The following is a 57,671-nucleotide window of genomic DNA, read 5'->3' on the forward strand; positions in this document are numbered from 1 at the left end:
TGACTGGAAATTGACCCTAATTGCAATCATCCCTTTACCCTCCATAGCTGTGATTTCCTTAATTTTCGGAAGAATGATTCAAAGAAGAGCTATGGACCTTCAGAAAAAGACTTCTGAATTATCAAACATTACAGAAGAAGATATAGCTGGAATTGACGTTATTAAACTTTATGCTAATCATGAAGTTATGGAAAAGATATTTGCTAATAAAGCAAAAGAATACTACAATTCCTTTATTAAACTTATCAGAGTGGCAGGATTAATGTATCCTCTAGCAATGTTAGTTGGTCAGCTTTCTACAATAATCATCTTCAATATTGGAGGACCAATGGTTATTAACAATCAAATCACTCTTGGAGATTTCATTATGACTCACCAATATATAGGAATGCTTGTGTGGCCGATGATTGCATTTGGAGATTTTGTTAACTTATTAGCAAGAGCTAAAGCCTCTCTAAAAAGGGTCAACGAAGTACTTAATCAGCCAAACTCTGTAGTAGAACCTCCATACGAAGTATATGATTTTCAGGGAAAATATGAGATCAAAAATTTATCTTTTTCTTATCCAGGAACAAAAAGAGAAGTCCTAAAAAGAGTTAATATGAAAATAGAACCTGGAGAAATGGTGGCTTTCGTTGGAAAGATAGGATCAGGCAAATCAACACTTGCAAAACTATTAGTTAAAATGTATCCTGTTGAACGTGGTACTATTTTCCTAGATGGAAAAGATATTAACGATATAAACGGTAGATTTATAAGAGAAAATGTTTCTTATGTTCCTCAAGAAAGCTTTTTATTTTCTATGACAGTACGAGAAAATATAGCTTTTTCAGATGAAAAATTAGAACCCTATGCGGAAGAATATGCGCAACTGGCTCATGTCCATGAAGATATAACAAATTTAGAAAAAGCCTATGAAACAGTTGTTGGAGTGAGAGGAGCAACCTTATCTGGTGGTCAAAGGCAGAGGGTTACTATTGCAAGGGCACTTGCAAAAAACTCAAAAATGATCATCCTAGATGATTGTTTATCAGCAGTCGACACGGAAACAGAAGAAGAAATAATAAAAACCTTAAGAAGTGAAACAGAAGGAAAAACTATAGTTGTAATTTCTCACAGGCTAAAGGCTGTAAAGGATGCAGATAAAATATTTGTGTTTGATGATGGTAAAATAGTCGAAGAAGGAAATCATGACGAATTAATTGTAAAAGAAGGAATATACTATTCAATGTATATTAAACAACTAATAGAGAAAAAAGTGGAGGATTGATCAAACAATGGCTTCAATTCATGAAGATATATTCTTAGAAGAAAAAGAAAAAAGTGAAGGCGATTTTAAAACAGTTCTTCGACTGTGGAAATATATAAAAAAATATAAGCTATTAATATTTTTGACACTTATAGCATTAGCGGCTGCTACACTTATCGAATTGGGATTGCCTTATGTAATAAAATTTGGTATTGATAATGTCATTAATGTTGAATATTCCTTTACACTTAAAGATTCTAATCCTCCAACTTTTGTTGAAGATACAAAGGGTACTTACGTTTTAAAAAAAATAGATAATAACTACTACATGATAAATAAACAAACTAATGAAACTATAGAAGTTCCTGGTGAATATTATGCTTCTTACTTTGATAGTGCAATTCAACGTATTAGAAATTTTAGTTTTTTCTTTATTTTTCTGTTATTTGCCCAGTTTTTAATACACTATACCCAACTATATTTTTCAAACATTGTTGGACAAAACGTTGTTTATAACTTAAGAAATGATCTATATAAACATTTATTAAGAATTGAATATAATTACTTTGAAAAAAATACCCCTGGTAAGATTACTACAAGAGTTGTACATGATACCCAAAATTTGTCAAACTTTTTTAGTGATGTAATTACGAGCCTATTAAAAGATATTGCTATTCTAATTGGTGTAATAATATTAATGCTACTATTGGATGTACAATTAAGCTTGTATACCTTTATGATGCTTCCAATTATAGTAGTCGCCACTTTTATGTTCAGATCTTTTGATAGAAAAGCATATGATAAGGTAAGAACTAGAGTATCCGCTTTAAACTCGTATTTAGCAGAAAACTTATCCGGAAGTATGGTAACTAGACTATTTAATCAAGAAGAAAGAAAAGAAAATGAATTTAAATATATGAGTACAAAATTATATGAAGCAAATATGCAACAAATGTATGTCTTTGCTATCTTTAGGCCATTAATGAATTTGCTTTATTACCTTACATTAAGTCTAATTTTATGGGTTGGAGCCAAACAAATCACACAGGATGTTACAACTTTTGGTACTATATATGCCTTCACTGCATATATAGATATGTTTTTCAGACCTATCTTTGATATTGCTGAAAAATTTGACATAATGGAAGATGCCTTTGCTTCAGCAGGAAAAATATTTAAAATTTTTGGTCAAAACCAAGAAGATCTAGGAAAAGGCATTTACAAAACCATCGAAAAAGGAAAAATAGAGTTTGATAATGTAAAATTCTCGTATGATGGAAATACAGAGGTACTAAAAGGTGCCAGTTTTAAGATAGAACCCAACGAGAGGGTAGCTATAGTTGGAGAAACTGGTTCGGGAAAAACAACTATTATTAAGCTAATAAGTGGTTTATACAAATATCAAGAAGGTCGAATACTTTTAGATGATAAAGAATTATATGATTATGATTTGAACATGGTTCGAAGGAAAATTGCCGTTGTTCCACAAGATGTATATCTTTTCTCAGGAACCATTTTAGACAACATAAGACTATTTAACCAAGACATCAGTGAAGATGAAGTCAAACGTGTAGCAAAGTTTGTTTACGCTGATCAGATAATCTCTAAATTTCCGAATAATTATCACACTGTTATTACAGAAAGAGGTGCTAGTCTTTCTGCTGGAGAAAGACAACTTGTAGCCCTTATCAGAGCTGTATTATATGATGCAAAAATAATTATTTTAGATGAAGCAACAGCTAATGTAGATGTTGAAACCGAGTTTCTAATACAAAGAGCATTAAATAAAATCTCAGAAAAAGCCACTATCATTTCAATAGCTCATAGATTGTCCACCGTAAAAAGTTCTAACCGAATAATTGTTGTTCATGAAGGTTTAATTGCAGAAGAAGGTACTCATGAAGATCTGATTAATAATCGAGGAATTTATTATGAATTGTATAAGCTTCAATTTGAAAAAATTTAAAAAGACATTAATTTAGTTCACTTATTAAAGGAGTGGGAAATTTGTTAACAATAATTAAAAATGCAGAGGTTTATTCCCCTCACTATCTTGGAAAAAAAGACTTAGTGATTGGTGGGGGAAAAATACTATATATATCTAATTCATTTACTTCCTCTTCCCCATTAGATGTAGAAATTTTAGACATCGAAGGTGATTATTTAGTACCTGGTTTTATTGATTCTCATGTTCACATAATTGGAGGAGGTGGAGAAGGAGGATACAGCACACGAACACCTGAAATAATGCTCTCATCGGTAATAAAAGCTGGAATAACTACGCTTGTTGGTGTTCTTGGAACCGATAATGCCACGAGAACGATGACAAATCTGATTGCCAAAGCAAAAGCTTTAAGAGATGAAGGAGTAAGTTGTTATGCATACACAGGTTCATATCATCTACCTTTAAAAACATTAACAAACAGAATAATAGATGATATAGTATTTATAAACGAAATAATAGGTGTTGGTGAAATTGCCATATCTGATCATAGAGGTTCTCAACCTACTCTTGAAGAATTAATACGAATTACTTCTGATGCAAGAGTTGGAGGCATATTATCTAAAAAAGCCGGTATTGTAAACGTGCATGTTGGAAGAGGAAAAAAACTAATACAACCACTCATAGAAGTAGTTAACAACTCAGATTTACCAATAACTCAATTTTTACCAACTCACATGAACAAAAACCAAGAATCAATAAAAGCATGTGTAGAATTTATTAAGTTGGGCGGAAGAATAGATTTCACAACAAGTTCTTCTACTACACTAGATGAAAACGATATTTCAAAGCCTTCAAAAGCTTTGAAAAAGTTACTAGATGAAGGAGTTAATATTGACAATATTTCATTCTCTTCAGATGGCCAGGGAAGCATGCCTCATTTTGATGAAAAAGGAAATTATGTTGGGTTAACTGTTGCTGATGTAAGCACATTATACCAAGAAGTCAAAGATTCAATCATAAATGAACAAATCCCAATAGAGATTGCTTTAAAAGTGGTTACCTCTAACCCAGCTACTTTTTTAAAATTAGAAAGCAAAGGACGAATAGAAGAAGAATGTGACGCTGATTTAGTTATATTAGATAAAAAAACTTTAGATATCAAAAGTGTCATAGCAAGAGGAAAAATGATGATGAAAAATGGTAAAATTATAACAAAAGGAACTTTTGAGTAGACTCTATCAACAATCCCTTTAGATTTGATAGAGGCTACAATAATAAATTGAAATATTAATTAAATATGATTTTGATTTTACAACGGGTCTAGGGCGGAGCCCTACCTTCTTTGCTTAAATCTCAGAAAAACGTCACTACATAATTTAGGACTTTAGAAATTAAGATTTTTAAAAATTGAATTTTGATCTTATAACGGGTCTAGGGCGGAGCCCTCATCCCTTGGTACAAGTACCAAAAAACTCAATAAATTCAGAATTAGTGAGTTTTAGAACTGAGAAGGTATTTTGTAAAAAATCAATTCTACAACATATATATTATAATGATTTTGGAATTTCTAAAGTGAGTATATTATTAATGTTGAGGAGGATATATAATGAAAGCAATAATCCTCGCTGGGGGGTCGGGAGAAAGATTTTGGCCTCTTTCAAATTCTAAAAAGCCTAAACAATTTTTGAGGCTTTTTTCCGATAAAAGTCTTATAAGAGAAACGTATGAAAGGTTACTATATAAAATGAATCCAGACGATATATATATTGTCACTTCAGAAAATTACTTTGAAATCACTAAACAAGAAATTCCGGAAATTGACGAAAAAAACATAATTTTAGAACCAATTCCTAGAAATACAGCACCTGCATGTATGTTAGGTACCTTGATTGCGGAAGATAATGAGACTGTTGTTATTTTACCTGCGGATCACTATATTCCCGACAAAGAAGCTTTTTGGAACACATTAAGTAAATGTATCAAGGCAGCTCACAAATATGATGGATTATTTACACTTGGTATAACTCCAACTCGTCCTGAAACAGGATACGGATATATAGAAGCAGATAAAGAGTTAGAATCTAATATTTTTAAAGTTAAATCATTTAAAGAAAAACCCGATCAAGAAACAGCTAAATCATTTATAAAAGAAGGAAATTTTTTCTGGAATAGCGGAATTTTTATATGGAAAAAATCTATTTTCTTAAAAGAGATGGAAACACATTCATATGAAATTTACGAAAAACTTATAGATATTGATCCTTTCAATATCTATACACTAAAAAATGTATATCCAGATATTAAAAAAATTAGTATAGATTATGCACTTATGGAAAAGTCACAAAAAATATATGTTACAAAAACGGATCTTTTATGGTCAGACGTAGGAAATTGGGTTTCAGTACGAGAATTAGCAGGATATTCTGATAACAAGAAAAATGTGCATATCATAGACGGAGAAAATGTTTTTGTAAAATCCAATAAAAATGTTGGTGTAATAGGACTTTCAAACATAGTTGTTGTAGAAAGTGAAGACGGCCTCCTTATAACAACAGAGGAAAAAGCGCAAAAAGTAAGAAATATTTCTCAAAAGTTTAAAGAGACCGATAACTCCTGAAAAAAATCATGTTTGACAGATAATATATAATTATGGTATAATCAAATGACAAGAAAATATACTTAAGAGGTGTTAGAATTGAAACAAGGAATCCATCCAGAATTAAAGCTAGTTACAGTAAAATGTGCATGTGGCGCAGAACATACACTTTATACTACGGTAGACAACTTTAGATTAGAGGTTTGTTCCAAATGCCATCCTTTCTATAAAGGAGACATGGGTTCTCAAATTATAGATACTGAAGGTAGAGTTCAAAAATTCAAAAATAGGTATAAAGATTTTTTTGAAAATGAAAATTAAACTGCTAAATCACTTTATTTAGGGGGGATTTATAAGCGGGCAAAATTTATTGATACAAAAGGTTAAAAGCCTTACTCGATCAGACCTTGCTGTTGGTAAGTTACCAACATCTGATCGAAATAGAAAAATATTTGGAGGTGAAGACCAGCGCCGGGACCCAGGCCACCTTTGTACGAAGGTGATATCACGGCTTAGCAAGGTTTTCGTGGTAGAGAGACAAGGGCAAGGTATTAAGTGTGGTAAACGAAAGCTTAGCAACAGGAGATACAGTTAAAGCGAAAGTGGTTGATATTAAAAAGTTTGGTGCTTTTGTAGAGTTGGAAAACAAAGAAGAAGGATTTATACATATTTCTAAAATATCCAAAAAATATGTAAAAGAGATTTCCGATTTTTTAACCGTCGGTCAAGAAATTGAAGGAAAAATTATCGGAAAAACAAAGGATGGAAAGTATGAATTATCTCTAAAAGAGAATAATGATGAACTAATCGATGAGGCCACAAATAACTCCCAAAACTTTGAAAAGAAGTTGAATCAATACCTAAAAGATAGCGATAAAAAAATCCCCGAATATAGGAAGCACTTAGACAAAAAAAGAAACATAAAGAAAAGATAAACAGAATATCTAATATAGTTTAAACTTTTATATATAGCATAAAATTAAGAGAGAGCTTTAGCTCTCTCTTAATTTTTTGTGATAGAATATTTATGATAATAAATGGTATGTTTTTTTATCACCATTATTCTAATACAAAAAATGCAATTGTTAATTATCGTTTTTGAATTTAAAAGGGTAACAGGGCTTAGCCCTCTCCTCCTTGGTACAAGTACTGAAAAGGTTAAAGAAATTAAGAATCAGTAAGGATCAGTATTGAAGAGATATTTTGTTAAAATAATTAAACCCAAAATATACATATAATAAGGACTTTAGAATTTCTAAAGTGATTAAAAACAAACAACTATAAGGAGGTTCCTGTTTTGAGTAATTATAAAAGAATAAAAGGAACTAAAGATATATTTGGAGACGAAATCAATTACTGGTATTATGTTGAAAATTCAGCTAAAAACACTCTTGAAAAATATGGTTTCAAAGAGATAAGAACCCCAATTATAGAAAGTGAAGAACTCTTCAGTAGGGGAGTTGGTCAAGAAACTGATATTGTTCAAAAAGAAATGTATACGTTTGAAGATAAAAAAGGTAGACTTTTAACTTTGAGACCAGAAGGAACAGCTTCTGTAGTTAGAGCATACATTGAAAATTCTTTGATAAACTTAGGTTCTCCTCAAAAGTTCTTTTATATAGGTCCTATGTTCAGATATGAAAAACCACAATCAGGTAGGTATAGAGAATTTTATCAAATAGGTGCTGAAATCTTCGGTACAGATTATCCTTTAGCTGATGCCGAACTTATACATCTCTTGCATGAATTTTTTAGATCTTTAAAATTAACTAACTTCAAAATAAAAATCAATTCCATAGGAACACAAAAAAGCCGAGAAAAATATAAAAAAGTGCTTAAAGAATACTACACGCCATTTTTACCTAATTTGTGCGAAGACTGTCAAAGACGCTATAATACTAACATCATGAGATTAATTGATTGTAAAATTGATAAAGAAATTGCTTCAAATGCACCTTCTATCCTTGATTATTTGGACAATGAAAGCAAAGAACATTTTGAGAAATTAAAGAAATATTTAGATATATTAGAAGTACCCTATGAAATAGATCCTAAAATAGTGAGGGGTTTAGATTATTATTCAAAAACTGCTTTTGAAGTAGAACATTTAGATTTAGGTGAACAAGCTGTTATAGCAGGTGGAGGAAGATACGACGACCTAGTCGAGCAACTTGGGGGCCCCAAGACCCCTGCAGTGGGATTTGCCATGGGTATAGAAAGAATTATAGAAGCACTTAAAAAAGAGCATATAGAAGTCAAAAAGGTATCACAAATCGATGTTTATATAGCTTATCAGGGAGAACAAGCTGAACTAGAAAGCATAAAGCTTTCTAAAGAATTGAGAAAAAATGACATAAAAACGTATTTAAATTTATCAAAAAGGAATTTAGGTGGTCAACTTAAGCACGCAGATAGACTGAATGCAAAGCTTTCGATAATTATGGGAGACGAAGAAGTTGTAAATGATGTAGTAACAGTAAGAAACATGGAAACAGGGGAACAAACAAAAGTTCAAAGAAGCTGGGTAATTGAAGTAATTTTGGAAAAACTACAAGAATTTTACTAAACCAGTTCGACAAATTATAGGTAAAGTTAATATATAAAAGGGGGATTAATACAATGAAAGCTCTTATACTTTGTGCAGGAAAAGGAACAAGACTACGACCTTTAACACTAACAAATGCAAAGCCATTGATTCCTATAGCAAACAAACCAACTATTATGTATAGCATAGAAAAAATAAAAGAATCAGGAATTTCAGACATAGGAATCGTAGTAAGCCCAGAAAATATTGAAGCATTTCAAAGAGTATTGGGAGACGGAAGTTCTCTAGATATAAAAATAACTTATATTATTCAAGAAAAACCTCAAGGATTAGCTCACGCAGTTAAAGTTGCAAAAGATTTTTTAAACAATGAGGATTTTTTAATGTTTTTAGGAGACAACCTCGTACATTTTGATCTTAAAAGTTTTATTAAAAAATTTGAACAAAGTGAATATGAATCTTATATTTTACTCACACCTGTAGAAAACCCTTGGGATTTTGGTATTGCGTTGATAGAAGATTCGAAAGTTGTAAAAGTTGTTGAAAAACCTAAGGTACCTCCCTCAAATCTTGCTATAGTAGGTGTATATATTTTTACACCTCTAATATTCGAAGCAATTGATCACTTATCTCCTTCCTGGCGTGGTGAATATGAGATAACAGATGCTATTCAATGGTTAATAGACAACTCTAAAAATGTTGGTGCACATATTATTGAAGGATGGTGGAAGGATACCGGAAAACCTGAAGATCTAATTGAAGCGAACAGAAAAATACTAAGTGAATTAAAAGAAATGCAGATAGAAGGAGAAATAAGAGAAGATTCATTAATTCAAGGTAATGTAGTTATTGGGAAAAATACCAAAATCATCAATTCCATTATAAGAGGTCCTGCAATAGTTGGCGACAATACCACAATAAGTAATTCATACATTGGACCATATACAAGTATTGGAGATGGCGTTTATATATCTTCTTCAGAAATAGAACATAGTATCATATTAAATGATGCAAACATTTTAAACATACCTGTTAGAATAGAATCATCAGTTATTGGAGAAAATGCAAATATCATCTCGATAGAAAGGAAACCACATTCAATAAAATTAATCTTAGGAGATTATAGTCACATACAAATTCCAAAATAGATAATACTAAAAAACATAGAGACGTATTTGCCGTCTCTATGTTTTTCTACATTATGTAACTAATTTATATTATCTTTCTGAGTCTTTCTTTCTCTCTTAAAATATTACCTTGATCATCAACCGCCTCATATGCTCCATTTATGACAGCAACCTTAATTTTTCCTTGAGCTATACTATTACCTTGTAAGCCCACAGCGTCTAATATTCCTGTTTTTACTGCCATATATAACGTTTCTGGGTCGGTCAATGGATCTTCTTTGTCAATAGAAAATTCCTTTATCTTTTCAATTATAACCATAGCCTCATTTTTTAATAGATCTATTCTACTTTTAATTTCTGGATCGCTTTTAAAATCTGGCAACCCTCTTGAAGCCAAAGAATTGGCCTTTCTAACCATCTTCACACTTTCTAAAATCTCTTTAGAAGTAGCTCGTTTCATAGCTTCACAATAAGAAACAACATGAATTATATGAGGATTCAAATACGATGCATAAAACATAGAAGCTACAAGTTGTCCCATTGCACTGTTTGGATCTGCTGGAAATGAAAGAAGACCAGTTCTAACCATTCTATAAGGAATAAAATTTTCGTCTTGTAAAGATTCAACTAATTCTAGTTTTGCAATAGCTTTTGCGATATCCATTTTTGGGGATAAGTTCGGTGGGGTATTCATCATATACTGTTGAACATACCATCTTACTCCTAACTTTTTAGCTATATATGCTGATAAATAAGCTGTTGCAACTGCAAGACTATCATGTGCGTATCTTAACTCCCATTGATGAGAATCGTTTACCTCAACTGGTACATCATTTTCTGCATTCCATTTTATTCCTTGCATATTTTCTGTAATTGCTGCTAATAACGTTCTTTTAGAACGTTTATCGAGCTCAGAATACCAAAAAATTGGAATGGCAGCCCAAGCATTATTTATAGTTTGTTTTAATAGTTTTGAAAAATCCACTATATGAGTAGTTCCAGAATAACACCTAACTAGAGGATAATTTCCTCTTCGACTTGCTTGATATAAATTTATAAAATCTTCTTTAGATCTTATAGGTGCTCCACCTGCTCCATCCTGATTAGGATCCATCTTATCTGGTTCAAAAAAATATTGCTGACAGTTTTGATCAGGCGCAAGTGAAATAATATCCAAAAGTTCTGAATCCGCTAATTTTTTTATTTCTTCAATCGTTTCCTCAATTGTTTGAAGACCTATATGATGCCTTATTAAAGGATAAGGTGATTTAAATTCTATCCTTTCGGGTAAATTATCAGGATAATTTTTCTTTTCTTCATACTTCATTTGACCTCTTAAAAAAAGCACTACATCTTCTTCCTCTTCAGAACCATCAAAAATCTTTTTGAATATACCATACTTTCGTGCTACTTCTCCTGTTTCAAGAGTTCCACCGAAAATAAAATCTATCTTTTTATATATATCTAGCTCTTTAACTTTTCGAAAAAATTCGTCCAAAAGTTTAGTTAATGCGTCTGCTCCTAACCTGTAACTAATAGCTACTATGTCAGGTTTTTCATTTTCAATACTTTCAATAAGCTTATTTATAGGTACAGCTGCGCCTAAATTAACTACTTCATAACCTTCTCTTTTTGCCAATTCTAAAAAATTAAGTATTCCAGCAATGTGCACATCTATGCCTATCGAAGCAGCTAATATTTTCTTCATCATTCACCCTCCTCAACAAACTTTATTATGTCTTCAATGCTTTTGCCTTTTAGACCTAAATCTTCAACAGTTCTTCCAATCTTCCAAAAATTGCCGTCTAACATCACGTTTGCTATATTTATCATAGAATCAATTATTGGAGTATCGACACCAAATTCCTTACCAAATGATGATATTGGGACCAAACTCATCGGTACATCTTCTAAAAGATATCTATTATTTAAACTAGTTGGGGCGTAAATTCCTCTATAGCCTTCGTTATTACGTATCGCTTCATATAAAGTATTCCCTTCAACATCATAGGCATAACTAAGCCATTCTTTAGCAGTCAAAGGTTCCGCATTAAAAAGTTTCATCACATTACATCTTTCTTCATCAATTATTTCAAGAACTTTTGCAACAGAAGGAGAAATACCCTCAAAATAGAACTCAAATTTACCCGCAGTTGTTTCAACTCTAGCGGCATTTAAAATTAATGTGGCAGGATGAAAAACAACTGCTATATTATTAAAACTAGTATATATGATACTTTTAACAATATCAAATTCGGGCATGACCTGTAACAATATTTCCGCCAATTCAGGATTTCTAGATGCTGGTAAGGCAGAAACTGGCACGGCATTTTTTATTCTAAAAATTCTTGTAACTCCTGGATTAGACATTCGAGAAGCAAAAATAAAGGTTTGGGCTTCGGCTATAATAACATCTTTTTTTAGTCCTTTACTTTTCAAAACATTATAAAACTCTAGAGCACCACCTGTTCTGCCAGGATTCAGTACAATTATTTGTCCATCTTCAAGAAAAGGTACCATCTTTTCAGCTAATTCTTTATGAGCAAAAGCTGGAACTACTATTAAAATCAATTTTCTTCCTTTTATCGCTTCATCTATCTTCGTGGTTGCAAAAGAAATTTTATATTCTCCCTCAACAACTGAACCTTCTATCTTTATTGAACGTGTCTGAATTATAGGATATATTCTTCTTCTTGATCTATTAAAAAGACTAACATCAAACCCCTTCATAGCTAAATAACCTGCCAAAGCTTGTCCTCCATTTCCAGCACCAACTACAGATATTTTAATCATATTTTCATCTCCTTTCAAAACAAAGAACCAGAAAAATAATAGATTAGTAACATAATATTTTATCATAATTATGTTACAAAATTTCTTCACAAATTCTATAAATAGCCTATAATATTTTCTAAATCATACCTTTAGAGCAGGGTCGCTGATAAAATTTTTCACAAATAATTAACTAGTTTGTATTACTGTTTTTATTATATCAAGATAATATTGATAATGATTGAATTATAAAATTAGTATTTGAATTTATAATGTGTCCGGACGGAGCCTCCCACCTTTCTCGATACAATTACCTAAAAGTTTAAAGAAATTAGAATTAGTGAAGATTACAATTAAGAATTTTGAAATTTCAAAAAATATGTATAAATTTGCGAAAAAGGAGGAAATAATCAATGGTAGCAAAAAATGAGTTTTTAGGCACCGAAAGCATTGGAAAATTAATGTTCAAGCTGACACTTCCAGCTATAGCTGCACAGATTATTAACATGTTATATAACATTGTTGATAGGATATATATAGGCCATATGCCAGAAGTAGGAGCACTCGCTTTGACAGGATTGGGGGTAACTTATCCCCTTATTATTGCCATATCTGCATTTTCTGCTTTAATTTTTATGGGTGGAACTCCTCGGGCATCTATAAAAATGGGTGAAGGTGATTATGAAGGGGCAGAAAAAATAATGGGCAACAGTTTTATCCTTCTTGTCATCATTTCAATTATATTAACCGTTTTAGGATTAATATTTGATAGGCAGCTTCTCATGCTATTTGGTGCGAGTGAAAATACAATCGAATACGCATATAACTATATGCAAATCTATCTACTTGGAACTATTTTTGTTCAGTTAACTCTTGGTATGAATTCATTTATAACTGCCCAAGGATTTGCAAAAACTGGTATGTACACTATTTTAATTGGGGCAGGACTAAACATAGCTCTAGACCCACTGTTTATATACACTTTCGGTTGGGGTGTACAAGGAGCTGCTATCGCTACTGTTATATCTCAAGCAGTTTCGACAATATGGGTCATATCCTTTCTAAGAAGCGATAAAAGTGCCTTAAAGCTTAAAAAAGAACATTTCAAATTAGAAAAAGAAATTGTTCTTCCTATTTTTTCTTTAGGAATGGCACCTTTTATAATGCAATTCACAGAGAGTATATTATTTTTTAGTTTCAATTTCTCTTTATTGAAATACGGAGGAGACGTAGCTGTCGGCTCAATGGCAATACTCTCAACATTAATGATGTTTGCCATGTTCCCGCTTATGGGCTTTACTCAAGGAGCTCAACCGATTATTAGCTATAACTTTGGAGCAAAAAAACCAGAAAGAGTTAAAAAAGCATTTAACTTGTTATTATCTATATGTTTAATATACTCTGTAACTTTCTGGGCTCTTGTCATGGCATTTCCGGATTTTTTTGCGGGTATTTTTACCAATGATTTGGCATTAAAAGAATTCACTGTTTGGGCAATGCGTATATATATGGCAGCCCTTGTACTGATGGGAGCACAAATTGCATGTCAACAAACATTCATCGCAATTGGTAATGCTAAAACATCCCTTTTTTTAGCTTTGCTAAGAAAAGTTATTTTACTTATCCCTTTGATATTCATTTTACCTATGTTCTTTGAAAACAAAGTTATGGCTGTCTATCTTGCAGAACCAGTTTCTGATACTATCGCTGTAATTGTTACAATATCTATGTTCATTGTTCAATTTAGAAAATCTTTAAAAGAGATAGAGACTGAAAAGCCTGAAAAAATCAAAGAAGAATATCAACACCAAGAAACCTAACAAAGTATACTTACTAAATATAATTTAAAAAGACGCCTGTAAGGGCGTCTTAATTATTTTATTTGTCTATGATTTCTTTAAATGAAAAACAACTTATATTAATATTATTGTTATAGAATATAAATATATTTTATAACTATATTTTTTTAATTTTTTTCGGTAAGGATACCGAAAAATCAGTCAAGAACTACAGACTTTGTATTTATTTTATATTCAAAAGCTCTTTTTATAATTTGTACATATTTAAAAACTTAATTTTAGGGGGTATGTTATGCCTATAACTTTTAACAAAAAATCAAAAATATGGTATTTGGAAACTCAGAACATGGGCTACGTTTTTGGATTAGACAATTTAGAAAAGTTAAAAAATTATTATTGGGGTCCTAAACTTCCTAGGCTTGAAGATTATCCTACTGATAAGGATTATATAGTTACTGACAGATACTCTTGGAACCATGAATTTTCAACAAGGTCTGAAAACAACCATGTTGAACATTGTCTGAAAGTTGAATACTTTGATGGAGTTAGAGATGTAATTTTAAACTATGAAAACTATATAAATGAAGATAACTTATTAATTGTCTCACTTATTGATGCATATTATGGATTGCGAGTAAGGTTGTTCTATCAATTAATTGAAGAATACGATATTATTGAACGCTGGATAGAAGTTGAAAATTCTTCATTAAAACCTATAAAAATTGAAGACATAAAGTCCGCATCAGTATATCTTGAAAATGAAAAAACCGCTAGATTAAATTATTTATGTGGCATGTGGGCTAATGAATTTTGTCTAAGATCTGAAGAAATAAATGAAGGAAAAAAGGTTTTAGAAAGTAGAGTAGGAAACACTGGTCCTTATCTTAATCCTTATTTTTCAATAGATTATGAAGCAAAAGAAGACAAAGGAAGAGTATATTTTGGTTTGCTTGGTTGGAGCGGGAACTGGAAAATAGTTGTCCAAAAAAGAATATATGAACGAATAGCAATTGTTGCTGGTATTAACGATTGGGATTTCACATACTTACTAGAACCTTCTCAAAGTTTCATTACGCCTAAACTCATGATTGGTTTTTCAAATGAAGGATTTTCAAAAGCTAGTCAAAATTTACATCATTATCAATTGGATTATATCCTACCGCAAGACAAGGCGCATAAATTACGAAAAGTATTATACAACTCCTGGGAGGCTACCACTTTTAATGTTAACGAAGAAAATCAAAAACAATTAGCTCAAAAAGCTGCTCAAATAGGTGTAGAATTATTTGTAGTTGACGATGGTTGGTTTGGTAAAAGAAACAGTGACAATGCTGGACTAGGCGATTGGTATGTCAATCCTGAAAAGTTTCCTAAAGGTTTGAAACCTTTAATCGACTATGTCAAATCACTTGGAATGGATTTTGGTATATGGGTAGAACCTGAAATGGTGAATCCTGATAGCGATCTATACAGAAATCATCCTGATTGGGTAATAAATTTTCCAAACAGACCCAGGACTGAACAGAGAAACCAACTTATTTTGAATTTAGCTAGAGAAGATGTTAAAGAATACATTAAAGAATTTATGGATAAGCTATTGACAGAAAATAATATAGATTTTATAAAATGGGATATGAACAGACACATATTTGAATCGGGTTGGCCAGAAGTAGAACCAAATAAGCAAAGGGAGATTTGGGTAAGATATGTATGGAACCTATATGATATTTGGAACTATTTAAGAAAAAAACATCCGCATGTAACTTTTGAATGTTGTTCTAGTGGTGGCGGTAGAGTGGATTTAGGAATTTTAAGGTATGCAGATCAAGTATGGACCAGTGACAACACAGATCCTTTTGATAGACTAGAAATTCAAGAAGGATTTTCTTATGCTTATGCCCCAAAAATAATGATGGCGTGGGTTACTGATTGGGGAGGAAAAGATAAATATCCACTAGAATATATATTTCACTCGGCTATGATGGTATCTTTGGGAATTGGGGCAGATTTGAAGAAGTTTACGCCCGACGATTTTGCTATCGCCAAAAAACAAGTTCAACTATATAAGGAAATCCGAGATATAGTTCAGGAAGGATTCCAATACCGCCTTTCCTCAGTCAACAAGGAAAGATATTTTGCAGTTCAATATCTTACTAAAGATAAAAATGAGGGAGTAATTATTTATCTAAGAAATCCAAGAAGGTTTGGATTGTTTGATAGAGTAAATATAAAACTTAAAGGATTAGAAGATAATTATCTCTATGGTATTTATGAAGGAATAAAAGATGAGGAAAAAGAAATTATTCAATTAACGGGCAAAGCATTTAAAGAAAGAGGCTTTATAATTGAGGATTCATACCTAGATTTCTTTTATAATGGAAAATCTCCCCTCTTTTACAGTAGAATCTTAAAAGTAAAAAAAATCGATTAATGTCTTTTTAATTTTTGTAATATAAAATACAAGCGGAAACTTATATTTAATCTCTGAAGATTTTCTAAAATAATCATTTGAATTTATAATGGGTCCAGGGCGAAGCCCTCTCCCTTCCTTGGTACAAGTACCGAAAAGTCAAGAAAATTCATGATTAGTGAAGATTAGAACTGAGTAGGTATTTTGTAAAAAATCAATTCTAAAAAATTATAATAAGAATTTTGAAATTTCTAAAGACAGTACAGTATCTATATATATAAATGGAGGTGGATATATATGAAAAGATTTTCTATGCTCATTTTTGTTATGGTGTCAGTTTCTTTGAGTTTTGCTTTAGATTTGGTAGGAGGTATTAGTTACAACACCTATAATTTTGACTTCTTTTCGAATGATGAATTAATAAGTCTTTTTTCAGAAGAAATAAATAAAAGTATGGAAAACGGTTGGGGTGGATATGCCGGTGTTGGACTAGGAGGAAATATCGGCATTGAAATTGGTGCTGACTTATTTAATAGTAAATATGAAAGTCCAGCTGATCAACAACCTGTTATATCTGTTGCACAATCTACTTTTGGACCTTACGCTGCTTTAAAAGTTAAAGCAAATGCCCCACTGTAGCCCATTAGTCTAGATTTAAAAGCTGCAGTTGCTTATTATTCAAATGAAACAACCTCAAAAGGAGAAATTTCGTGGGGACCTCTAACAGGTACCGCAGATTTATCTGGTTTAAAATTTAAAGGTCTTGGATACTTAATAGGTGGTGGATTAAATCTTAACATTACAAGGAGTCTAAATTTATCTTTTAACGGAACCTATAGAATTGCTAAGCTTCCCCTTACAGAGGTTAAAAATATTGAAGGAGCTTACGAAGCATACGAAGGTGAAGAAAAAGTTGTAGTAGACTTATCTGGTTTGCGAATAGGGGCAGGTCTATCCTTAGAATTTTAATTGCAATTTGTGTATAAAATAAAAAGATGGAGTTATAAGATTTAACTCCATCTTTTTATTTGAAAGGATTCTGTGGTGGCGGCGAAGAGATTCGAACTCTTGACACTACGGGTATGAACCGTATGCTCTAGCCAACTGAGCTACGCCGCCAAAAAAAACCGGCTACCACATAAAATGGTAGCGGGGGTAGGATTTGAACCTACGACCTTCGGGTTATGAGCCCGACGAGCTACCAGACTGCTCCACCCCGCACCGAGTAAAAAACTAATTCATTTAAAAAGATTACTAAAGTGGTGCCGAGAGTCGGAATCGAACCGACACGGGTGTCTCCACCCAGTGGATTTTAAGTCCACAGCGTCTACCAGTTCCGCCATCTCGGCGTTATCCTGTAATAAAGTGTATCATAAAAAGAGCTTTTTGTCAAGGATTTTTTTTGAATTTTATAGCAACTTCATGTATAATTAACTAGGATTAAAAGAACTAATAATTATCATAAAGGAGAGTAAATTACATGAGTAGACCTAAATTTTTTGATAAACTATGTCTCACCACTACGTTAGTTATTTTTTTTACTATAGCTATCTTTTCTTCTCAAGTCTACACACCGCCAAAAGATCTCTATCAAATTGAGAGTCCACATTACAAGTTTGTTTTCGAAAAAGATCTGTATTATTTTTATGAAGAAATAAATGATTATGCCGAACAACTATATACCTCATATAGATTTTTTTTTGGAACGAAACCTGGTAAAATAACGGTATATATATTAGATGACGTCGATTTTACAAACTCTTTTGCTTTACCTTCCACTAATATCATCAGGCTTTACGTTAATCCACCCAAAGATTTCTTAGCACTGGGTGGAAATGTAGAAGATTGGAGTAGATTTGTTTTTTCTCATGAATTAACTCATATTTTTTACGGCAACGATGTCCGGGATCCACTTATATCTTGGATTCCTAGTCAATTAATCAAAAATACTTTAAATATAATACATCAACCAAGTTACTTACAGGAAGGATTGTCTATATATATGGAAAGTAAGCAGTTTGGAGGAAGATTCGAGGATGATCTTTTTAATATGTATCTTAAAGCAGAAATATTAAGTAATGAATTCCCTAGGTACTATTTGGGAACTGGCTCAAATGTCGAGGAATGGAGTCCAGCGGGTTTTAACTACATGTATGGAACCATTTTAGTAAGAGCAATAGCAGATAATTATGGAGAGACTACTTTAAGAGAGATTATCAATATTTTAGATAGAAAGATTCTTAGTAATATCAGCGAAGCTTTTCACTATGTAACTAACGACGATTGGGATTCTTTTTTGAATGACATTAAACAAGAGTACTTGGTCCAATATGATCTTTTATCGGATAAGGGATATAGAATCTCTTGGTTTAAAATTAATGAAACATATCGAGACACTAGTAACTTAAGAACCGACGGCAAATCAATCTACGGATACTTAGAAATGCCCGATAAACCCAATGGAATTTACAAAAACGATAAATTACTAAAAAAAGGTATAAGAGAATTTGATGTTAATGGAAAAGGAGATTTAGTATACTTAACTACCACTTACAATTACGGCTATTATACCAACAAATTGTATTATGAATGTAATTCTGGCAATTGTAAAAAACTTGTTGATGAAAGGGTTAGTACCTTTTCTTTCATAGGGAATGATCAAATAGCATATTCAAAATTACAAAATGGTTTATGTGCTATGTATTTGTATAATATAAAAACTGGCGAATCTGATAAAATTATTAATTACGGGAAGTATGTAATTAATTCAATTACATATGATAAAAGTCAACAAATTATTTATTTTTCTGCAAATTACAAAAATCAAACTGACATATATGCGTACAATTTAAATAATAATAATTTAACTCAAATAACTAATGATAATGCAAAAGAATTGCAATTGTACTTTCTCGATAATTGCCTTTATTATTCTGCCAATTATGTTGATGAAATATACAATATTTTTTGCTTTAATCTCGAAAATCAGGAAGTTAATCAACTCACTTACTATCTTATAGGTGCTTTTAATCCCATTGTGTTAAACAATGTACTTTATCATTTAGTTTATGATTATGAAGGATACCATCTGACTTATCTAGATTTAAATAATATACAAGATGAAAAATTAAACTCCATCGTTATTAATAGCGTTCCTAAAAATCTCATTGAATTTGAAAATAATGTTATAGCTTCACAATCTGAAAAAGATCTTAAAAAATTTACCTCAGAAAAATTTTATTTTCTTCCTTATCCTTACTTATCAGTTGATATAGAAGAAAATATATATTATGGAGCTGGTACTATATTTTTAAGTGATGCACTAAATTATTCTGGAATGATCCAAGTATATACTGATAATAACCAGTTTTATGCAGACCTTGGTTTGACGTTTGATTACTTCACAACAAATACTGTTGTACTAAGTCTAGCAAAAGACTATATTACCAGTTATTTTTCTATTGCAAACACTCATTTATGGCACATAAACAAGGATATTAATTCATTAGTCGAGGCAAATTTGGAACTTTCTAACTCATCAATATCATCATACGGTGTAAAAACTTATTCTTTGGTTGGACCATACAGTATAAATAGCTACAATGTCTATGACTTCGGATTAAATCTATCATATTATTCAGATACTGGATTTATAGCAGTGATTGATAAACCCTTTGTAGTATTTAACACTAAGATAACTCCATATGTAGGCTATCAAACAGATGATATCTATGTAGGCAGTAATATAGATAAAATTCTATGGAGACCTTATATTCCTTTTGAAGATGGAAAATATAGATTTGATGGAATTGTAGCAGGTGCAGATTTCCAATATAATTTTGGTGAAGAAGCATTTAGTTACTTATTATACATTCAATTTGATATTAGTGCATTTTACTGGTTAAATCTGCCTATAAGAGTAGACTCGGATATGTTTAAATAAACTTCGACAATATAATATTTTAGAACTAAAAAAACTGGGGAGTATTATAGCCCCAGTTTTTTTCAGAATAACCAATATATTAAAAACACATCAAAAACCAACCCGACAATTAGAGAAAAATAACTCTTTGTCTTAAAATCAACAAAAGTTTTAAGAATTAAACTCCAAATTAAAGCTAAATATAAACACCTTTTTCCTAAAATTCCAAATATTAGAGGAGAAACTGAAGATAAATATGAATAATAAAATGTCTTATTATCATTACCACAAAATAAAAGTCTTATTCCTGCACTAAGATAAGAAAAAAATAATATAAAAAACAATAATCTGATCTTAAACGTATTAAAATGCTCTATCAATGGATAAACAGGGTTATACAAAAAAACTGGAGATAAGATAAACAATATACTTATCAATATTGGAATAAAAAAAGAATTTTTAGATGATTCTAATATTTTATTAGGATGAAAAAGAGCGTTATAAAAATCTAAAAACATATTATTCATTTATTAAATCTCACCTTTAAAAAACATATATAGATAAATCATTAACCACATCTATACCTTCTTTGTTCAAAATGTCTATAATAGGTTGAACCGCAGCGTTTTTTAAAATCTCTGCATCTAAAATAATACCCCCATATCCATCCAAGCTATCGAGCAAAGTTTGATTAAACGAATAAGCTCTATAAATATCTTTGGTAAATACATAATATTTTGATCTAATATAAGTCAAAACATCTTCCGTCAAAGAATTTAAATCAGTCACAAAAATCTTTGGTGTCAATTCGATATATAAATTATCAGTTAAAAACTGATAATAAGGTAATTCTAATCCATAAAGTTCGTATTCACGTTTACTTTCTTTATACCTTGTTTCTGTAGAAATAATAATGTTTCTTAATTCTTCATAAGAACTCCTTGATAAAGGCTTTACAATCATCTTATTTTCATTAAGATTTAAATCGATTGATCCCACAAAAAGGGTATTTTCTATCATACTTTTTGAGATGAGCGATACATTTTTTATATCATATAACTGTTTATTGAGGTATGAAATATCATATTTGTTATTAACTACCCTCAAAGCAGGGGCTTTTTTAATTGCATAATAACTGATCTCCGAGCGACCATAAAATAAATATAGGCCTAATGACAAAGAAAAAAAAATCAGAAAAACCACCACTGTCCATCCATGGAAATTCACAATTATTTACCCCCACTAACAATGAAATCTAATGCAGTCTTTAATTGTATATCATCTTTAATATGTAAGATAGGTTTATCAGTCGTTGTATAAAGCGCTTGTTGTGCTTCTTCTTCACTTATAGAGGTTAGTGAAATAACTTCTCTAGGAGGATTTTTAACCTCAATATGAGGCGTGATTCCTTTTAAATTTATGTCTGTACCATTTGGAGTGAAATAACGCGCTATAGGTAACCAAATCTCCCCTCCGGTAGAAAGTTGAAATGGTCGTTGAACTGCAGCTTTACCATACGTTGTTTCACCAATTAATGTTGCTGCTTCGTTATCTTTAAGAGCCCCAGCTAAAATTTCAGAAGCAGAAGCAGATGCTGTGTTAACTAACAATACAAGTGGAATATTTTCTAAGAAATTATTGTAGTAACCAGGCTTGCTAGGTATAATCTCTTCAGTTCCATCATAATATCTCAAACTTACTATTTTACCAGTTTTTAAAAACATTGAACTTATATCAATAGCAGTATTTAAAAGCCCGCCTGGATTATTTCGGACATCTAAAATAACACCTTCAATTGTTTGTTTAGAAAGCTTTTCCAATGCCTCTTTCATTTCTTGAGCACTAGTCTCTGCAAAATTTGTAAGAAGTATATATCCAATCATTCTATCTTGATATTCTACAACATCATATTTCACTGTTTTTGTTTCAATTATCTCTCTAACTAGAGTTACTGTCTTTGAGTCTATCCAACCTTCTCTATATATCTCCAAAGTTACCTCTGTTCCCGGTTCTCCCCTCATTAAAGAAGCAGATTTTTGTAAACCAAGCTCAGATGTTGAAACCCCATTTATTGAAAGAATATAATCATTAGGCATAAAACCTGCTCTGTGTGCCGGGGTCCCATTCATAGGCGAAACAACAACTACAACTTTTTTTTCTGAATCGTATCTTATAGTCAATCCTAAGCCACCGTACTTTGCCTCGGTCTCTATCTTACTTTCTTCAACTTCACTTGCATCCAAATACCAAGCAAAAGGATCATCTAACCCACTAACCATACCTTCAATGGTAGACTCAAGTATTTTATCATAATCAATATTATCTTTGCCATAATAAAAATTACCAATAAAATACAAACTCCAGAAAAGTGGGTTTTGAAATTCATCAATAAAAATATCCTCAACTGCTTTGTTCTCAAAGCTACTATAAACCTCGTTTGGAAAAACCCAAGAAGTAACAAAAACAATTAAGACAATTAAAGAAGATAAAAATATTTTCTTTTTTTTGCTCACTAAAATCTCTCCTATCAGATCTCTCGAAACTTAGAGATCGTTTCTATTAAATCATCCAAAATTTTTTCATCTTTCGTTTGCTCATATTCAATTAGACAAGATTTTGTGTATTCTTTCATTATTTCTTCAGAGACTTTGTTTATAGCGCCTTTAACAGCGGATAATTGAGTTAGAATCTCACTACATCCTCTTTCACTAACTATCATATTTTGAAGACCTCTTATTTGTCCTTCAATTCTTTTTAAACGGTTTATTATATCTGTTTTGGGTTCCTTAACGCTCATCTTTACTCTCCTAAATTAATACTCTGCAAAGGTGCTTTAAGCATATGAAATTGTTAGATTCTTAACCTCTACCTCTTCATCACTCATAACAAAATCTTTCAAATCTTCTAAACTCATTTTCATCATCTTACTAAATTCTTTTCCTGAAATCTCTTCTTTATTATATAAATATATTGCAAGAAGATCCATTCGTTCTCTATTATCTGTCAATATTTTCTTTGCTTTTTCATAACTACTAAGAACATAGGTTTTAATCTCCGAATCGATTTCTTGAGCCGTTTTTTGTGAAAAATTCTTCATCCTAGTCAATTCTCTTCCTAAAAATATTTCTCCAACCTCTTCACCCCAGGCTATAGGTCCTATCTTTTCACTCATACCAAGCTGAGTAACCATTTCTCGAACAAGTTCAGTAGCTCGTTTCAAATCATTAGATGCACCAGTAGTAATTTCGTTAAATACAATTTCCTCCGCGGCTCTTCCTCCTAATAAGCTAACAACCTTGTCTCTTAACTCTGGTTCGGTAACAAGAAAACGATCTTCTGTAGGTAATTGCATAGTGTAACCTAAAGCTGCCTGTCCTCGCGGAACAATAGTAATTTTATGAACCGGATAAGAGTAAGGTAAAAGGTAACCTAAAATAGCGTGACCTAATTCATGATAAGTTACTACCTTTCTTTCTTTCTCACTAATTCTTCGTGATTTCCTAGCTGGTCCAACGATAATCCTTTCAACAGCCTCTTGAAAATCCTCGTTAGTTATATAATCTCTATTTTCCCTTGCAGCAAGTAAAGCGGCTTCATTTACCATATTCTCTATATCAGCACCAACAAATCCAGGGGTACTTCTAGCTAAACTTTTAACATCAATATCTGGCGCTATTCTTTTACCTCTAAGGTGAACTTTAATAATTTCCTCTCTAGCCTTCAAATCTGGAACATCTAGATATATTTTCTTATCAAATCGTCCAGGTCTCAGTAAAGCCTTATCAAGAACATCTGGCCTATTTGTTGCAGCCATAACCACTATGCCCTCTCTAGGATCAAATCCATCCATCTCAACAAGAAGGGCATTTAACGTTTGTTCTCTTTCATCATGACCGCCACCAAGACCTGCACCTCTTTGCCTACCAACTGCATCTAATTCATCTATAAAAACAATAGCGGGGCTATTAGCTCTAGCCTCTCTAAATAAATCTCTAACTCGCGCAGCTCCAACTCCAACAAATAATTCCACAAAGTCGGATCCAGACATAAAATAAAAAGGAACATTGGCTTCCCCGGCAACTGCCCTTGCAACTAAGGTCTTACCTGTACCAGGAGGTCCAGCAAGTAAAATACCCTTTGGAATTCTTGCTCCTAATGAACTAAAACCTTTTGGATCTTTCAAAAAATTAACAATATCCATAAGTTCATCCTTTATTTCATCAATCCCTGCAACATCTTTGAAGGTTATCTTGGCTTTCTTAGCATCGTATTTTCTTGCAGGACTTTTTCGATAATTACCTCCAGGGATTCCACCTTCTCCTCCTGTAGTTTTTTTAAGCATAGAAAACCAAAAAAACATTAATATTATAGTCGGCAAAGCGTACACAAGAATTGTAAGCCACCAACTACCTGCTCCACTTTTGGTGTATTCTATCTTAATGCCATCATTTGCTAAAGCTCTTACAAAGGTCTGGTCAAACACTAAGGTAGGAGCATAACATTGAAATAATTGTCCGTTCTTTGCTTTTACTTGCACTAACCCACTAATATCAATCTGGATGCTTATTATTAAATCATTATTTATTAAGTTTACAAGATCTGTGTAATTAATTTCAATAATATTTGTACGATTTAATTGCGAAATACTGACAAAGATTAAGATTCCTAAAAAAAGATATATCAATAAAGGTCCTAAAAAAGAACCAGTTCTTTGATTATTATTAGCCATGAAAACCTCCTCTTTTTCTTTCGTTAAGATAAAAAACAGTTTCATCTTTAAGCTTAGATCTAAAGACATTTCACCTAACTCTTTACAAATTATTATATCACAAAAATCAATGAATTGTAAATTGCTTATTTTTTCATAATTGTGAATTTAACAGTATGTATAAAAAATTGATGTAACTTATAATTGACTTAATAAAAATTTAATAAATTTTAACTAGAATTGGGATGTTAGAATTAATTTTCTTTCTTCTTCTTAATAGCAATTAAATTTCTCAAGAAAATGTTTTTACGCCACACTTTGTGATTTATATCTTTTGATATAATTAAAAATATTATAAAATAACCTATTTATTAATAGATGCATTTCAATTCCAAGAAGGTTTTATAGTTAATTTATTGAATAAATTTAATATTTTTTATAAATAAGAATAGTTTTTAAGATTTGTTTAAGAAAATAACGATATAAATATACTTAGTTACTTTGAATATTGATGATTATAAGAAGTTTTATTAGTTCTAGTGAAAAGCCTCGCCCTAAGAGATTATTTCATGTTCATATGTTAAAAGATACATCAATAATTCGGAATTATAGTATTGAGATCTTCTTGATTAGTTCATATTTAAACACTAAAATTAATATTTGAGTTTTAGAATTTCTGAAGACAGTAAAATTTAAAATAGAGGGAGGAAATAAAATGAAAAAAAGTGTATTATTAGTCTTATCTATATTAATGGTGGTGGCTTCTTTCTCAATTGGTTTGGTAGATGTGTTTGAAACCTCAAAAGAAAAAAGTAACATCTACAAAATGGCACAAATAGATTTAGAAAAAACTTTACTTGATTATGATAAAGCAATGATTGAAGCAATAAATAAGAAAGCAGAATTAGCTGGAGAACTTGCATATCAACAAGGGTTAATGAATTATAACAGTTCAATAAAAGAATACTATTCGGACATATTGGACAGAATTTTTAATCTTTATCTTCAAGAAATTAATGTAAATGTTGCAAACTTACAGTTAAAAAGTGCTCAAATAACTTATGATAACAACTCAGAATTGTTTAATAGAGGATTAATATCCTCAGACGACTTAAAAAGTTCTGAGCTCACAGTCAAAGATGCGGAAAATAATCTCAAAAACGCAAATATTAATTTAGAAACAGCACAAGATAACTTAAGTAAGATATATGAAGGAAATATAAAAGAAATCACTATAAATATACCTGCTTTAGAAGGATTTTTCGTCTCTGATGATGAATATCTAAACAATAGCTATGCATTAAAATTATCCAAATTAAACGTTGAACTCTCAGAATACGATTTGAACAATCTGCCTTCTAATGCTTCAAGTTACAACAAAAAAATTACAGAAGCAACTCATCAAAAAAATCTTTTAACTCTTGAAGATACTCGTGAAAAACTAGTTGACGCTCATAAATTAACAAAAAATTCTCTTGAAATTCTTTACAGAACTCTTCAAAACTTAAAAGAAAGAGTTGATCTATCTCAAAACACTTTCAATGATACGAAAAACAGATTTGATAAAGGACTCGTATCTGAACTAGAACTTATTTCTTCAAATATAGAGTATTTAAACGCACAAAAAAATTATTATGATAGTTTAAAGAATTACTTAGAGACATATATAAACTATGTTGTTGATACAGGAAGGAGCCTCAAGGAGGTAGGATTGTGAAAAAAAAACTAATACTCATTCTTGGCTTGCTTTTAACGGTTTTGAGTATATTTGGAATAAGTTTTGAAGAATTGTACAGACAAAACTTGAACAAAAGTTCTACTTATGTTCAGGCTGAAATGAACTTAAAAAACGCGGAATTAGAGATGAAACAAATAGATCAATTCTTTGTACCTTATCTACAAATTTCTTTGAATACTATACTCAAAGCAGAAATTACGACTCCCGAAAGTGAAACTGAAGTAGGAGGTTTTATATTTAACTCAAGTGGAAATATGATAGGTTATAGTTTCTCACTAAATACGAATTTTGCAGAAGTTTTTGGAACAAGTATAGGACTTTCATTTCCCTTTAAAATATATTTTGATGATGATAAAAGTGGGTTTTACGGTCCTTGGAGCACAGTGGAAGAAAAGCTTTATGAACAAATCGCAATTGTTGCTTCTCGTGATTTAAAAAAAGTAGATAAGGCTGAGAGATTAAGTACTGAATCAAAATATTATTCTGCTTTATCAAGTTATTATCTAGCACAAACCAACGAATTTATAAATACAGTCGAAGACATATTTAATAGGTACTACAATGAAAAGGTTATAGAACTTTCTCAAAAACAAATAAACATTTTGCAAAATCAATATAACACTGCTACAGAAGAGAAGGCAAAGGAAGAAATTGAAAAACAAATATTAACAGCACAAAAAAGCCTTGAAAGCTTAAAGGCAAACAATGTTTCATTGGAATATTTTGATTTTTCAGAAAATCTATATAATGAAACCAAAAATATAATAGATAATATAATTTCTCAAAACACATATGTATCAAAAGATATAACTGAAAGACTAGATTTAAAAGCTTTAATCCTAAATGAAGAAGCATCCAACATCCAAAAAAAGTTTTGGTTTTTACCATATCTACCTTTTTCAAAATTAACACTTAGTGTGCAACCTTTTACCATTGATGAAGAGGATAAATGGAAACCAACGTGGAGTATAGGTTTGGATTTTCAGCTGACAATTTTTGATAAAGGCGAGAGAAAGCTCGCATCTGACAATATGAAATCAAACTTAGCCAATCTAACCTATGAAGAAAGTGTCAAAAAAATAGAAGAAACAATTAGAGGTCTTGAAACAAAAAGAAAAACTTTGAGTTACGACATTAATATAGCCTATATTGATTTAAAAAACGCACAAGAAGATTATGAAAAAAACATAGATCTTTATAAAAAGGGATTCATAACACAAGATGACTTAAGTTTATCTGAGATAGCTCTACAAATGAATAAATTAAATTTAGAAAATACTGAAAATAGCATAAGAATAAATGAACTTAGATTAATGCAACAGTATTATGTAAATCTATGGGGTGATAATAATTGAAAAAGAGAACTAAAATAACTATTTGGACAATTGTAATAATTGCTATTGTAATTATTGGTTCTTTTATACTTTTATCTAGGAACAAATCTAAAATAAGTTCAGACACAGGTCTATCATCTTCAATATACCTAAAATACCAGGTAAAAACTGATATAGGAGATTCAATTGAAGTAGTAGGAACCGTTCAAGCGTCAACAAAATCTGTAATGCCTAAGGTTTCTGGAGAAATCAAAGAAATTTATGTTGAGAAGGGAGACCATGTTGAAGCTGGTCAATTGCTTGCTAAAATAGATGATCTACAGTATCAAGTTCAATACTTAAACGCTTTGAATGATTATGAGTCTTCATCCAATTTAGGCGAAAGAATGAAACAAGTGAAAAAGCTTCAGTTAGATTTAGCTGAAAAAAATTTAGGATACACGAATATTACAGCTCCGGTATCAGGCGTAATTAGCGAGGTAAATGTTACAGAAAAGGATGTTATAGGCACAACTGCAGCAGCTTTTACAATAGTTGAAGATAACAATCTTAAGGTAAAAGTTGCTATAGATGAAATTGATATACCTTTGATAAAAGAGGGAATGGAGGCAACAATAGTTTTTGACTCGTTAAACTTAAATTTACCCGGAAGAATAAGTTGGATTAGCCCAACTGCAACAACTGATATGGGTATTGTGGTTATCCCAATAGAAATAGAATTCGAAGAAGAAGATGTTAATCAATATCCTATCATTTCAGGAATGACTGCAGATGTAGAAATAGTCACACTTAAATTAGAAGACACAGTGGCTGTACCTAAAGATGCAATTCAAATAGGGCCTGATGGTTCAAAAATGGTTTATAAAATGACTCAGGAAGGCGGAATGGAACCAGTCCAGGTTCAAACTGGTAGAGAAACAGATAAAATGGTTGAAATAACCTCAGGTTTAAGCAAAGAAGATGTAGTTTTAATAATTCCATCCTCTCAAGAGGCTGATAGATTGATGCAACAATACGGATTAACTATTAGTATTCCTTCAATAACCCCAACAACACCCAGCAGAGTTCCACCCACAGGTGGAGGAAGAGGTGGATTTTAATGCCGGGAACTGTTTTAGAATTGAGAGATGTTTGGAAAGTCTATGAGATGGGGGAAGTGAAAGTTGAAGCCCTTAAAGGTATTTCTTTCAATCTTGAAGAAGGAGAATATACTATAATAATCGGACCTTCAGGAAGTGGTAAATCTACTTTACTTCAAATTTTGGGTTGTTTAGATCTACCTACAAAGGGAAAGGTTATTATTGAAGGAATTGAAGTTTCAAGAATGAAAGGTTCACAACTTGCAAAAATTAGAAATCAAAAAATAGGTTTTATATTTCAAAGTTTCAACCTTTTACCTAAGTATACAGCTTTAGAAAATGTTGAGCTACCTATGCTTTATGCGGGAGTTCCTGCTAAAAAAAGAAGAGAAAGAGCTAAAGAACTTCTTGAAATGGTTGGACTAGGCAATAGACTGGATCATAAACCTACACAATTATCTGGTGGCCAGCAACAAAGAGTTGCTATAGCAAGAGCGCTAGCAAATGATCCTGCGATTATTTTGGCAGATGAACCTACCGGTAACCTAGATACAAAAAGCGGAGAAGAAGTCTTTAGAATATTCGAAGAATTAAATGAAAAAGGGGTAACTTTAGCTATTGTTACCCATGATATGAGATGGTTAGACAGAGGAAGTAAGATTATCAAGCTACTTGATGGAAAGATCGAAGAAATAGAGGTGAAAGCCGTTGGAAATACTTAAAGAAACATTTAGATCTTTACTCGATAATAAGCTGAGAACCTTCCTGTCTATGTTGGGAATAATTATCGGCGTAGCAGCTGTAATGGCAATCGTTGCAATCGGCGATGGAGCAAGAGAAGAAATCAATAAAACTGTTTCTTCTTTAGGTTCTAACATCATAATGGTTACCTCCTCTGTTTATTCGAGATTTGCTTCACAACCTCTAGAGTTTGATGATGCTATAAATATTACAGCCATGGTTCCTGGAGCTAAAAGCGCTACCGGATTGCTAAGTTCTAGTCTCACAGTTGAGAGTAAGGGAGAAAACACTACTGCAAGCGTTTTTGGTGTTTTACCTGATTTTTTTGAAATAATGAATTTAGATATAGCATATGGAAGAGCTATTAACGATAATGACTTGGAAGAGCTTAGTAGCATAGCAGTAATCGGTTATAACATCGCTGATAAACTTTTTGGAAGACAAGATGTCGTTGGAGAACGCTTTAATATCATACAAACTGGCTCAAAAGGAAGCCGAAAAATTACATTTGAGATTGTTGGCGTACTTAAAAAAACAGGTAGTAGATTATTATTTAATGTAGATGACTTGGTCGTTCTTCCATATAATATAGCAGATTATAGACTTTTTCACACTAAGGGTAGAACTAACCAAATATTGGTATCTGCAGTTGATGAAAAAAGTGCGCAACTTGCCACAATGGGTATAGATTTTTATCTGTACAGAAAATTCCAAGATACAAACAAATATACTATATTAAGTCAGGAAGCCATTTTGGATGCCGTTAATCAAATTACAGGTATTTTTAATGTAATTCTTGTTGGTATAGCATCTATTTCATTAGTAGTAGGTGGAATAGGAATAATGAACATTATGCTTGTAACAGTTAAAGAAAGAACTAGAGAAATAGGAATAAAAATGGCTATTGGCGCAAGTAGAAAAAGAATCCTTCTAGAATTTTTATTAGAAAGTATAATTTTAACAGTAATAGCTGGTATAATAGGAATGATTCTTGGTGTATTTTTATCAAGCCTAATTGCATATTTTGGAAAAGCTTTTGGCTTATCGGCTGTTTTTACAATAAAATCTATACTTTTATCTTTTGGTGTTTCTGCTGCAATAGGTCTGTTTTTCGGAATATACCCAGCAAATCAAGCATCTAAGTTAAGTCCTGTAGAAGCCCTAAGACACGAATAAAGAAGGTGTATCTATAATGGAAGACATAATTTTCCCAAAATTATTTTTGTGGGGGGCAAATAGCCCTCCCTTCTCTCATTCTTTTTTTAATCCTGAAAATGATGTCACTGAGTTCAAAAAAAATATTTCAAATAAAATTGATTTAATCAATTCTCTAAATGTTAATTCATTTAGGTTTGCATTGAATTGGAACGATCTCATTAATGATTCTTCAAGATCAATAAAAAAATATAATTACTTTATAGATCTATTAATTCAAAATAATTTAGAACCCATTATTAATATCTTTGATTTCGATTTTTTTCAAATAAAATTCAATGATGATAATTTTCTTTCTTTTATTTTAGATATATGTAAAAAAATGTTCTATGATTTTGGAAATAAAATTCAGTTTTATTCAGTCTTAAACAATCCTATGAAATTTTTGAAGGTCACTTACCTTTATAATAATATCTCTGATTTTTCAACTTTGTCTAACTTATTTGAAAGAGTTATTCAATTTTATGAAAAAGTTTATAATATCATTAAATTATCAAATTCTTTGGCAAAAGTCTCTATTTCTGAAGATTTATATTTTAATTTAAATGAAACTTTTTCCTTTAATCAAGGTAAAACCAAAATAAAAAGCAATGAATTCTATTTTTCTATGTTTGATTCTTTAATTAATGGAAAAAGTCCATTTTTTATACTAGAAGACAATATCCACTATGACATTGATTTTATTGGATTAAACTTCAATGAATTTGCTTATTTCCCTTCTGATGAATATGCTGGTTTGTTGACTGGATTCAAAACAGATTCAAATAAAGAATACGATAAGCAAAGTTACACTCATTTTAAAGATATATTAGAAAGATGTTCAGAAGATTATGATATTCCAATACTAATTACAGAAAATTCAATTGGTGAAGATTTGAACACTTTGAAAATTAACTCTTTAATAGACAATATTTATCAAGTTAACGATAGCATATCTAAGAAAAACTGTAAAATTTTTGGTTATATCTACAATTCTTTAACAGACTTCAAGGTGAATAATCATTCTATAAAAAATGGATTATATGAAATTAATTTTAAATATAATGATTACATCCCTAGAAATTTTGCTAAGATTTATTCTAATATAGCAAAAACTAACTCGATTACAGAAAACTATCTGAAATTCATTAATTAATCATTTAGTTGTTTTATAAATTCAATTTTTTGTTTGTTTTAATTTTTCAATATATTTTACTAATTAAAAATGGGGTGGGAAAAATGAGAAGATCTTCATTGCTTTTGTTCCTAATCATTATTTTCTCTCTTTCAGGATTTTCTTTCATATATATCAACGGAAACAACATTATAAAAAAAGGAGAAAAAATACAAATATCTGGTTATGATGAGAAACAGGTGTTATTGACTGTTTACAAAGTTTCATATCCTCTTGATGTAATTTTGTATCAACAATCACTTCCTGAAATTGAAAAATCATATCTATATTCAAAAACCTTAAAAGCTGATAAAGAAGCTAATATTAATAACACTATAGAATTCGAAGAGCTTGGATTATATTACTTAGAATTTCAGAGTATTGATTCTAAAAAAAATTACTATGAAGAAGTATTGGTAACAGAAACAAACTTTATAGCTACTTATGATGGAGATAAATTTTTTATTAAAATATACAACACTAACACACTAGATGATGTTAAAAGCAGAATAATATTGCAAGATACCAACGGTAAAACTGAAATATATAATAATATATCTGAATTGAAAACAAATTTTTCTTCTTTAAAACGTGTAGTAGTAGAAAATGATTCAGGTATTCAATTTCAAAATTTCTATTCAAAAAGCAAGATTTATAAAGATTCCCCTTTACAAATTATTACTGATAGGCCTTTATACAAACCTAATCAAACAATAAATTTTAGGGTGATATCCTACCAACAAGATAACAATAAATATATCTTCAAAAACGACAACATTATTAATGTTAATATCCTAGATCCTTCTGGAAACCAGATTTTATCTCAGACATATAAAACCGATAATTTTGGTGGAGCCAACGGACAATACTATCTCTCAGAATCAGCACCTTTAGGATACTACAGTATTCAACTTACTTCTCAAGATGGTGAATCTTATTACAATGGTTTCTATGTCCAAGATTATGTTAAACCTGAATATTTCGTTGAAATTTCAACCGATGAAGATACATATTATACCAATGACTTAATAAATTTTTCCATCAAATTAACTTACTTAAATGGCAATCCAGTTAAAAATGCAAATATATCTCTCTATGTTTACTACGATAACCTATATGGCTATGAAGGAAGATCTCTTTTATATCAAACTGTAACTTTTACTGATGAAAATGGTATTTTAAATATACCAATTAAGGTACAAGATGGTCATGAAGGGTATTACACGCTGGAAACTATAATAGTTGATGAAAGCCAGCGTCAAATTCAAGAAACCCATCAGGTTAGAATTATGGATGGAAGTTATCTCATAGAACTTGATAATAGATATGTTCAAGCTAAACCTAACGAAACTGTTACTTTCAACGGCACCATTACCGATCGCCAAGGTAGTCTTGCTGAAGGCAACTTGAAAATTGATCTTTACAAACAGGTATGGGATGAGGAAGCCTGGAAAACAATAAACATTTTAGAAAATACTTTTTATATTCCTATAAAAAATGGAATATTATCTTTTGAGTATTCTTTTTCTGAAGAAGCTAGTTATTTTGCTAACCTTTTTTTTGAAGATTCTTCGACTAGTTTTAATGTTTACATTTCTCCTTATGCTAGAACTACACATGCTTATTTTTCGCATTTTGAAATTAAAGATCGTTTAATTCGGTTTTCTATAGACTCAGATATTAATTCAACAGGTTTAATATTTTTGGCAGGAAGAGAGATATATGATTTTGTTGAATACAGTAGTAGTAAAAATGAATATATTTTTGAAATTCCAGATAATTTGCTTGAAAGAAATATTTTCATTCATGCTATTTTATTTAATAAAGAAGGAAAAGAAGTTCTACAAAAATCTATTGATTTAGGAAAGTTAGAAAAATTGTCTTTCTCATATGTAATTAATACTGATAAAGAAACATATGCTCCTAAAGACGATGTGTCCATACAAATTGAGGCTGAAGAAGAAGGTGTTTTTACATTAAGCGTTGTAGATGAAGGTATTTATCTTCTAGTTGAAGACAGAAAAGATATACTAAATGAGTTATACCCAAAATTGTATTACGTCGAACCTCTTATTACTACTGGTACTAGTTACATTTATATACCTAAAAATTTGTATGGTTTAACTCTTGAAGAAAGTGATGTCTTTACTTCTTACAAAGGAAGCGATGAATTAAGTGTTAATACCAGAGAATATTTCCCTGATACAGCCTTGTGGATCCCTTTTATTGAAACAAAAAACAGGAAAGCCGAAATAGTCTTTACTAACCCTGATTCATTGACAACATGGAGAATAACTTCTTATGGATTTACAAAAGACGGTGAAAAAATTAATAAAACTACAACCACTTATAAGAGCAACTTAGACTTTTACGTAAGACCTCTACTTCCAAATTTTGCTGTGATAGGAGACAAAGCTAATTTTTATCTTGTAATTTACAATAACACTGATGAAACTAGAAACATAAAATATAAAATAGATACAGACGAAACAATTAGTATAACCCCTAAAAATGGTGAATTAACACTTTTACCAAATTCTCAAACAACTCTTCGTTTAAACCTCGAAGCCCTAAAAATAGGTGAATCAACAATTACATTCGATTTTGGTCATGATATAGTTAAACTTCCTTTTTCTGTAAAATCAGATGAAATTTGGGAAGACGTTATTAAATTAGTAGATACTACAAATGGGTATACAATAAAAAAAGGAGAGTTTTATCGACCATTTAATTTAGATACTTTAATGATTGATTCTTTAAATTATCTACGAAACTATTCTTATAAGTGTAGTGAGCAAGTAGTTTCTGTTATTGTTCCTCTTCTTACTGCAACAAAAAAAGGATATATAATTGAAGATCTGGATCAAAAGGTCACAGAAACCCTTCAAATTCTTTATAAATACCAGAAAGATGATGGTGGCTGGGGATGGTGGGGAACTAGTGAAGAATCTCATCCGGAAATAAGCGCTTATGTCATGTATGGATTAAAAAAGATTGAGGATGAAGGATATTATGTATCGCAGGCCACTCTTTCAAATGGATTATCTTATCTGAAAAAGCATGTATCATCAGGATTTGTTTACCATGTTTTAAATCTCTATGGAATTGAGTCAGAGTTTACTCCTAAAAATATTTTAGATGAACTTTACTACTCATTTTATCATAGAGAATATCTTGATAATATTATTCCAAAAATAAACGAAAAAGAAGATATAGCCTTCATTGATTTTTTTGATGATAATTATTTTTACTCAATAACTGATGCAAATGCAGTTCTTTTAGATCTTCTTTTACAAGAAAATGAATACTTTTCTACTTCATTGAAAGTGTTCAAGTTCTTGCTTTCAAGTAAAAAAGGATATACCTGGTACTCGACCAAAGAAATTTCAAAAATTCTTGATATTATCTTAAGACATCAAGAATTCTTTTCTGTAGATATGTCAAACTTGAAATATGAAAATAATGATTTTATTATTGCTCAAAACGATATTTTTCTATACAATCAAGGTCTATATGAAATAAATACACAAAATCTTTTAGAACCTTCAACGACAGAAAACGGCATCATTTTAAACAAAATACTTTACAAAAAGAACAACGTACAAGCTGAAAAAGAAGAAAATAGGTATATCATCGATGCCTTTCTTGAAATAGATGAATCACAAATTCCATCTAACATATATTTCAAATCTGAAACGAATATATTAGAAAGAGATAATGAACTTACATGGTACAATGTATACCAAACTCAAATTATTTATCAAGAAAACAATCTTCAAATAAAGTATGATAACAGAACTAATAGACTATATATCAACGAGCTATTTGTGGAAAACCCACGAATGTTAATTAAAAACTCTAAGTTTATTTATATAATAAAAGATGAAAGATTATTTGAATATGAGATTTGTACTAATAATTTCAAGGAATATACTATATTAAATAATACAAGAATTAAATCTATGGCTCTTTTAAATAATAAACCTATCCTGTTAGTAGAAAATATTAATACCAATAAGGATTATTTATACATAGAAGACAAATATGAAAGCCTTTCTATGAACGTTCAAGATATAGATGTATATCAGAACAACATTATATTATTCTCAGATAGAATGTATTTGTGGGATAATTCATCAAAAACAACTAAAAGTCTGTTCCCTATTAGTGGAAATAAACTAATTAATATGTCTCAAAGTAGTGTTGAAATTTTTGGGAATGTTAAGTTTAAGGGAAATTCAAAATATGTGGGGCCTTTAGGCCTCTATAAAATAGATTTTATAAGCAATAACGAAAAATATTTTAAAGAAGGCGATGTTGTAAAAGTTGTAATATCTATGCAATCTGATATTCCTCAATTCTTAGTCACAGAAGATTATCTACCAGGCAATGTTCAAATCCTAGAAAACTATTCAGAAAAAAATATGTCTCAGTCTTCTAAATTTTATTATAGTTGGTATTCTCCATGGAATTATTGGTATAGTGCAAGAGAAATAAGAAAAGATAAAATTGCATTTTTCTCATCTGGTTATAAAAATGGACAATACAGTTATTATATGAGATTATTAAATTCAGGAGAATACAACGTTCTTCCAGCAGTTTCATTTACAATGTATTGGCAAGAAACATATGGAACTAGTGAAAGTATAGTACTAGATGTGAAGTAAGTTGATCTCAAAGTTATTTTCGTCCAAATTAATTTCTCCGTAATATCCGTCACAAAAAGCTCCTGGATTAACAAAAATCGTATTATTTATTAAAAATTTTTCTTGATAGTGAGAATGACCAAAGACAAGAACATCCAAATTTGTGTTAAAAAATTTAATCAGTTTTTCAGCAATAGCATGTCCCGTTTGATGTCCATGTATTAATCCATAAGTTTTTCCATATAATTCTAACATTATTTTTTCTGATAATAGATTTTTAATATAAAAGTCGTCCATGTTACCATGGACGGCTTGTATTATAGGTTTCTGATTATTTAAAAAGTCTAACACTTCAATAGAAGTTATATCACCCGTTAAAAATATTTGATCATATATATCAAAATTGATTGCTCTTAATTCCTCTATAGAACATCGAGTTGGTATATGTAAATCACTTAACAGCAAAATCTTCAATTTATATCCTTCCCTATTAAAATCTTTCTACTCACTTTAAAAATTATGAAACTTATATTCTATGAATGTTTCACGTTTTATTTTTTTAAATACCTCCACAATTCTAATTTTGAACTATTGTTTGTTTCTTTTACTTTTTCATTACTTGTACCGAAGGAGGGAGGCCTCAGCCCTGATACTTTTAAAATTCAAAAACTAATTTTTAAATTTTGATTATTTTTGATATTTATACTATAGGTTGATATGAAAGGTCCTGACAACTAATTCTCATATTTTAGATTTTATCGTTTTATTTAAAAAGTTCAGGGATATTCTTATCATAAGGTTGTCTAACAACACCTTTTTCTGTAATTATCGCAGTAACTAAATCATGCGGTGTTACATCAAAAGCGGGATTATAAACATCGACATCATCTCTTACTAATCTTGTTTTGTGGCAAAATCTTACTTCTTCTTTATTTCTTTCCTCAATAGGTATTAAATCACCGTTTTCTGTCTCAAGGTCTATAGTAGATAAAGGTGCCGCTACATAAAAAGGAATACCATGTTTTTTAGCCAAAACTGCAACAGAGTATGTTCCTATCTTATTTGCAAAATCGCCATTTCTTGCAATTCTATCTGCCCCAACTATTACTGCATTAATCTTCTGTTGCTTCATTACCCATCCTGCCATATTATCAGAAATAAGGGTCGTTCTAATACCACTTTTCATTAGTTCCCATACCGTTAACCTTGCACCTTGAAGATAAGGACGAGTTTCATCAGCATAAACATGTATTCTTTTACCATTTTCAACTGCTGCTCTTATCACACCTAATGCAGTACCGTAATCAACAGTAGCAAGCGCTCCAGCGTTACAATGCGTTAGGACATTATCACCATCTTTTAAAAGCTTTTCTCCATTTCTACCAATTGCTTTATTAATTTCTATATCTTCATAGGCAATCTTCAGAGCCTCTATCTCCAAAATATCTACGATGGCTTTTATATCATTTAAATTAAAATTGTCGTTCATTACCTGTTCCATTCGATTTAATGCCCAAAATAAATTTACAGCGGTTGGGCGCGTTTCAGCTAGTACTTTTTTCACATTTTTCATTTCCTGAAAAAATTTGTTTTTTTCAGTATACTGCTGATTTTGTTTAGCTCCTAACACATAACCAAAAGCAGCGCTTGCTCCAATTGCAGGAGCTCCTCTTACTACCATATCTTTTATTGATTTGGCAACTTCTTGATAGGTTTTACACTCAACATAAATTTCTTCTAAAGGTAAAAATCTTTGGTCTATAAGAATTAAACTGTCACCAGTCCATTCCATAGTCATAGTTTTAATTCTATTCATTATTAAGTTTTCCTCCTTACTTCTTTTCTTTTTTGTAAAAAAATGGTGCAATAGACGAAAAACCTATCTCCTTATAATTAAATATTCTTTCTGTCGATCCCACAAACAATATTCCACCAGGCTTTAAAGACTCATAAAATTTGCTATACAGTTTATCTTTAGCTTCTGTATCAAAATATATAACAACATTTCTGCATATAATTAGATCATAATCTTTATCAAATTTATCTAGAAGAAGATTTACCCTTTTAAAATTAACACTTTGTTTAATTCTTTCGCTAATTTCATATTTATCTTCGTTCAACTTTTTAAAATACTTTGATTTAATATTATCAGGTATATTCACTAAACTTTTGTCAGGATATATTCCTAGTTTTGCTTTTGAAAGTGCATCCTCATCGAAATCTCCAGCATGAATGGTACTAGAATGCAAGACCCCTAAAGTATCTAAAATAATAGCTAATGTATAAGGTTCTTCTCCAGTAGAACAACCTGCACTCCAAGCTTTTAGTTTACCGTTATTTTCCTTAATCATTCCTGGCAAAATATTGTTTTTAAGAAATTCCCATTTATCGGGATTGCGAAAAAACTCTGTAACATTTATTGTTAGCTTATTTAAAAACTCATCCCATTTTGTGGAATCTTTCTTAAGAAGTTCAAAATACTCTTTATAGGAGCCGAGGTTATATTTTTTAAGTAAAATATCGGTTCTTCTCCTCAACCTATGTTGCTTATAACCACGAAGATCTAAATTAAAATGTATCATCAAGTTTTGTAAAAACAGTTCATAATCTTTATCATCAAACGGCGAAATATAATAATCATTCATCTGCATCCCTCTTACTAAATTATTTTATAGTATGTGTATATAAATTAACGTAGAATGTAATTCCGATTCCAAGATTAGAATATGTTAGAAATAACGATTTGTTTATAGGAACTCTAAAATAAAAGTTTTTATCATTTTTATCAAAAAAAACAGAGTTTACAGTAAGCTTTCCACTAGCTGAATTATATTCAAGCCGAAAATCTTTATTTAAAATATAAACCGAATCTAGAGATTTATTATTGAGAGAAAATAGCAAATCGCCGGCATGAAAAAAATATTGTAGTTTGTCTTGAAATCCAAATGATATTCCTAAACCATTGGGGGCTGACAGTGTTATTCCTACTTTTGATTGAGAAAAGTCCATCAAATTATTCCAATAAGAGACCGTTAAAAAATCCTCCCTAAAAATAATTCCAATATCAAGCCCATTAAATGAAATATTAATATAATCATCTAATATCATCATAAATCCGGAATTATTTTCTATCAAAAAGAATGGATCTTTTCTTCCATTTGGATTACGATAAGAAATTTCAAAACCAGGCTGGGATAAATTGAAATAATTTACGATGTCTCCAATATCGCTGATATCGATATAATCATTGGCAAATTCAAAATCGTAATGAACTTTAGCTTCATAAATATCTTTCAACTTTAAATCAAAGATAAACTCGGTTTTTAAAGTGGGTGTAAAATCAGTTAAAATAGATACTTCTCCAGAAGAAGGAAAACAAAAAGAGCAAACAAAAACCACGAACAATGTAAAAATAACCACTATTTTGGAAGAAAGCTTACTCATTATTTTCCCTTCTTTGCAAAAAAGATAAATTATAAATAGAGATAGGGGCCTTACGGTCCCTATTATAATATTCTCTAAAATCTTAGAAATTATAGATTAGCAGCTAAACGCTCCATAACTTCATCATCAATATCGTAATTTCCGTATACATCCTGAACGTCATCCATCTCATCAAGTGCATCCAACAATTTAAGTATCTTTTCTGCGTCTTCATCGGAAACTTTAACTGTAGTTTTTGGCAAGTATGTTAATTGTTCATTAACAGTATATCCTGCTTCTTTTAAAGCATTTCTTACTGAAGTGAGATTTTCTGGCGAGGTTATAATTTCAATAGGATCCGTCTCCTCATCAATATCTTCAGCACCTGCTTCAATAGCTAAAAGCAACAACTCTTCAAGGTCATCTACTTCCTCTTTAGGTACAGTAAGCAACCCTTTTCGCTCGAAATTCCACGCTACTGAACCAGATTCTGCTAAAGTACCTCCATGCTTTGACAAAGTATGACGTATTTCTTGAGCAGTTCTATTTTTATTGTCAGTAACTACAGAGATAAGTAAAGCCACGCCTCCTGGGGCATATGCTTCATACATAATTTCAAAGAGTTCTTCTCCCGAAGACTCTCCGGTACCTTTTTTTATAGCGGCCTCTATTTTATCTTTTGGCATATTAGCAGCCTTTGCATTTTCTATAGCTGTTCTTAGTCTTGGATTCGATTCAGGATCTCCTCCTCCTTCTCTAGCTGCTATAGTAAGTTCTCTTATAAGCTTCGTGAACATTTTAGACCTTTTTGCATCTTGAACAGTCTTTCTAGCTTTGATATTTGCCCATTTATTGTGTCCAGACATAATATTCAACCTCCTAAAATTGTTTAAATATTTAGATAGATTTTTGACAACAGTTCATTAAAATAACCGATATTATATTTAAACTCTATTATGTATATTATTTATCACATACAAAGAATGAGGCACGGCTCACAGCCTCCAAAATCCGCAATTTCATTTTTTACTTATTCTTTTTCAACTATAATAAAATTAAATATAAATTATTCTAACATTTTTTTGTAAGAAATTCAATATACTTTTATATTTATTTACTAAAGTATTTGCTATTTCTCTAATATTTTATCATATCTTAAGGATTTTCAAGAATTATTTAGATTCTTCATTTTATTATGTGATATGATATTATGAAAAAAATTTTTTACAAGAACTGTTTAAGTTATAATCACAAAATAGAATCTTAAAAAACAAATGAGTTAAAGCACAGAAAATATGGAGGTGTAAATCATAAAAAGTTATATACTCGGATTGGCAATAGGTTTATTAGCCTTTTTTATTTTATTTTCTTATGTTAATACTTTTTACAACAATACTATGTCAATCTTTCTTGTTAATTCGGATTACAACACTTATTTATTTAATAATAATCAATTCATTCTGCCAACAAAATATAAATATGTAAAGTTGGAAGATATTCCAACCGAACTAATATATAGTCTTTTATGGTCTGAAGATAGAGAATTCTTTGAACACAATGGAATAAACATTAAAGCTTTAACAAGAGCCGCATTAATAAATATTAGACATTTATCTATTGTTCAAGGTGGTAGCACAATCACTCAGCAACTCTCTAAAACTGTCTACCTAAGTAATGAAAGAAATGTTAAAAGAAAAATAATGGATATGATGTTGGCTTTTTTCTTGGAACGTTCTTACACAAAAGAAGAGATATTAGAAGCATATCTTAATAGTGTATATCTAGGTAATGATATTTCAGGAATAGGAGCAGCTGCTCAAAGATATTTTGGAAAAGATGTCCAAGACCTTTCAACAGAAGAAATTCTGGTACTAGTAGGAATAATAAATGGACCAGAAATTTATAATCCCTATAAATATCCTGATAGGGCAAAATCTCAGGCAGAAATATTATTATATTCTTTGCCAGACAACTTTTTCTCTCTACAAACTAGAGAGGACATAGATAAGAAAATACATGAACTCATCTTTTATCCACAATCTTATAATGAAAGATATTTAAATTTAATATATAGGGTTAAGCAAGAAGAAGAATTAATTGGTTTAAAAGGTGGAGGATATACAATCAAAACTACATACAACAAAAATCTTTTTGACTCAGTAACTTTAGATGAAAATTCATCTGCTATTGTGCTAAATAATAAAACCGGTGAAATACTAAGCTTTTGGGGCGGAGAATATACAGTGTTTTATTCTAATCAACAGATAGGTTCGAGTATAAAACCATTTTACTATATATTAGCGCTTGAAAAAGGATACGACGTAAACACTGTATTACCAGATTATTCTATGAAATTTGGAGATTGGGCACCTCAAAACTATGATAAAACTTATAGAGGTAGTGTAACTTTGAAAGAAGCCCTTGTAAATTCAATAAATATTCCATCTATATATTTAGCAATGCATATAGATATTTCTCCACAACAATCTATAGATACTATTAAAGATTTCCTTTTAAATGAATTAGGCATTCAAGGAGTATATCCAAACGATTTGACTCTCTCATTAGGAACCTTAGAAACAAGTCCTTATGAATTAGCTAAAGCTTATTCGATTTTTCCTAATTATGGAATCATTCCTTCAACTTACACAATTTCTGAGGTATACGACAGAAAAGGTAATTTAATATATAAACGATACCCGCAAATTGAAAGGAAAGTTAAATCCATTTCAAATAAGTCTTACAGTATTATGAATTCTATGCTCAGAGAAGTTGTAACAAACGGAACAGGAAAGAGGGCAAATATTCCTGACTTAGATTTACACGGAAAAACTGGTACCTCTGATACATCTGCATGGTTTGTTGGTTTTACAGGAGGTCATGTTTTTTCAGTATTAGTTGAAGGAGAAGATATATTATCTTCTACTTCAGCTGTTCCAATAAGTAAAGACATTGCCACTTCTTTATTATACCTTAGTTCTTCAAAAGAAGTTCCTGTATACATCTCGTTGGATACAACTGAAAAGAAAGACTCTTTTTTTGATGCACCAATCGAATTTATATCTAAAGGTAAAAATGTCATAGAATTTTTAAACTCAATAAAATATGAATTACCTATCAATGAATTAAAAAGAAAGATAAATGAAGCTATAAATGTGATAGAATATATATACCCTGATATTGTTATTTCAGTTAGAAAATGGGAAGAGGAAAACTTAATTGATTTCTTGGAAGATCCTGTTGCTTTCATACAAAATGGTTTCGATCTAGATACATATTTAAGTGAACTAACAATTAATGAAACTAACATTTCAAAGTTAAAAAAGGCTTATGTTCAGTTACTATACATCTATCCAGATCAAGCACTTATAGTTGAAAAATTTTTAAAAGAGAACGGATTATTTTGATTTTTATAAAAATTTACAATACTTTAATATCTTCAAATAAATTTAATGGTAGAATTACCAAATAGATTTTATGTGTTTATTTTTTATATCAAACTATTTGTATTTTGTAAGCCATCAAATATCTAATATAATATAATAGAATCAGGAGGTGTACCTGTGTACGCTATTGTTGATTTTGCTGGAAAACAGTATAAAGTAGAAAAAGATCAGGTAATATATACAGAAAAGGTCAAAAATGTTGAGCCTGGTAATGATCTTATCCTTGATAAAGTCATCATGATAAAAAAAGATGATGAAGTTAAGACTGGTGCTCCTTATGTGGAAGGAGCGAAGGTAGTAACTGAAGTAGTAGAACATGGTAAAGACAGAAAAATCCACATAATAAAATTCAAAGGAAGAAAAAACTATAGAAGAAAAATGGGTCACAGACAGCAGTATACTGCCCTAAAAGTTAAAGATATTCAAGGGTAACATTATAACAATGATTAAAGTAACTTATCAAAACAAAGATTATCCACAAATAGAAATCAAAGGACATTCTTCTTACTCATTGGCCGGAACTGATATAGTATGTAGTGCTGTAAGCGTTCTCACACAATTTGTGGCAGAAATACTAAAAAATGAAGGATTAGGAGATTACAAAAAAAAAGAAGGTTATCTTTTGATTAAAGTTACAGAAAAAAGTGAAATATCTGACTTGTTGTTTCAATATTTAATTGAAAGTCTTTTAAGTATTTCGAAGGATTACCCTAAAAATCTTAAAGTGGAGGTAAGATAAAAAATGACATTCGATCTTCAATTATTTGCAACTAAAAAACGTGGCGATCAAAACAAAAAGGATAGTAATCCTAAATATTTAGGAATTAAAGCTCATGAGGGTAATAAAATATCTGCAGGTTCTATAATAGTAAGACAGAGAGGTACAAAAATACACCCTGGTGAAAATGTTGGTATGGGCAGAGATTTCACAATATATTCAAAAGTTGATGGATACGTTAAATTTGAAACCAAAAACAACAGAAAATTTGTCAGTGTTTATGAAACTGAAAGAGTGAACTAAGCATGAATAGTAGAAAAGTGGCAGTCGTTGGTATCTTTGGGGCTCTGGCTTTTTTATTAACATTCATAGAATTTCCAATAATCCCTCTGTTACCTTTTCTCAAATTTGACCCTAGTGATTGTATGGTTTTTTTGGTAACTTTAATTTATGGTTTTTTTCCTGGTCTTTTTACATTATTAATCAAAAATTTTTTGTTTATTTTCCGATCAGGCGAGGGTGGACTAATAGGAATTCTAATGAATATATTAGCAGGGACGGTTTTTATTTTCTTCCTAACCACTTTAAGAAAGCTAAAAATTAATGTTTGGGTCAATTACATTATAAGTAGTCTAATTACCGGAGTTGTCGCTTTTCTATTAAATTATTATATTGCTATTCCTATTTTTACAAATCAACCAACGCTTCAATTTGTACAAAACATTGGAATAAGTGTTCAAATATTTTTTTATTTAGTGTTACTTTTTAATTTTATAAAATTTTTTACAAACTCTTTTGTATCGCATTTACTTGTAAAAAAAACTAGAATTGAAAACTTTATTAAAGAAAAGGCAAAGTAAGGAGGTTTTTAAATTGAATTCTAAACTTGTTCAACCATCCTATAGTGCAAAAAAAGGAGAAATTACTAGAGAATGGTATATAGTTGATGCTGAGGGCCAAACCTTGGGAAGATTAGCGTCAAAAGTAGCAAAGATTCTTCAAGGAAAACATAAACCTATTTATACCCCACATATTGATACAGGTGACTTTGTTATTATAATCAATGCCGAAAAAATAAATGTTACTGGTGACAAGGCAAATACCAAAGTATATAGAAATCACAGTGGATATCCAGGTGGTTTAAAAGAAATAAGTTACAAAAGGCTTTTAGAGAAACAGCCAGAACAAATAATTAAATATGCTATAAAAGGAATGATGCCTAAGACAATATTAGGAAAACAAATGTTGAAAAAATTGAAAGTGTATGCTGGTCCTAATCATCCGCATCAAGCTCAAAAACCTAAAGAAATCGATTTAGAAAAAATCTAATAGGAGGTTATTTGAATAATGGCACAACTAGTTGAATATTACGGAACTGGTAAAAGAAAAACTGCTGTTGCTAGGGTATATTTACGACCGGGAAACGGCAAAGTAAAAGTGAATGGAAAGGATTATAACAACTTAGCTGAATATCTAAGAGGTAATGATGTTTGGGTATTACATGCTTTAAAACCTTTAGAAGTAACAGATTTAAATGGCCAATTTGATCTAATAATTAGAGTTAATGGTGGCGGATTAAGCGGTCAAGCTGGTGCTATAAGACTAGGAATAGCAAGAGCTCTACTTCAATATGATGAATCCCTAAGGCCTATCCTCAAGAAAGAGGGTTTATTGACAAGAGATCCAAGAGAAGTAGAAAGAAAGAAATATGGACTCAAAAAAGCGAGAAAAAGCCCACAATTTTCAAAAAGATAATTTCTGTCCATTCTATTATTCCTTTATTTATTAATTTTAATCTAAGAAAATCAGGTTTTTTAAGGGTAAGTGAAGTTTGATGAAAAAAGATTATGATAATATGAGGAAAACAATTGACGAAATTAAAGGTAAAATTGATATTGTTGATTTCGTCAATTCTTATTTGTCTCTCACAAAAAAAGGTAAAAATTACTCTGCATTATGTCCTTTTCATTCAGAGGATACCCCTTCTTTTTATGTTTTTCCTGACACCCAGACTTTTCATTGTTTTGGTTGTGGAACCCATGGGGACGTTATCACCTTTTTGGAAAAGTATGAGCAAATAAGTTTCCTCGATGCATTAAAAAAAATAGCAAGTATAGTTGGAGTCAAGGTTGATCTTAGCGAAAATGAAATACCAGCTGAAATAAAATTAAACGAAGAAGTTTCAAAAATATATACAAATAACCTTTTGAATTTTCCGGATTATCATCCTATATGGCAATATTTAAAAAAACGTGACATAAATAGGAATGTCGCAGAAGAATTCGAATTAGGCTACGCATTGGGGTCTGAAGTAAATAAGGTTATTGAAGAACATTATTTTGAAAAAGATATTGCAATTAAAGCTGGGTTAATAGTGAATGATAAGGATTTTTTTTATAATAGATTAATCATTCCTATTCGTAATAATTCGGGTTTGCTAGTTGGTTTTTCTGGAAGATTGGTAATTGATAGTTCAAATGCTCCCAAATATTTAAATACACCAGAAAATCAATATTTCAAAAAATCAAAAATTCTATATATGTACTATAAAACAAAACGTTTCATTAAAGAAAATGACTTTGCGATAATAGTAGAGGGTTATTTTGATCTCATATCTATGTATAAATTAGGATTTAAAAATATAGTTGCAATATTGGGCTCTTCATTCACTAAAGATCAGGCTGTTGATTTGTTAAAATCTACAAATAAGATTGTTACCATGTTTGACATGGATGATGCTGGCAAAAAAGCGACAATATCAACTATAGATACTCTATATAAAACAGATTTTCAGATAGCTGTTTCAAAATATCCAGCGAAAGATCCTGATGAATTAACTAAAAAACATGACAAACAATATATAGCTGAAATACTGAAAAATTCATATAAATTCCACGAATTTGTAGTTGATTATTATGCCGAAAAGTATGAACTAACAAACGATTTCGCTTTAGAACAATACCTAAAAGATATGTCAAAATGGTATACAAAATTAGAAAAAGCCGGAAGATTAAGCTATATTGAAAGTTTTGTGGAGTGCATTTCAAAAAAGATAGGAAAGGATAAACAATATGTAAAAAAAATATTGGAAGCCAACCGTTCCTATATTGATGATGCCCCTGTAAGCGAAAATTTATCCACTACTGTAGATCCTTTTTATGTAGAAAAAGATATTAAATATGACATTGCAAAATCATATATTTACCTTTGGGTAAAATATCCAGATTACAGAGTTTTGCTTAAAGAAACCTTCAATATAGACGATTTTTCTGAAGGTATTATAAGAGAGTTTATAGAACTTTCTTCAGAAAATGATAGTATTGGTTTTTTGCTTGAAAATTCTTCAAAAGAATTGAGTGATCTAATAGTAGAAGTTTGGAAAATAGATTATTACTTCAATCCTGATAGAATATTAGCTTCACTAAAAGATGGTATTAATTATATAAAAATCAATAGAGAAATAGAAAAATTAACAAAACAACTTCGCGATATTGAAGATCCTTCAGAAAAAACTAAGATTACATCTCAAATTATAGAATTATATAGTAAAGTTAAAACCATAAAATAGCTAAAAATAATGGCTAATTTATACACAAAGTTCTGTAAGACCGTTTTGACTAGACTCTTTAATAATGGAAATAGAATTTTATCAATCAATATGGAGGTAATTTAGCTAATGCAAAAAGTTAAAACGAATTCTCCTTGTACAGACCTAATCCAAGAAATCGAAAACATCGAATTTATAGGCAAAGATCAAATAATCATAAAGAGAAATAAAGATAAATTTATAGATAAATTAGAAAAAGGTATAGATACGTTAATAGAAATTGCAAAAAATAATGGAAATTGTATAACTTATCAAAATATTGATGAATGTATACCTCAAGATTTAGCTGATGTGATAGATAGTGAATTCTTAGAAAAAATATACGAAGAAATAGAATCTAAAGGTATTAAAATACTAGAAAACTCCGAAGAGTTTGATGATTCAGAGGAAGAAACAGTACTAAAAGATGATTACAAAGAAGATTTAGAATACTTATTTGAAGAAACTGAAACTCAGGTTTATGATAATGCTTTTGCTAATGAACCTATAAAAATTTATCTAAGAGAAATTGGTAAGATCAAACTACTAAGCCCTACACGTGAGAGGCAACTAGCTATGAGAGCCAAAAAAGGTGACAAAAATGCTAGAGATGAACTAATAAAAGCGAATTTAAGACTTGTAATAAGTATTGCAAAAAGGTATACAGGTAGAGGATTAAGTTTTATGGATTTAATACAAGAAGGAAACATTGGACTAATGAAAGCTGTAGAAAAGTTTGACTGGAAAAAAGGTTACAAGTTTTCTACTTATGCAACCTGGTGGGTAAGACAAGCAATAACTAGAGCAATAGCTGATCAGGCTAGAACCATAAGAATACCTGTACACTTGGTAGAAACCATCAACAGAATGAACAAAATAATTAGAGAATATCTTCAAGAACATGGTGAATATCCAAGTACAGAGGAATTAGCCAGACTTTTAGATAAACCTATCGAAAAAATGGATGAAATATTACAAGCAACAAAAGAAGTAATTTCTGTAGACGCTCAAATAAATGGTTCAGAAGATGATGAAGCTTACATAGGAGACTTTATAGAAGATACCAGTGCAGATAAACCCGAAGAAATAGCTGCTAGAATGATTTTGAAAGAGGAACTAGAAAAGGTATTAGACACACTTAGACCAAAAGAAGCGGCCGTATTAAAGATGAGATATGGATTAATGGATGGTAATGCAAAAACATTAGAAGAAGTTGGTAACTTTTTTAACGTAACTCGTGAAAGAATTAGACAAATAGAGGTAAAAGCCTTAAGAAAATTGAGGCATCCCAGTAGAAGTTTGCAATTAAAAGAAATTTGCGATATGATAGATGGTAATGTGTTTTAATTTACATTATCTAAAAAAGAGAAAGGAGGGAGTATAGACACATTTTTTCATCTTATAGAAGATGAAAAACAGGTGTTCTACCAAAATGAAAAAAGAAGATTATTTTTATATAGAAAAAGAAATCCCCTCCTTCTTGAAAAAAGCTTTAGATGAGGAACAATTAGAAGCGGTTATAAATTCTAATGGAAGATCCATAATAGTTGCTGGTCCTGGTTCAGGTAAAACAAGGGTAATAACGTACAAAATTGCTTATTTATTATACTTAGGATTAAAACCCGAAAATATTCTACTCGTCACTTTTACACGAGCCGCAGCAAAACAAATGATAGAAAGAGTTAAAAATGTTACTAACAGAGATATGAGTAGCATGCTGGCAGGGACATTTCACCATGTATGCAATACTATTCTGAGAAGATACGCTGCTCTACTTGATTTTAAAAATGATTACAGTATTTTAGATAAAGAAGACTCAAAAGACCTGCTTAGAATAGCAAAAAATGAATATATGAGAGAATCCAGCGATAAATATAAATTTCCTAAAGAAGATGTAATAATGAAAGTTATTAGTTATACATGTAATACTTTGAATTCTCTTAGAGAAACTTTACTAGACATAGCTCCTTACTTATTAGAGTTTGAGAACGATATTGAACAAATTTGGGGTATTTACTCTCAGTTAAAAAAAGACATGAATGTTATGGACTATGACGATCTTTTAGTTAACACACTCATGTTGTTTCATACCCATCCTGATATTCTAAAAAAGGTATCAGAACAGTTTCAATATGTTTTAGTTGATGAATTTCAAGATACTAATAAAATTCAAATTGAATTAATAAAAGCTTTTTCTAGTGTCCATGGAAATTTAATTGTTGTTGGTGATGATTCACAAAGTATTTACTCATTTAGAGGAGCTCATTTCAAAAACATAAAAGATTTCATAGATAAAGAAGGTACAAAGATATTTAAAATACAAACAAACTATAGAAGTACCCCAGAAATAGTTAATTTCATAAATAATATGCTACCTTCAAATTCCGTTCCTAAAACTCTAAAACCAAAAAGAAAAGGATACATAAAACCTTTCGTAATAGAAACTTTTGATGATTTAGAACAAGCTGATGCTGTTGTACAAATTATCAAAAATAAGTTAGAAGAAGGTATCAACTACAAAGACATAGCAATTCTTTATAGATCTCACTCTTTATCAATGGTAATACAGCAAAAATTAGACACAGTAGGTATACCATATAGAATTCTGTCGGGGCTTAGATTTATTGAAACAAGACATATTAAAGATGTTTTAGGATTTCTAAAAGTTCTAAATAATCCTTTAGATAAGATTTCATGGATTAGAATTTTAAAGTTATTTCCAGGGATTGGTACAAAAACTGCTTCAAAGATATATAATGAAATTGAAAAAGGAATAAATTCTGGACAATCAAAAAATATAGAAGAAATATTAACTAAAACACAACTTATAAGATTTACAACCCCTTTTGAACTATTAAAAAAATTGTATATCAACATGGACAAAAATCCAAGTGAAATAATTGATTATATATATAAAGACTATTATGAAGAATACTCTTTACTCACTTTTAGTGATGCAAAATCTAGAAACATGGATATTGAAAGATTTAGTGAAATTGCTAGTCGATATCCTTCTTTATCTTCTTTTTTAGAAGATTTAACCCTAAGTGAAGACATTGGCATTATGAATGTTGAAAAAGAAGAAGAACGTGATACAATTACTTTGACAACTATTCATGGAGCTAAGGGGCTTGAATGGAAGGTAGTAATTCTAATATCGGTAAATCCCGGAGATTTACCGAACGGATTAGCTATTAAAGATAAAAAATTAGATGAAGAAGAAAGACTATTCTATGTTGCTATTACAAGAGCAAAAGATGAACTATATATTTTAAAACAATTATCTGGAACTTCAAATCCATTTATGAAAAACTCTATCTACTTTGTAAATAAAGAATATGATTTCATAGAAAAAATACCAGATGATATTATAAATAGAGTAAGAGTTAACTATAAAAACGATATTTATTGAAATTGTTATATTTAATTAATTTACAATTAAGGTTAAATGTTGTAAAATATCTGTTGGTATTTTTGATAATTTATTTATACGATAATTTTTCTAAAATAATTGAAATAAAAAATTACTTTTTATAGAAGGAGGTGAACTCCGCTATTAAAGCTTTTTTTATTTAGAGGCAACTTTGATAGCGGACCAATATAGAATGCCAACAATTAATCAACTAATAAGGCATGGAAGAACATCAATCAAGAAAAAAACAAAATCACCCGCGCTTAAAGGCAATCCTCAAAAAAGAGGAGTTTGTGTTAGGGTATCAACTATGACCCCAAAAAAACCTAATTCCGCTCTTAGAAAAATAGCGAGGGTTAAGTTATCTAACGGTATAGAAGTGACTTGTTATATTCCTGGAGAAGGACACAATTTACAGGAACATTCCAACGTTTTAGTTAGAGGCGGAAGGGTAAGAGATTTACCTGGAGTTAGATATAAAATAATTAGAGGTACTTTGGATGCTGCAGGAGTACAAGAAAGAAAACAAGGTAGAAGTAAATATGGAACAAAAAAACCAAAGGCTAAGTAAGGAGGTTCTTTACTGAATGAGAAGAAGAAAGGCAGAAAAGAGAGAAGTTTCTCCAGATCCAATTTATGGGGACGTTTTGCTTGCTAAATTTATAAATAGATTAATGTATGATGGAAAAAAATCTTTAGCCCAGAATATTGTTTATTCATCTCTAGAAAGATTAGCCCAAGCAACCAAAGAAGAGCCACTTGAGGCTTTCCATAAAGCTATAAATAATGTAAGGCCTTTGATAGAAGTAAGATCTAGAAGAGTCGGAGGAGCAACTTATCAAGTTCCTTTTGAAGTCGAAGAAAATAGAGCAACCTCTCTAGCTATCAGATGGATTATTACAACCGCTCAATCAAAAAAAGGAAAAAGTATGGTTGATAAATTATCTCAAGAATTAATTGATGCATATAACAATACTGGGGCAGCAGTAAAGAAAAGAGAAGATGTACACAAGATGGCAGAAGCTAACAAAGCATTTGCACATTATAGATGGTAACACAGTTAATTAGGAGGGATTAATTTGAAAGAAAGAACGTTGCCCTTGGAAAAAGTAAGAAATATCGGAATAATTGCTCATATAGATGCGGGAAAAACTACTACTACAGAAAGAATCTTATTTTACACTGGCGCAAAACACAGATTAGGTTCAGTTGATGAAGGCACAACTGAAACCGATTGGATGGAACAAGAAAAAGAAAGAGGTATTACAATTACTTCTGCAGCCACTTCTGCTTTTTGGAAGGGATACAGAATAAATATTATTGATACACCAGGACACGTTGATTTTACAATAGAAGTAGAAAGAGCTCTGTTTGTACTAGACGGAGCAGTGGCTGTTTTTGATGCCCAAGTTGGTGTAGAACCCCAATCCGAAACAGTTTGGCGCCAAGCAGATAGATATGAAGTACCAAGAATTGCTTTCATGAACAAAATGGACAAAATTGGAGCAGACTTTTTTGCTGCCGTACAAACACTCAGAGATAAATTAGGTGCCAAAGCTGTAGCAATTCAAGTTCCTATAGGTGCAGAATCCGATTTTAAAGGTATAATTGACTTGTTGACAATGGAGGCATTTTATTGGACGGATGATAACGGATTAACCATAGAAAGAGCGGAAATCCCTAGCCATTTAAAAGATCTATGTGAAACCAAGAGAGAAGAATTGATTGCTGCAGTTGCAGAAGTAGATGACGAGATAATGGAATTATACATAGAAGAAGAAGATATTCCAATAGAAAAATTAAAGTCTGCTATAAGAAAAGCAACTATACAAAATAAAATTGTTCCAGTATTGTGTGGAAGTTCAGTTAGAAATAAAGGTATTCAACCTTTAATAGATGCTGTAATAGACTACTTACCTTCTCCAATAGATATGCCTCCTGTTAAGGCATTTGATCCAAAAACTGGAGAACATGTAAGAGACATTTATCCTAAAGAAGATGACGTATTCTTGGCTTTAGCTTTTAAAATAATGGTCGATCCTTACATTGGTAAACTCACTTTTGCTAGAGTTTACTCTGGTAAATTAGAAAAAGGAAGTTACGTTGTTAATACTACTAGAAATACAAAAGAAAGAGTTTCAAGACTCGTTTTTTTACACGCAAACAAAAAAGAAGAAGTCGATTATATACGAGCTGGAGACATAGTTGGACTAATCGGATTAAAGAATACAACAACTGGAGATACTTTAGCTTCTGAAGGATGTAATCTCATTCTTGAAAAGTTAGTGTTCCCTGAACCAGTTATTTCTATTTCTATAGAACCTGAAACTAAAGATGATGAAGCAAAGCTAAGTAAAGCTTTAAACGCATTAATCGATGAAGATCCAAGTTTAAAAGTTCATGTAGACAGAGAAACTGGCGAAACAATACTTTCTGGAATGGGTGAACTACATCTAGAAATCATAATCGATAGAATAAAAAGGGAATTTAATGTTAGCGTTAAAGTAGGCCAGCCTAAAGTTGCCTATAAAGAAACTATAAAGTTCTCCTCTGAAGCTGAAGGAAAATATATAAGACAATCAGGTGGGAGAGGACAATATGGACACGTTAAACTTAGAGTTGAACCTTTACCTTTAGATAGTCAAAAGGAATTTGAGTTTGTTGACAAAACTGTTGGAGGAGTAATTCCAAAGGAATATATCCCAGCTATAGAAGCTGGGGTTAAAGAAGCCATGTTAAATGGAGTATTAGCAGGTTACCCAATGGTTAACATTCGAGTAGAAGTTTTTGATGGTTCTTATCATGAAGTTGATTCTTCAGATATGGCTTTTAAGATTGCCGCATCAATGGCATTTAAAGAAGCAGCGAAGAAAGCTAAACCTATTTTACTTGAACCTATTATGAAAGTTGATATAACAACACCTGAAGAGTATTTAGGAGACATAATAGCCGATCTCAATTCAAGAAGAGGTAGAATAGATAGTTTTGAAAATATAGCCAGTACAAACACAAGAATAATTCATGCATATGTACCATTAGCTGAATTATTTGGTTATGCAACTGCCATGAGATCACTCTCACAAGGAAGATCAACTTGTAGCATAAGATTCTCACATTACGAAGAAGTTCCTGAGCAAGTTACTCAAAAAATATTAAGCAGAGAATAAATAATTTTTGAGAGACATATAATATAAAATTTACAAGGAGGAGATTTAAAAATGGCTAAAGAAAAATTTGTAAGGCAAAAACCCCATATGAACATAGGAACTATAGGGCATATTGACCATGGAAAAACTACTCTAACAGCTGCTATAACAAAAGCTTTGTCCTATAAAGGATGGGCAAATTTTGCTCCCTTTGAGGAAATAGATAAAGCACCAGAAGAAAGGGCAAGAGGTATTACTATAAGTGTTTCACACGTTGAATATGAAACCGCGAAGAGACATTATGCTCATATTGACTGTCCTGGACACGCTGACTACATTAAAAATATGATTACCGGTGCTGCACAAATGGACGGTGCAATTCTTGTTGTTGCTGCAACAGACGGTGTTATGCCACAAACCAGAGAACACGTTTTACTTGCAAGACAGGTTAACGTTCCTGCACTTGTTGTATTCATAAACAAAGTCGATATGGTTGACGACGAAGAATTAATAGAATTAGTTGAAATGGAAGTTAGAGACTTATTAAATTCCTACGAATTCCCTGGAGATGAAGTACCTGTTATTAAGGGTTCAGCTTTAAAAGCTCTTGAAGAAGATAGCCCTGATGGTCCTTGGACACAAAAAATATATGAACTTATGGACGCAGTAGATAACTATTTCCCAGAACCTGTAAGGGATGTAGAAAAACCTTTCTTAATGCCTATTGAAGACGTATTTAGCATTACAGGTAGAGGAACAGTTGTTACAGGTAGAATTGAAAGAGGAAAAGTTCATACTGGAGATGAAGTTGAAATAATAGGATTAAGTTATGAAAAAAGGAAGACTGTTGTAACTGGAGTAGAAATGTTCAGAAAAATACTCGATGAAGGTGTCGCTGGAGACAATGTAGGTTGTTTGTTAAGAGGAATTGACAAAGAAGAAGTTAAAAGAGGTCAAGTCTTAGCTGCACCAGGTTCTATTACCCCACACAAAAAATTCAAGGCTGAAGTCTACGTACTAAAGAAAGAAGAAGGTGGACGACACACTCCATTTACCAAAGGATACAGACCACAATTTTATATTAGAACCGCTGATGTTACGGGAACTCTCGTTGAATTTGCTGGTGGTGCAGAAATGGTAATGCCTGGTGACAATATCAATATGACTATCGAATTAATATATCCTGTTGCACTTGAACAAGGTATGAGATTTGCTATACGTGAAGGCGGAAGAACCATAGGTGCTGGAGTTGTAACAGAAATAATTGAATAATTTTAAAATTGGGGAGCTTTGGCTCCCTCTTAATAATGAAAGAAAAAGGAGGTCCTCAATCTTTTATGGCTGATAAATACATAAAAATTAAGCTTAAGGGCTATGATCATAAGCTTCTTGATGAGTCTGCTAAAAAGATAATTGAAGCAGTAAAAGATACTGAAGCAAGAGTTTCAGGCCCTATCCCTTTACCAAACAAAAGAACCTTGTATTCAGTTATCAGATCGCCTCATAAATATTCATATTCAATGGAACAATTTGAAAAAATTATTCATAAAAGGGTTATTTACATATACAACGCTTCATCTGATACTGTTACCAAATTACTTAAAGTAAATATTCCGGCGGGAGTATCAGTTGATATTAAAGCGTAATTATTTAGTGAGCTAATAAATATTTATAATACATTATACTCAATATAGATATAAATCGGGCTCTGGAGGTGTAAAAATGAAAGGTATTTTAGGTAAAAAAATTGGCATGACACGGGTATTCAAAGATGATAAGGCCATCCCGGTTACCATCGTACAAGCAGGACCATGTTTTGTAGTTCAAAAGAAAACTTTAGAAACTGATGGATATAATGCAATTCAAGTTGGCTTTGAAACTATCCCTGAGAGAAAAGTTAATAAGCCATTAAATGGTCATTTTAAAAAAGCCAACGTAAAACCATTTAGATATTTAAAAGAATTTAGAGTTGACAATATCGATGATTACGAAATTGGACAAAAAATAGATGTATCCATTTTTACTGAAGGCGAAAAAATTGATGTTGTTGGCACATCTAAAGGTAAAGGATATTCAGGAGTAATGAAACGATGGAATTTTGGTGGTGGAGAAGTAAGCCATGGTTCCAAATTCCATAGAGGTTTAGGTTCTACAGGAATGAATTCATATCCTGCTAAAGTTTTCAAAGGAAAAAAGATGCCTGGTCAATATGGCAATGCAAGAGTCACAATACAAAATTCCGAAATAGTTTATGTAGATCCTCAAAATAATCTAATAGCAGTTAAAGGTGGAGTTCCTGGAGCGAGGGGCGGACTAGTTATCATAAGAGAAGCAATTAAAGTTAAACGCCCAAAAATGCAGTAAGGAGGTTAAATAAATAATGGCTCAAATAAATGTTTACAATAAAGAGTTTCAAGAAATTGATAAAATAGAGATAAGAGATGACATATTCAATATTGAACCCAATATGGATGTTCTTTACAGATATGTTGATATGCAACTCACAAACAAAAGAGCCGGCACAGCTTCAACAAAAACCAGGGCAGAAGTCCGTGGCGGTGGAAGAAAACCGTGGCCTCAAAAACACACAGGTAGAGCAAGGGCTGGTTCTATTAGATCTCCTATATTTAGACATGGAGGGGTTGCATTTGGACCTAAACCAAAAGAATACCACAAATCCTTAAACAAAAAGATGAAAAAACTAGCTTTAAAATCGGCGTTAAGCGTTAGGTTTAGGGAAAACAACCTGATCATACTAGACGATTTAAAATTTGATAATCCAAAAACCAAAGATATGAAAGAAGTACTTAATAAATTTGGAATTGAAAATAAAAAAGTATTAATTGTGCTTCCATACAAAGAAGAAGGATACAAAAATGTTAAATTATCTGCTAAAAATTTACCTCAAGTAAAGGTCTTAATAGCAGATAATTCTGGGCAAAACAAGAAAAACATTGATGG

At 31.0% G+C, this 57,671-nt stretch carries 49 protein-coding genes and 3 tRNA genes (2 of these 52 running past the window's edge); 36 read left to right on the plus strand and 16 right to left on the minus strand.

Going from position 1 to position 57,671, the window contains the following annotated elements; all coding sequences use genetic code 11:
* From DTL3_RS00540 to DTL3_RS00575, 8 genes are all read left to right on the plus strand, one after another.
* Nucleotides 1–1,270: the 3' portion of an ABC transporter ATP-binding protein gene (locus DTL3_RS00540; protein WP_045087062.1), read on the plus strand. Its footprint begins 467 nt before the window's first position; 1,270 of the gene's 1,737 nt are visible here — the last part of the coding sequence; its start codon lies off the left edge, out of view; the stop codon is at nt 1,268–1,270.
* Nucleotides 1,271–1,277: 7 nt separating this feature from the next.
* Nucleotides 1,278–3,215, plus strand: coding sequence for an ABC transporter ATP-binding protein (locus DTL3_RS00545; protein WP_052670191.1), 1,938 nt, complete (start codon nt 1,278–1,280; stop codon nt 3,213–3,215).
* A gap of 41 nt (nt 3,216–3,256) precedes the next feature.
* Nucleotides 3,257–4,426: a beta-aspartyl-peptidase gene (gene iadA, locus DTL3_RS00550; protein ID WP_045087063.1), complete on the plus strand. Its 1,170-nt coding sequence runs from the start codon at nt 3,257–3,259 to the stop codon at nt 4,424–4,426.
* Between the two features lie 374 nt (nt 4,427–4,800).
* Nucleotides 4,801–5,811: a mannose-1-phosphate guanylyltransferase gene (locus tag DTL3_RS00555; protein WP_045087064.1), complete on the plus strand. Its 1,011-nt coding sequence runs from the start codon at nt 4,801–4,803 to the stop codon at nt 5,809–5,811.
* A gap of 78 nt (nt 5,812–5,889) precedes the next feature.
* Entirely contained in the window at nt 5,890–6,111 is a 222-nt protein-coding gene (rpmE, locus tag DTL3_RS00560; RefSeq protein WP_045087065.1) for a 50S ribosomal protein L31, read from the plus strand.
* A 236-nt stretch (nt 6,112–6,347) separates the two neighbouring features.
* Nucleotides 6,348–6,725, plus strand: a complete 378-nt coding sequence (locus tag DTL3_RS00565; protein WP_045087066.1) for a S1 RNA-binding domain-containing protein — start codon at nt 6,348–6,350, stop codon at nt 6,723–6,725.
* Nucleotides 6,726–7,087: 362 nt separating this feature from the next.
* Entirely contained in the window at nt 7,088–8,356 is a 1,269-nt protein-coding gene (gene hisS / locus DTL3_RS00570; protein ID WP_045087067.1) for a histidine--tRNA ligase, read from the plus strand.
* A gap of 53 nt (nt 8,357–8,409) precedes the next feature.
* On the plus strand, nt 8,410–9,483 hold the full coding sequence (locus DTL3_RS00575; protein WP_045087068.1) for a glucose-1-phosphate thymidylyltransferase: 1,074 nt from the start codon (nt 8,410–8,412) through the stop codon (nt 9,481–9,483).
* A gap of 64 nt (nt 9,484–9,547) precedes the next feature.
* On the opposite strand, the gene DTL3_RS00580 is transcribed toward DTL3_RS00575, so the two are convergent.
* Both DTL3_RS00580 and DTL3_RS00585 read right to left on the minus strand, forming a co-directional pair.
* Nucleotides 9,548–11,170 carry a cobalamin B12-binding domain-containing protein gene (locus tag DTL3_RS00580; protein ID WP_045087069.1) on the minus strand — a complete coding sequence of 541 codons (1,623 nt, stop codon included), beginning with the start codon at nt 11,168–11,170 and terminating at the stop codon, nt 9,548–9,550.
* Nucleotides 11,170–12,252 (minus strand): NAD/NADP-dependent octopine/nopaline dehydrogenase family protein, encoded by a 1,083-nt coding sequence (locus DTL3_RS00585; RefSeq protein WP_045088504.1) that lies wholly within the window; start codon nt 12,250–12,252, stop codon nt 11,170–11,172. The genes DTL3_RS00580 and DTL3_RS00585 overlap by 1 nt, the downstream gene beginning before the upstream one ends.
* 395 nt (nt 12,253–12,647) lie before the next feature.
* Here DTL3_RS00585 and DTL3_RS00590 point away from each other — a divergent pair, with 395 nt between their 5' ends.
* The 3 genes from DTL3_RS00590 to DTL3_RS00600 all read left to right on the plus strand — a co-directional run bounded on the left by DTL3_RS00590 (nt 12,648) and on the right by DTL3_RS00600 (nt 17,082).
* Nucleotides 12,648–14,054, plus strand: a complete 1,407-nt coding sequence (locus DTL3_RS00590) for an MATE family efflux transporter (RefSeq protein ID WP_045087070.1) — start codon at nt 12,648–12,650, stop codon at nt 14,052–14,054.
* Nucleotides 14,055–14,325: 271 nt separating this feature from the next.
* Nucleotides 14,326–16,464, plus strand: a complete 2,139-nt coding sequence (locus DTL3_RS00595) for an alpha-galactosidase (protein WP_052670193.1) — start codon at nt 14,326–14,328, stop codon at nt 16,462–16,464.
* A 276-nt stretch (nt 16,465–16,740) separates the two neighbouring features.
* Nucleotides 16,741–17,082 (plus strand): hypothetical protein, encoded by a 342-nt coding sequence (locus DTL3_RS00600; RefSeq protein WP_045087071.1) that lies wholly within the window; start codon nt 16,741–16,743, stop codon nt 17,080–17,082.
* Nucleotides 17,083–17,117: 35 nt separating this feature from the next.
* Here DTL3_RS00600 and DTL3_RS09840 read toward each other — a convergent pair whose 3' ends face one another.
* The 4 genes from DTL3_RS09840 to DTL3_RS00615 form a co-directional block, all read right to left on the minus strand.
* Entirely contained in the window at nt 17,118–17,243 is a 126-nt protein-coding gene (locus tag DTL3_RS09840; protein ID WP_269446381.1) for a hypothetical protein, read from the minus strand.
* A gap of 242 nt (nt 17,244–17,485) precedes the next feature.
* Nucleotides 17,486–17,562 (minus strand) — tRNA-Met (locus tag DTL3_RS00605).
* A 25-nt stretch (nt 17,563–17,587) separates the two neighbouring features.
* A tRNA-Met gene (locus tag DTL3_RS00610) sits at nt 17,588–17,664 on the minus strand.
* A 39-nt stretch (nt 17,665–17,703) separates the two neighbouring features.
* A tRNA-Leu gene (locus DTL3_RS00615) sits at nt 17,704–17,792 on the minus strand.
* Between the two features lie 131 nt (nt 17,793–17,923).
* Between DTL3_RS00615 and DTL3_RS00620 the strand changes: the two genes are divergently transcribed.
* Nucleotides 17,924–20,386, plus strand: coding sequence for a TolB-like translocation protein (locus DTL3_RS00620; protein ID WP_045087072.1), 2,463 nt, complete (start codon nt 17,924–17,926; stop codon nt 20,384–20,386).
* A 62-nt stretch (nt 20,387–20,448) separates the two neighbouring features.
* Here the strand turns inward: DTL3_RS00620 and DTL3_RS00625 are convergent, their stop codons facing one another.
* Genes DTL3_RS00625 through ftsH form a run of 5 tightly spaced genes read right to left on the minus strand, consistent with a single transcriptional unit; the run spans nt 20,449 to nt 25,094 of the window.
* Nucleotides 20,449–20,892, minus strand: coding sequence for a hypothetical protein (locus DTL3_RS00625; RefSeq protein ID WP_045087073.1), 444 nt, complete (start codon nt 20,890–20,892; stop codon nt 20,449–20,451).
* A 16-nt stretch (nt 20,893–20,908) separates the two neighbouring features.
* The gene (locus tag DTL3_RS00630; protein WP_045087074.1) at nt 20,909–21,592 is read right to left on the minus strand and encodes a hypothetical protein; all 684 of its coding nucleotides are present in this window, start codon (nt 21,590–21,592) and stop codon (nt 20,909–20,911) included.
* Nucleotides 21,593–21,594: 2 nt separating this feature from the next.
* A complete protein-coding gene (locus tag DTL3_RS00635) occupies nt 21,595–22,878 on the minus strand; it encodes a S41 family peptidase (protein WP_045087075.1) in 1,284 nt (427 codons plus the stop codon).
* Nucleotides 22,879–22,892: 14 nt separating this feature from the next.
* Nucleotides 22,893–23,162 (minus strand): metal-sensitive transcriptional regulator, encoded by a 270-nt coding sequence (locus DTL3_RS00640; RefSeq protein ID WP_045087076.1) that lies wholly within the window; start codon nt 23,160–23,162, stop codon nt 22,893–22,895.
* Between the two features lie 36 nt (nt 23,163–23,198).
* Entirely contained in the window at nt 23,199–25,094 is a 1,896-nt protein-coding gene (ftsH, locus tag DTL3_RS00645; protein ID WP_045087077.1) for an ATP-dependent zinc metalloprotease FtsH, read from the minus strand.
* A 694-nt stretch (nt 25,095–25,788) separates the two neighbouring features.
* Here ftsH and DTL3_RS00650 point away from each other — a divergent pair.
* From DTL3_RS00650 to DTL3_RS00680, 7 genes are all read left to right on the plus strand, one after another.
* The gene (locus DTL3_RS00650; RefSeq protein WP_045087078.1) at nt 25,789–26,790 is read left to right on the plus strand and encodes a TolC family protein; all 1,002 of its coding nucleotides are present in this window, start codon (nt 25,789–25,791) and stop codon (nt 26,788–26,790) included.
* Entirely contained in the window at nt 26,787–28,166 is a 1,380-nt protein-coding gene (locus DTL3_RS00655; RefSeq protein ID WP_045087079.1) for a TolC family protein, read from the plus strand. Before DTL3_RS00650 ends, DTL3_RS00655 begins: the two co-directional genes overlap by 4 nt.
* Entirely contained in the window at nt 28,163–29,245 is a 1,083-nt protein-coding gene (locus DTL3_RS00660) for an efflux RND transporter periplasmic adaptor subunit (protein ID WP_045087080.1), read from the plus strand. The genes DTL3_RS00655 and DTL3_RS00660 overlap by 4 nt, the downstream gene beginning before the upstream one ends.
* On the plus strand, nt 29,245–29,946 hold the full coding sequence (locus tag DTL3_RS00665; RefSeq protein WP_045087081.1) for an ABC transporter ATP-binding protein: 702 nt from the start codon (nt 29,245–29,247) through the stop codon (nt 29,944–29,946). Before DTL3_RS00660 ends, DTL3_RS00665 begins: the two co-directional genes overlap by 1 nt.
* Complete coding sequence (locus tag DTL3_RS00670; protein WP_045087082.1) at nt 29,933–31,141, plus strand: ABC transporter permease; 1,209 nt, start codon at nt 29,933–29,935, stop codon at nt 31,139–31,141. Before DTL3_RS00665 ends, DTL3_RS00670 begins: the two co-directional genes overlap by 14 nt.
* Before the next feature lie 16 nt (nt 31,142–31,157).
* Entirely contained in the window at nt 31,158–32,315 is a 1,158-nt protein-coding gene (locus tag DTL3_RS00675) for a family 1 glycosylhydrolase (protein WP_045087083.1), read from the plus strand.
* Between the two features lie 83 nt (nt 32,316–32,398).
* Nucleotides 32,399–37,000: an MG2 domain-containing protein gene (locus tag DTL3_RS00680; protein WP_045087084.1), complete on the plus strand. Its 4,602-nt coding sequence runs from the start codon at nt 32,399–32,401 to the stop codon at nt 36,998–37,000.
* Here DTL3_RS00680 and DTL3_RS00685 read toward each other — a convergent pair.
* The 5 genes from DTL3_RS00685 to DTL3_RS00705 all read right to left on the minus strand — a co-directional run bounded on the left by DTL3_RS00685 (nt 36,986) and on the right by DTL3_RS00705 (nt 41,268).
* Nucleotides 36,986–37,453: a metallophosphoesterase family protein gene (locus DTL3_RS00685; protein WP_045087085.1), complete on the minus strand. Its 468-nt coding sequence runs from the start codon at nt 37,451–37,453 to the stop codon at nt 36,986–36,988. The two genes, DTL3_RS00680 and DTL3_RS00685, sit on opposite strands and share 15 nt — an antisense overlap.
* Nucleotides 37,454–37,742: 289 nt before the next feature.
* Nucleotides 37,743–38,795 carry an S-methyl-5-thioribose-1-phosphate isomerase gene (gene mtnA / locus DTL3_RS00690; protein ID WP_045087086.1) on the minus strand — a complete coding sequence of 351 codons (1,053 nt, stop codon included), beginning with the start codon at nt 38,793–38,795 and terminating at the stop codon, nt 37,743–37,745.
* A gap of 16 nt (nt 38,796–38,811) precedes the next feature.
* Entirely contained in the window at nt 38,812–39,624 is an 813-nt protein-coding gene (locus DTL3_RS00695) for a CheR family methyltransferase (RefSeq protein WP_084217067.1), read from the minus strand.
* Nucleotides 39,625–39,643: 19 nt separating this feature from the next.
* Nucleotides 39,644–40,423, minus strand: a complete 780-nt coding sequence (locus DTL3_RS00700; RefSeq protein WP_045087088.1) for a hypothetical protein — start codon at nt 40,421–40,423, stop codon at nt 39,644–39,646.
* Between the two features lie 89 nt (nt 40,424–40,512).
* On the minus strand, nt 40,513–41,268 hold the full coding sequence (locus tag DTL3_RS00705; RefSeq protein WP_045087089.1) for a YebC/PmpR family DNA-binding transcriptional regulator: 756 nt from the start codon (nt 41,266–41,268) through the stop codon (nt 40,513–40,515).
* A 531-nt stretch (nt 41,269–41,799) separates the two neighbouring features.
* Here DTL3_RS00705 and DTL3_RS00710 point away from each other — a divergent pair.
* From DTL3_RS00710 to rplD, 17 genes are all read left to right on the plus strand, one after another.
* Nucleotides 41,800–43,809 (plus strand): transglycosylase domain-containing protein, encoded by a 2,010-nt coding sequence (locus DTL3_RS00710; protein ID WP_231854017.1) that lies wholly within the window; start codon nt 41,800–41,802, stop codon nt 43,807–43,809.
* Between the two features lie 156 nt (nt 43,810–43,965).
* Nucleotides 43,966–44,280 carry a 50S ribosomal protein L21 gene (gene rplU, locus DTL3_RS00715; protein WP_045087091.1) on the plus strand — a complete coding sequence of 105 codons (315 nt, stop codon included), beginning with the start codon at nt 43,966–43,968 and terminating at the stop codon, nt 44,278–44,280.
* Nucleotides 44,281–44,290: 10 nt separating this feature from the next.
* A complete protein-coding gene (locus DTL3_RS00720; protein WP_045087092.1) occupies nt 44,291–44,587 on the plus strand; it encodes a ribosomal-processing cysteine protease Prp in 297 nt (98 codons plus the stop codon).
* Nucleotides 44,588–44,590: 3 nt separating this feature from the next.
* On the plus strand, nt 44,591–44,869 hold the full coding sequence (rpmA, locus tag DTL3_RS00725) for a 50S ribosomal protein L27 (protein ID WP_045087093.1): 279 nt from the start codon (nt 44,591–44,593) through the stop codon (nt 44,867–44,869).
* 2 nt (nt 44,870–44,871) lie between these two features.
* On the plus strand, nt 44,872–45,426 hold the full coding sequence (locus tag DTL3_RS00730) for an ECF transporter S component (RefSeq protein WP_045087094.1): 555 nt from the start codon (nt 44,872–44,874) through the stop codon (nt 45,424–45,426).
* 13 nt (nt 45,427–45,439) lie between these two features.
* Complete coding sequence (gene rplM / locus DTL3_RS00735) at nt 45,440–45,895, plus strand: 50S ribosomal protein L13 (protein ID WP_045087095.1); 456 nt, start codon at nt 45,440–45,442, stop codon at nt 45,893–45,895.
* A gap of 18 nt (nt 45,896–45,913) precedes the next feature.
* The gene (gene rpsI / locus DTL3_RS00740; RefSeq protein WP_045087096.1) at nt 45,914–46,321 is read left to right on the plus strand and encodes a 30S ribosomal protein S9; all 408 of its coding nucleotides are present in this window, start codon (nt 45,914–45,916) and stop codon (nt 46,319–46,321) included.
* A gap of 79 nt (nt 46,322–46,400) precedes the next feature.
* Complete coding sequence (gene dnaG / locus DTL3_RS00745; RefSeq protein WP_052670195.1) at nt 46,401–48,134, plus strand: DNA primase; 1,734 nt, start codon at nt 46,401–46,403, stop codon at nt 48,132–48,134.
* 108 nt (nt 48,135–48,242) lie between these two features.
* Nucleotides 48,243–49,499, plus strand: a complete 1,257-nt coding sequence (gene rpoD / locus DTL3_RS00750; RefSeq protein WP_052670198.1) for an RNA polymerase sigma factor RpoD — start codon at nt 48,243–48,245, stop codon at nt 49,497–49,499.
* 85 nt (nt 49,500–49,584) lie between these two features.
* Nucleotides 49,585–51,564, plus strand: a complete 1,980-nt coding sequence (locus DTL3_RS00755) for an ATP-dependent helicase (RefSeq protein ID WP_045088508.1) — start codon at nt 49,585–49,587, stop codon at nt 51,562–51,564.
* A gap of 193 nt (nt 51,565–51,757) precedes the next feature.
* Entirely contained in the window at nt 51,758–52,135 is a 378-nt protein-coding gene (rpsL, locus tag DTL3_RS00760; RefSeq protein WP_045088509.1) for a 30S ribosomal protein S12, read from the plus strand.
* Between the two features lie 16 nt (nt 52,136–52,151).
* Entirely contained in the window at nt 52,152–52,619 is a 468-nt protein-coding gene (gene rpsG, locus DTL3_RS00765; protein WP_045087097.1) for a 30S ribosomal protein S7, read from the plus strand.
* 24 nt (nt 52,620–52,643) lie between these two features.
* Nucleotides 52,644–54,731, plus strand: a complete 2,088-nt coding sequence (fusA, locus tag DTL3_RS00770; RefSeq protein ID WP_045087098.1) for an elongation factor G — start codon at nt 52,644–52,646, stop codon at nt 54,729–54,731.
* Nucleotides 54,732–54,782: 51 nt separating this feature from the next.
* Complete coding sequence (tuf, locus tag DTL3_RS00775) at nt 54,783–55,982, plus strand: elongation factor Tu (RefSeq protein ID WP_045087099.1); 1,200 nt, start codon at nt 54,783–54,785, stop codon at nt 55,980–55,982.
* A gap of 65 nt (nt 55,983–56,047) precedes the next feature.
* On the plus strand, nt 56,048–56,356 hold the full coding sequence (gene rpsJ / locus DTL3_RS00780; RefSeq protein ID WP_045088510.1) for a 30S ribosomal protein S10: 309 nt from the start codon (nt 56,048–56,050) through the stop codon (nt 56,354–56,356).
* Nucleotides 56,357–56,432: 76 nt separating this feature from the next.
* Nucleotides 56,433–57,074 (plus strand): 50S ribosomal protein L3, encoded by a 642-nt coding sequence (rplC, locus tag DTL3_RS00785; protein ID WP_045087100.1) that lies wholly within the window; start codon nt 56,433–56,435, stop codon nt 57,072–57,074.
* Nucleotides 57,075–57,090: 16 nt separating this feature from the next.
* A protein-coding gene (rplD, locus tag DTL3_RS00790; protein WP_045087101.1) for a 50S ribosomal protein L4 crosses the window boundary here: on the plus strand, nt 57,091–57,671 show its 5' portion. The gene runs 85 nt beyond the window's last position; only the first 581 of its 666 coding nucleotides appear in the window; its start codon is at nt 57,091–57,093; the stop codon falls past the right edge of the window.

The sequence above is a fragment of the Defluviitoga tunisiensis genome, assembly GCF_000953715.1.
GTDB lineage: Bacteria > Thermotogota > Thermotogae > Petrotogales > Petrotogaceae > Defluviitoga > Defluviitoga tunisiensis.

Bases quoted from the DNA above. Each gene is read 5' to 3' on its own strand.
- DTL3_RS00545 (WP_052670191.1), top strand. From the start codon at position 1,278: ATGGCTTCAATTCATGAAGATATATTCTTAGAAGAAAAAGAAAAAAGT.
- DTL3_RS00555 (WP_045087064.1), top strand. From the start codon at position 4,801: ATGAAAGCAATAATCCTCGCTGGGGGGTCGGGAGAAAGATTTTGGCCT.
- DTL3_RS00575 (WP_045087068.1), top strand. From the start codon at position 8,410: ATGAAAGCTCTTATACTTTGTGCAGGAAAAGGAACAAGACTACGACCT.
- DTL3_RS00580 (WP_045087069.1), bottom strand. From the start codon at position 11,170: ATGAAGAAAATATTAGCTGCTTCGATAGGCATAGATGTGCACATTGCT.
- DTL3_RS00590 (WP_045087070.1), top strand. From the start codon at position 12,648: ATGGTAGCAAAAAATGAGTTTTTAGGCACCGAAAGCATTGGAAAATTA.
- DTL3_RS00595 (WP_052670193.1), top strand. From the start codon at position 14,326: ATGCCTATAACTTTTAACAAAAAATCAAAAATATGGTATTTGGAAACT.
- DTL3_RS00600 (WP_045087071.1), top strand. From the start codon at position 16,741: ATGAAAAGATTTTCTATGCTCATTTTTGTTATGGTGTCAGTTTCTTTG.
- DTL3_RS09840 (WP_269446381.1), bottom strand. From the start codon at position 17,243: ATGTTAAGATTTAATCCACCACCTATTAAGTATCCAAGACCTTTAAAT.
- DTL3_RS00620 (WP_045087072.1), top strand. From the start codon at position 17,924: ATGAGTAGACCTAAATTTTTTGATAAACTATGTCTCACCACTACGTTA.
- DTL3_RS00625 (WP_045087073.1), bottom strand. From the start codon at position 20,892: ATGAATAATATGTTTTTAGATTTTTATAACGCTCTTTTTCATCCTAAT.
- DTL3_RS00640 (WP_045087076.1), bottom strand. From the start codon at position 23,162: ATGAGCGTTAAGGAACCCAAAACAGATATAATAAACCGTTTAAAAAGA.
- ftsH (WP_045087077.1), bottom strand. From the start codon at position 25,094: ATGGCTAATAATAATCAAAGAACTGGTTCTTTTTTAGGACCTTTATTG.
- DTL3_RS00650 (WP_045087078.1), top strand. From the start codon at position 25,789: ATGAAAAAAAGTGTATTATTAGTCTTATCTATATTAATGGTGGTGGCT.
- DTL3_RS00665 (WP_045087081.1), top strand. From the start codon at position 29,245: ATGCCGGGAACTGTTTTAGAATTGAGAGATGTTTGGAAAGTCTATGAG.
- DTL3_RS00675 (WP_045087083.1), top strand. From the start codon at position 31,158: ATGGAAGACATAATTTTCCCAAAATTATTTTTGTGGGGGGCAAATAGC.
- DTL3_RS00680 (WP_045087084.1), top strand. From the start codon at position 32,399: ATGAGAAGATCTTCATTGCTTTTGTTCCTAATCATTATTTTCTCTCTT.
- mtnA (WP_045087086.1), bottom strand. From the start codon at position 38,795: ATGAATAGAATTAAAACTATGACTATGGAATGGACTGGTGACAGTTTA.
- DTL3_RS00695 (WP_084217067.1), bottom strand. From the start codon at position 39,624: ATGAATGATTATTATATTTCGCCGTTTGATGATAAAGATTATGAACTG.
- DTL3_RS00700 (WP_045087088.1), bottom strand. From the start codon at position 40,423: ATGAGTAAGCTTTCTTCCAAAATAGTGGTTATTTTTACATTGTTCGTG.
- DTL3_RS00705 (WP_045087089.1), bottom strand. From the start codon at position 41,268: ATGTCTGGACACAATAAATGGGCAAATATCAAAGCTAGAAAGACTGTT.
- DTL3_RS00710 (WP_231854017.1), top strand. From the start codon at position 41,800: ATGTCAATCTTTCTTGTTAATTCGGATTACAACACTTATTTATTTAAT.
- DTL3_RS00720 (WP_045087092.1), top strand. From the start codon at position 44,291: ATGATTAAAGTAACTTATCAAAACAAAGATTATCCACAAATAGAAATC.
- rpmA (WP_045087093.1), top strand. From the start codon at position 44,591: ATGACATTCGATCTTCAATTATTTGCAACTAAAAAACGTGGCGATCAA.
- DTL3_RS00730 (WP_045087094.1), top strand. From the start codon at position 44,872: ATGAATAGTAGAAAAGTGGCAGTCGTTGGTATCTTTGGGGCTCTGGCT.
- rpsI (WP_045087096.1), top strand. From the start codon at position 45,914: ATGGCACAACTAGTTGAATATTACGGAACTGGTAAAAGAAAAACTGCT.
- dnaG (WP_052670195.1), top strand. From the start codon at position 46,401: ATGAAAAAAGATTATGATAATATGAGGAAAACAATTGACGAAATTAAA.
- rpoD (WP_052670198.1), top strand. From the start codon at position 48,243: ATGCAAAAAGTTAAAACGAATTCTCCTTGTACAGACCTAATCCAAGAA.
- DTL3_RS00755 (WP_045088508.1), top strand. From the start codon at position 49,585: ATGAAAAAAGAAGATTATTTTTATATAGAAAAAGAAATCCCCTCCTTC.
- rpsL (WP_045088509.1), top strand. From the start codon at position 51,758: ATGCCAACAATTAATCAACTAATAAGGCATGGAAGAACATCAATCAAG.
- rpsG (WP_045087097.1), top strand. From the start codon at position 52,152: ATGAGAAGAAGAAAGGCAGAAAAGAGAGAAGTTTCTCCAGATCCAATT.
- tuf (WP_045087099.1), top strand. From the start codon at position 54,783: ATGGCTAAAGAAAAATTTGTAAGGCAAAAACCCCATATGAACATAGGA.
- rpsJ (WP_045088510.1), top strand. From the start codon at position 56,048: ATGGCTGATAAATACATAAAAATTAAGCTTAAGGGCTATGATCATAAG.
- rplC (WP_045087100.1), top strand. From the start codon at position 56,433: ATGAAAGGTATTTTAGGTAAAAAAATTGGCATGACACGGGTATTCAAA.